Genomic DNA, 57,671 nt, shown 5'->3' with positions numbered 1-57,671 from the left:
TGAAGCTGTTGACGATGCCGGGGATGACCAGCGTGAGCGCCTGCGGCAGCACGATGAGGCGCATCATCTGGCCCCAGGTCAGGCCAACCGCCATCGCGCCCTCATACTGCCCCTTGGGGATCGCCTGCAGGCCGCCGCGCACCACCTCCGCCATGTAGGCGGCGGAAAACAGCGCGACGCCGACCAGCGCGCGCAGCAGCCCGTCCGGGTTGGCGCCCTGCGGCAGGAACAGGGGCAGCATGTAGGTGGCGAAGAACAGCACGGTGATGAGCGGCACGCCGCGCCAGAACTCGATGAAGACGATCGACAGCAGCCGGACGATCGGCATCTGCGAACGCCGCCCGAGCGCCAGAAGGATGCCGAGGGGCAGCGAGGCGACGATGCCGGTGACGGCGATGACCAGCGTCACCAGCAAACCGCCCCACTGGCGCGTCTCGACCGGCCGGAGGCCGAAATCGATGTCCCACGCCAGCACCAGTACGCCGAAGCCCGCGAAGGCCAGCAGTACCGCCCGCCCCGCGCTCAGCGCGTTGCCGCCGATCAGCCCGATGATGCCCCCGACGAGCGCCGCCGCGACCAGCGCCGTCAGCACGAAATCCGCCCAGAAGGCGATGTTGACGCCGGCAAGGCTGGCATCCCCGGTGATCGGCTGGATGAGGCCGAAGCGCTGGAACAGGAACGAGGAGGCGTCGATATTGCCGCCGGTCAGCAGGATGAAGGCGATGATCGGGTAGACGACGAAGAACAGCAGCGCGTTCAGCCGCTTCATCGGCCAGCTCGGTACCAGCAGCGGTACCAGCAGGATCGCGCCGGCGGCAAACACGATGTTCGGGCGCCAGCGCTCCTCGATCGGATAGAAGCCATAGATCAGCTGCGCGAACTTTGCCCGGATGAACGGCCAGCAGGCGCCCACGCCGGGATCGAGGCAGGCCTCGCGATTCTCGCCGGTCCATACCGCGTCGATCAAGGCGAAGCGCACCATGGGCGGCACGATCAGGACCAGCAGCGCGAGGCCGAACAGCGTCAGCAAGGTGTTGAGAACGCTGGAAAACAGGTTCTCCCGCATCCAGCCGATAATGCCGACATTGCGGATCGGCGGAGGCAGCGGCGTCACCAGTTCCGAGCGGATGAAGGTGCCGTCGTCGAATGTCATGCTCATCGCGCGCCCCTCACCGTTCCACGAGCGCGACGCGCTTGTTGTAGACGTTCATGATGACCGAGGTGATGATCGACAGCACGAGATAGACGCCCATCGTGATGGCGATGATCTCGATCGCCTGGCCGGTCTGGTTCAGCGTCGTGCCGGCGAACACGGCGACGAGATCGGGATAGCCGATGCCCACCGCCAGCGACGAGTTCTTGGTCAGGTTGAGATACTGGCTGGTGAGCGGGGGGATGATGACCCGCATGGCCTGTGGAATCACCACCAGACGCAGCGTGTGCCCGTTGCGCAGGCCCAGCGAGTGGGCCGCCTCGGTCTGGCCGTGGCTGACCGACTGGATGCCGGCCCGCACGTTCTCCGCGATGAACGCGCCGGTATAGGTCGCCAGCGCCACGGTCAGCGCGACGAATTCGGGAATGACGCGCACCCCGCCGACGAAGTTGAAGCCCTTCAGTTCGGGACGTTCCAGGCTGATGGGAAAGCCGGTGATCGCCATGGCGATGAACGGCACCAGGATCATCAGCCCGAGCCCGATCGGCAGCATGGGCAGGCCGCGCCCGGTTTCCGCCCGCCGCTCGCGCGACCAGTAGTGCAGCACGATGACGACCAGCAAGGCCGCGCCGAACGACCACAGCACATAGCCGGTGCCGGCCTCGAAGACCGGCCGGGGAACGATGATGCCGCGATTGGAGATGAACACCTCGCCCAGCAGATTGATGCTCTGGCGCGGGCTCGGCATGGCGCTGAGAACGGCGAGGTACCAGAACAGGATCTGGAACAGCGGCGGCAGGTTGCGGATCACCTCGACATAGATGGTCGAGAGAAGGCGCACGACAAAATTCTTGGACAGGCGCCCGATGCCCACGAAAAAGCCGATAATGGTGGCAAAGAAGATGCCGACCACCGCCACCAGCAGCGTGTTGAGCAGGCCGACCAGGAAGGCCCGGCCATAGGTCGAGGTTTCGCTATAGGGGACCAGCGTCTGGCTGATGCCGAAGCCGGCCGTGTTGTCGAGGAAGCCGAAACCGGTCGCGATCTTCTGGGCCGCGAGATTCTGGCGGGCATTGTCGACGAACATCCAGCCGAGAAAAACGACCAGTACCAGGGCGATCAGTTGCAACCCGATGCTGCGGACCTTCGGGTCATTGATGAAAGACGTCTTGGAACGCCCGATTGCGGGCTCGACCAGATCCGACATGTTCCCCCTCGCCTCTCACGAGGCTCGATACGATGCCCGGCACGCCGCCTTTGTGGCTGGTCTGGCCGGACGAGGTGGCTCCCGGCATGACGCCGGGAGCCTTTTCGCTACCCGCGTCTCAGCGGATCGGCGGCGCGTACTGGAGGCCGCCCTTGTTCCACAGCGCGTTGACGCCGCGGGCGAGCTTCAGCGGGGTGTCGGGGCCGACATTGCGGTCATACATTTCGCCGTAATTGCCGACCGTCTTGACGATCTGGTAGCCCCAGTCGTTGCCGATGCCCATGCCCTCGCCGAACTTGCCTTCGGTGCCGAGCAGGCGCTTCACTTCGGGGTTGGCGGAGGACTTCAGCTGCTCGTCGACGTTCTTCGAGGTCACGCCGAGTTCTTCCGCCGTGAGCTGCGCGAACAGCACCCACTTGACGATGTCGAACCACTGGTCATCGCCATGGGCGACCACCGGGCCGAGCGGCTCCTTGGAGATGATTTCCGGCAGGACGATGTGGTCGTCGGGGTTGGTCAGCTTCAGGCGCTCGCCGGCCAGACCGGAGCGGTCCGTGGTCAGCACGTCGCAACGGCCCGCGTCATAGGCCTTGACCACCTCGTCATTGGTGGCGAAGGCGATGACTTCATAGGTCATGTTGTTGGCGCGGAAGAAGTCGGCGAGGTTCTGCTCGGTCGTGGTGCCGGTCTGCGTGCAGACCGAGGCGCCCGACAGTTCCATCGCGGACGTGACCTTCTTGTCCTTGCGGATCATGAAGCCCTGGCCGTCATAATAGGTGACGCCCGTGAAATTCAGGCCCAGCGAGGTATCGCGCGAGATCGTCCAGGTGGTGTTGCGGGAAAGAACGTCGATGTCGCCGGACTGCAGCGCGGTGAAGCGGTCCTTGGCCGAGAGGGGGGTGAACTTCACCTTCGTGACATCGCCAAACACGGCTGCCGCGACGGCGCGGCAGAAGTCAACGTCGAGTCCGGTCCAGTTGCCCTTGTCGTCGGGTGTCGAGAAACCCGGCAGACCCTGGCTGACGCCGCACTGGATAAAGCCCTTCGCCTTGATCTGGTCGAGCTTTGCCGGCTTCGTCTGCGCCTGCGCGCCAAAGGCCGCGAGGCCGCAGGCACCCGCGAGGGCAAGCGTGGAGAGGAGGCGTTTCATCATTGCAGCCTTCTTCATCGGTTATGATTGACGTGCCGTCTGCCGTAACGGACGGCACGGGTGAACAGTCAAAGCAATTCGTGTGCCGCGGCATGCCGCGCCCGGGTGGCACACCATGCGTCCTTGGTCTGATCCGCAACGGCGCAAAGGGGTGCGCCGCCCCACGGCAGCCCTAAGGTCATCAGAACGCCCTATGGTCGATCGGTCAAGCGCTTGACGGGGCTTGTCCATCCATCATCAATGCCCCCTGCATCGATGCAGGAGCCTCTGAAACGCATGTCCCGCCAGACCGGGGGCGCCAACCGCCCCGCCTTTGCCGTCGAAACCGAGCTGGTCGTCGCCGGTCGCGATCCCCAGCGTTATGACGGGTTCGTGAATACCCCCATCGTGCGTGGCTCCACCGTGCTCTCGCCCACCGTCGCCGATCTCGAGGGTCACACCGGCCGCTACACCTATGGCCGGCGCGGCAACCCCACGCTGGACGGGCTGGAGCAGGCCATGTGCGCGCTGGAAGGGGGCGCCGGCGTGGTGCTTACCCCATCCGGCCTTTCGGCCGTGAGCGTCGGCCTGCTGTCGGTGCTGCGGGCGGGCGACCACCTGCTGATGGTCGATACCTGCTACCATCCCACGCGGCGGATCTGCGACGTGGTGCTGACGCGCTACGGGATCGAGACCACCTATTACGACCCGCTCGCGGGTGCCGGCATCGACGGGCTTGTCCGCCCGAACACGCGGGCGATCTTCCTCGAGGCGCCCGGGTCGCAATCCTTCGAGATGCAGGACATCCCCGCCATCGTGGAGGTGGCGCGGCGGCGCGGAATCGTGACGCTGATGGACAATACCTGGGCGACGCCGCTGTTCTTCCGGCCGCACGATGCCGGCGTGGATATCTCCATCCAGGCCGGCACCAAGTACATAAGTGGCCATTCCGACATCAATATCGGCATTATTTCCGCCAATTCCGCCCAGTTTGACCGCGTGAAGGGCACGTATGGCGATCTTGGCATCACCATTGCCCCCGAAGATGCCTTTCTCGCCGCGCGCGGGCTGCGCACGCTGGCGGTGCGGCTGGCGCGGCACCAGCAATCCGCGCTGACGATCGCCCATTGGCTGGCCGGGCGACCGGAAGTCGCGCGCGTGCTGCACCCGGGCCTGCCGGACGATCCCGGACACGCGGTGTGGAAGCGCGACTTCAAGGGCTCGTCCGGCCTGTTCAGCCTCATCCTCAGGCCGGTGTCCAAGGCCTCGGTCGCGGCGATGCTCGACCATCTCGCCCTGTTCGGCATGGGTTATAGCTGGGGCGGTTTCGAGAGCCTCATCATCCCGTTCGACTGCCGCTCCTCGCGCACCGCAACGCATTGGGAGCCCGGCGGGCCGACGCTGCGCCTGCATATCGGGCTGGAGGATCCGGCCGACCTGATCGCCGACCTCGAACAGGGCTTCGCCCGGCTGCGCGCGGCGGACGACGCCGGCTGACGCGCGAACCCGCAACCCGCAACCCGCAACCCGCAACCTGCCTGCGGTTGAGCGCGGCGCTCAGCCGCCGGAATTGCGATAGAGCGAAATCCGCACACGGCGGCCATTGGTATATTCATAGCCGCGTATATCGGCCCGGCGCTCGATCCGCAGGCCAATGGCCTCGGCCCGGCGCACGAAGCGCGCCTCCTGCCGGCTTTCCACGAAGACGAGGCGGCAGCCGCCCTCTTTCAGGAAATCGGCGGCACTGCCGCCGTCGAGCAGCCAGGTCCGCCCCGGCAGTTCGAACATCAGGCTCGCCTCGTTGTAGCCGGCCGTGCCGACCGCCAGTGACGCGGCGCCGGCCGCGCAGGCCTCGCCCTCCACCACCGTGGCCATGCGCCGCGACAGCCACAGGCTCTCCATCTTCGGAATCACCAGATCGACCACGCCGAAGCCGGATACCAGCGTGCCGGCCAGCGCGAGCAGCGTCGCTTTCTCCACCCCGTATTCGCGCACCGCGCTGGCAGCGGTGATCAGCGCGAACAGGCCCGCCAGCAGCAGCGGCCACGCCAGAAGGCTCGTCGTCCGGTCCAGCACCGCCAGGATCAGCAGCGACGAGACGGCGATGATGGCGCCGAGCAGCGGCCAGAGCCAGAGAATGCGGGCCAGCCGCGCATTGGCGAGGGCGAGCGCCCCCTTCTCCACCGCCAGCCCGACCAGAATGGCGATCGCCGGGAAGGTCGGCACGAGATGGGCGGGAAATTTCGTGGGCAGCAGTTCGAGCAGCAGCCAGACCGGAAGGATCCACACCAGCAGGCTGCGCACCCCCCGCAACCGGCGCGCCTTCCAGATGATGGGTACCGCGAGCGCCACCAGCGGCGCGGCCGGCCAGAACAGCGCCCAGAACATCAACAGGAAGGCGCCGGGCGGGGCGCCGATGCCGGTGAAGGCCGGCGCCACCCAGCCGATCACGAAGCGCGCCGTCGGCCCGCTGGTCGGGCCGGCGAAATGGCGCAGATAGTACCAGAAGGCCCCCATCGCCAGCAGGAGGACAATGCCCAGCGGAAAACGCGCCAACAGCCGCGGCAGGCGCAGCGAACGATCGAGCGTCACCAGCGCCGTCAGCGCCAGCGCCGGATAGACCAGCGCGAACAGTCCCTTGAAGAGGAAGGCAAAGGCCAGCGCCGCCCAGAACATCGCCACCAGCCGGCGCGTGGAGGACGGATCGACCTTGCCCGCGGCCGACGCCGGGGTCTCGCGCACATAGAGACGGCCGATTGCGCCGATCATCGCGGCGGCGGCCGCCAGCATCGCCGCATCCGGCACGGCGAGGCGGGCAATGACGCCGACCGATGCCGAGGTCGCCAGCAGCAGCCCGGCCAGCAGCGCGGCCCGACGCCCGACAAAGCCGAGCGCGGCCCAGTAGCTCAGCAGCACCGACGCAATGGCCAGGAGCAGCGAGGGCAGCCGATAGAGCCAGATGCTGCGCGTGGCATCGGGCATGCCGACCGCCTGCGCCCCGGCCACCAGCGCCGATTGCAGCCAGTACAGCCCGAAAGGCCGCGTGCGCTGGCCTTCCAGCCCGAGCCGGACATCGGCCAGGTCGCCGGTCTCCACCATCTGCCGCGAGGTCAGCGCGAAGCGTGCCTCATCCCGATCCAGCACGGGCAGCGCGAAGAAGCCGGGCAGGAAGGCCAACAGGCTGACCAGCGTCAGGAACAGGCAGGCACGCCGCGTCGAGGTGGCGCAGGCGTCGAACAGGGCGACGATGTGACTTGCGATCCGCAGCCCGTTGCGTCGCACGGGCGACGTCCCCGGCCCAGTCTCCCATGCAGTTCTGCCAGTCATCGCGCTCGTCCGATTCGCCAGGCGGCGACCATATCAGAAGCGCCGCCCCCACCGCGCGCCCCACCCCGCGCGCGCGCCGCGCTCAGACGGCGACGGCCAGCGGCCCGCTGGAGCCATGAACGGCATCGGTCGCGCACCAGCCCTCCATCAGCGCCGGCACGCGCGAGGCCGGCAGCGCCCTCGCATAGAGAAAGCCCTGCGCGAAATCGCAGCCATTGGCGCGCAGATAGGCAGCCTGCGCCGGGGTTTCGACCCCTTCCGCCACGGTCTCGATGCCCAGGCTTCGGCCCAGGTTGATGACCGCGCGCACGATGGCGGCGTCGTCCGCATCGTGTTCGAGATCCTGCACGAAAGAGCGATCGATCTTGATGCGATCGACCGGAAACTGCTTCAGATGGGTCAGCGAGGCGTAACCGGTGCCGAAATCGTCGAGGCTGATCTTCACGCCGGCATGGCTGAGCGCCTGCAGGCTCTGGCGGACCGTTTCCATGGAGCGGCCAAGGAACACCGACTCCGTCACCTCGACCACCATGAACTCGGGGGCAAGCCGGGCAGCGGCGAGTGCCGCCAGCACCCGTTCGGCAAGCTGGCCGCGCGAGAATTCCGCCGAGCTTACATTGATCGCGACATGGCCGAACGGGCAGCCCATCGCCGCCCAGCGCGCCATGTCGCGCGTCGCCTGACCCAGCAGTTGCTCGCCGATCTCGATCGAGAGCTGGGGATCGTCGAATACCTCGCCGAAATCCTGCGGCCCCAGCACACCCCGGCGCGGATGGTGCCAGCGCATCAGCGCCTCGAAGCCGACGATCTCTCCGTTGGTCAGCGAAACCTTGGGCTGGTAATAGGGTAGAAGCTCGCCATTGCGCATCGCCAGCCGGATGCGCGCGGCCAGCTGGATGCGGCTCTCGGTCGCCTGCTGCATGCGCGGGTCATATTCGACCGCCACGCCGCGGCCGGCCGACTTGGCGCGATAAAGGGCGATGTCCGCATTCTTCAGCAGGGTCAGCGGATCGCTGCCGTGGATCGGGGCCACCGTCACCCCGATGCTGCCCTGGCAGGACAGGGTGGAGCGCCGATAGCTGAACGGCCGCGCCAGCACGGCGAGAAGCTGCTGCGCCACGGCCATGCCCTCGGCCGGGCTCGTCAGCCGCGACAGCAGCACGATGAATTCATCGCCCCCCAGCCGCGCCACCGTATCGGCATCGTCGACGCAACCGCTCAGCCGGCGCGCCGCCTCGATGAGAAGCGCATCGCCCGCATCGTGCCCGAGCGTGTCGTTCACGTCCTTGAAATGGTCGAGGTCGACCAGCAGAACGCCGACATTGTGGCCGGCGCGACGGGCGCGGCGCACCGCCAGATCGAGCTTTTCGCGCATCAGCCCACGGTTGGGCAGATCCGTCAGCGCATCATGGTTGGCCATGTGCCACATGCGCTGCTCGGCTTCCTTCTGCTCGGTAATGTCCTGCAGGATGCCGAAGGCGCGCAGCACCTTGGCGCCGTCCGTCTCCAGCTCGCAGGTCTTGCGGATCAGCCGGTGATGGCCCTGTGCGTTTATGAAGGGCAGTTCCACCTCGAACGGCTCCGCCGTGCGCAGCGCGGCCTCGAAACGCTTCTGGAAATGCTGGCGCGCCTCGCTCGGGAAATAGGACTGCGCCAGCGCGGTGGTCGGCTCAAGTCCCGGTGTCAGTCCGTAAATGCGGAAAACGCCGTCCGACCAGCTCAGCCGGGCGCTGGCGACGTCATATTCCCAGCCGCCCACCCGGGCCATGCGCTCGGTCTGTGCCAGCAATGTCTGGCGGCGCCACAATTCCCGGCTCTGCATTTCCAGCAGGTGCTGGCTGGCGCGCCGATGCTCCAGCTGGCGCTTGGCGCGCTGGTTCGCCTGATGCAGCCGGAACTGGTCGACGATGATGCGCGTGAGATGGTCGACGAGTTCAAGATCGCCCGGCCGCAACTCGCGCGGCTCCGAGCCGAAAATGCAGAGCGATCCGATATTCAACCCCGGACGCAGCGCGAGCGGTGAACCCAGATAGAAACGGATGTGCGGGGAGCCGGTGACATAGATATTGTTCGCGAAGCGGGAATCCCGGCTGGCATCCGCCACGAAAAGCGGCTCGGATGACAGGATCGTCCAGGTGCTGAAGGAATAGGTGCGGGAGGTGCCCTCAGTCTCGGTCCAGCCGGACTTGGCCATGAACACCTGCTGGTCCCGGTCGACGAGGCCGATGCAGGCATAGGGCGCGTCGAACATCTGCCGCGCGAGCACGCAGACGCCATTCAGCACCTCGGCGCTTCCCGAGCGCAGAATATCGAGCGCATGCAACTCGGCAAGGCGCTCGGCTTCGTTGTCGGGAAGCGGAAATTCCATCTGGCACCCGATAGGAACGGCTAAATCAAACAGCGCGACCCGTCGGACCCACGAGACCGCAGCAGCAAGCATGCCAGCAAACAGCCGGATGATACCATCACCCGGCCATTTGACCATCATGCCGCCCTTGCGGCAATAGAGGACAATGACTACGCCGCGCCGGCCTCCGCAGGCACCAGACCACCCGCCTCCTCGATGAAGCGCGCGACCTCCGCAACCCCGCTTCCGCTGCGGATGTTGGAGAAAACGAAGGGCCGTCGGCCGCGCATGCGCCGGGAGTCGCGATCCATCACTTCGAGCGATGCGCCCACATGAGGGGCGAGGTCGGTCTTGTTGATCACCAGCAGGTCCGAACGGGTGATGCCCGGCCCGCCCTTGCGCGGAATCTTCTCGCCGGCCGAGACGTCGATCACATAGACGGTGAGGTCCGCAAGCTCGGGCGAAAAGGTGGCGGCGAGGTTGTCGCCACCGGATTCGATGAGGATCAGGTCCAGCTTCGGAAAGCGCGCGCGCATCTCCGCTATCGCCGCGAGATTGGCGGAGGCGTCTTCGCGGATCGCCGTGTGCGGGCAGCCCCCGGTCTCCACGCCCATGATGCGCTCGGCCGGCAGCGCGCCGGCGCGGGTCAGGATCTCTGCGTCTTCCTTGGTGTAGATGTCGTTGGTGATGGCGCAGAGGTCGTAACGGTCCCGGAACGTCCGGCACAAGGCCTCCATCAGCGCCGTCTTGCCGGAGCCCACCGGCCCGCCAATGCCCACCCGCAGCGGACTGCTCGCCTCAATTGCCATCGAATGAACTCCCCTCGCCTCAGCTGCGGAACAGCCGCGTATATTGCGTCTCGTGGCGCATGGCCGCGATGTCGGATCGAAGCGCCGCGCCGCCGAGACGATCGAGCGGCACCTGCGCGGCGAGTGGCGCCACGGCGCGGACGGTGCCTGTCGCCCCCGCCAGCGTCCGGTTGCCATCGGTCTGGCCGAGCGGCACCAGGCGCACCGCCGCCGAAATGAGATTGGCCGCCACCGCATTGAGATAGGCGCTGAGCGTCGCCGCCAGCGGCAGCCCATGCGCCGCGGCCGCAATGCCGACCGCGACCGGGTAGGCGACACGCCCGCCCCAGATGTCGGGCAGTCGATCCAGACGCGGCGAGGGCCAGGCGAGCCGGGTGGCGCTGATGAAGGCATCGCCCTGGTTCAGCGTCTCCATCTGACGCTCGCGGGCGGGCGCGAAGGCGCTGGCAAGCTCCAGCACCTCCACCAGCGTGGCATCGTCTTCCGACGCCGCCGCGCGCCAGGCATGGGCCAGCAGAACCGCATCGGCAAATGGCCCGCCATGGCGCAGCAGATCATCCACCCAGCCTGCCAGCGTCGCCGCATCGCGGATGTCGCCGGTCTCCACCGCCCATTCGAGGGCGTGCGAATAGGCGAAGGCGCCAACCGGATAGGCCGGCGACAGCCAGACGAAGAGCGCCAGAAGATCGGTCGGCGCCTCGGCGGGCGTGGCCTGCGACGATGCGGCACCCGCGGACAAGCGGCGCTCGGGTGCGGCGGCTCCGCTCATCGCGCGGGCCTAGTGGCCGTGGCGATGGCCATGGGAAGGGTCGCGCGCAGGCTCGTGCTCGTGCCCGTGATCATGGCTGTGATCATGGCTGTGATCATGCCCGCAGCCGCAGGCATCGCCATGCTTGTGTTCATGCGCATGCTCGTGGGCATGTTCATGAACATGCAGCACGTCGCGCTGCGGCGCCGGCGCGTGCGCCACGTCACCGTGATCATGGTGCGAATGAGGCTCGTGACCGTGGCGCTTATGGTCGCCGTGGTCGTGGTCGTGGTGTTCGTGGCCGTGATCATGATCGCCGTGGTCGTGACCGCAGCCGCAGGCTTCGCCATGGGCGTGATGGTGATCATGGCCATCATCATGCGCGTGGCCATGGTGGTGGCCGTGCGCCTCGGCTGCCTCATAGGCGCCGCCCTCCGGCTCGAAGGCCGCATCGACCACCGCCACGCGGGCGCCCAGACCGCGCGCCATCTCTTCCAGCACGGGATCGCGGGCGATACGGATGCGGTCTTCCAGCAGTTCGGCCGGCACATGCCGGTTGCCCAGATGCCAGGCGAGACGGGCAAGGTGGTGGGAATCGCGCGCGACGATCTCCGCCACCGGCTCGTCCGCCGCCACCACGGCAATCGTGCGCCCGTCATCGAGCGCGAGCCCATCACCCTGCTTCAGGCGGGTCGCCTCCGGCAGGTCGAGCAGGAACACCACGTCGCCCTCCCCGCGCATGGCGATGCGGCGGCGGTGGCGGCCATCATGAGGCAGCACCACGCGGTCGGCCGCGCTGGCGGCATCCCAGGTTCCGGCAGGAAGAAGCGAACGGGCACGGATCATGATCGGGTCTCCTCGGGACAGCTGCTACAAAGGTGGGAAACCTTTGCGGCGATGCCATCCCTGCGCGGCTGAAATCCGCCGCGCTCCCTTCAAGGAGGCGCGCGGCCTGTCTCGCCGATCCTTAGAACAGGAAATAGCGCTGCGCCATGGGCAACTCGGTGGCGGGCGCGCAGGTGAGCAATTCGCCATCCGCGCGCACCTCATAGGTCTCCGGGTCGATCTCCAGATGCGGCGTCGCGTCATTGTGGATCATCGACGCCTTGGAAATGCCGCCGCGCACGTTTTCCACCGCCACCAGCTTCTTGGCGAGGCCGAGCTTTTCCCCGACGCCGCGCTCGATCGCCGCCTTCGAGACGAAGGTCACGCTGGTGGCGGTGCGCGCCTTGCCGAAAGCGCCGAACATCGGCCGGTAATGCACCGGCTGGGGCGTGGGAATGGAGGCGTTCGGATCGCCCATACGCGCCGCCACGATGACGCCGCCCTTGATGATCATGTCCGGCTTGGTGCCGAAGAAGGCCGGCGACCACACGACGAGATCGGCCAGCTTGCCCGCCTCGACCGAGCCGATATGGCGCGACACGCCATGCGCGATGGCGGGGTTGATGGTGTATTTCGCGACATAGCGCTTGGCGCGGGCATTGTCGTTGCGCTCGCTGTCGCCCGGCAGCCGGCCACGCTGCAGCTTCATCTTGTGCGCCGTCTGCCAGGTGCGGGTGACCACCTCGCCGAGCCGGCCCATCGCCTGACTGTCGGAACTCATCATCGAGATGGCGCCGATATCGTGCAGGATGTCCTCGGCCGCGATGGTCTCCTTGCGGATGCGGCTCTCGGCGAAGGCGAGGTCCTCGGCGATCAGCGGGTCGAGATGGTGGCACACCATGAGCATGTCGAGATGCTCGTCGAGCGTGTTCACCGTAAACGGACGCGTGGGGTTGGTGGAAGACGGCAGCACGTTGGGCAGGCCCGCCACCTTCATGATATCGGGCGCGTGGCCACCGCCCGCCCCTTCGGTGTGGAAGGCGTGGATGGTGCGACCCTTGAACGCCTCGATCGTGTCCTCGACGAAGCCGCTCTCGTTCAGCGTGTCCGAGTGGATCATCACCTGGATGTCGTAGTCGTCGGCGACGGAGAGGCAATTGTCGATGGCCGCGGGCGTCGTGCCCCAGTCCTCGTGCAGCTTCAGCGCGCAGGCGCCGGCCTCGATCTGCTCGACCAGCGGGCCGCGCAGCGAAGCGTTGCCCTTGCCGGAGAAGGCGAGATTGACGGGGAAGCTGTCGGCCGCGCGCAGCATCATCTCGATATGCCACGGGCCGGGCGTGCAGGTGGTGGCGTTGGTGCCGGCGGCCGGCCCCGTGCCCCCGCCCAGCATCGTGGTCACGCCGCTCATCAGCGCGTGCTCGACCTGCTGCGGGCAGATGAAGTGGATGTGGCTGTCGAAGCCGCCGGCGGTGATGATCTTGCCCTCGCCGGCAATGATTTCCGTCGAGGCGCCGATGATGATGTCGACGCCCGGCTGGATCGCCGGATTGCCCGCCTTGCCGATGCCGGCGATGCGCCCATCGCGCAGGCCGATATCGGCCTTCACGATGCCCCAGTGATCGAGGATCAGCGCGTTGGTGATGACGGTGTCCACCGCGCCCGCGGCCCGCGTCACCTGCGACTGGCCCATGCCGTCGCGAATGGTCTTGCCGCCGCCGAACTTCACCTCCTCGCCATAGACGGTGAAATCCTTCTCCACCTCGATGATGAGCGCGGTATCGGCGAGCCGGACGCGATCACCGGTGGTCGGACCGAACATCTCGGCATAGGTGGCGCGGGAAATCTTGATCGACATGGGAAAATCCGTTCAGCGGCAAGGCAGCGGGCGGGGCAGCGGGCGGGGATGACGCAGGCGCTCAGGTACAGAGCCGGTCGCCTAGAGCGAGCCCATCACGTCCTGGCGGAAGCCATAGACCTCGCGGTCGCCGGCGAGCGCCACCAGCTTCACCTCGCGGCTCTGGCCCGGCTCGAAGCGCACCGCGGTGCCCGAGGGAATGGCGAGGCGCATGCCACGCGCCCGCGCCCGCTCGAAGGCCAGCGCCGGATTGGTCTCGAAGAAATGGTAGTGGCTGCCGACCTGGATCGGGCGGTCGCCAGTATTGGCGACGACGATTTCGACGATCTCGCGCCCGGCGAGCAACTCGATCTCACCCTCCTCCACCATCAGTTCGCCCGGCGCGCCGGGGCCGTAGTGCCACGGGATGGGTTCGTGCACGGTGACGAGCTTGGTGCCGTCCGGGAAGGTCGCCTCGACCTGGATGTCGTAGATCATCTCGGCGACGCCCGGCATCACCTGATCGCGGGTCAGCACCTGCGCGCCCAGCGTCATCAGCTCGGCCACCGTCTTGCCGTCGCGCGCGCCCTCGATCACCACGTCGGTAATCAGCGCGATCGCCTCGGGATGGTTGAGCTTCACGCCACGCTCCAGGCGGCGGCGCGCCACCATCGCGGCCATGGCGACGAGGAGCTTGTCCTTCTCGCGCGGACTGAGGTTCATCGGGCGGTCTCCGGATCGAATAAGGCGAGTGTTACGTGCATCGCGTTGCCTGCATCAGGAATGCCAGATGCGCGGGATGTCGGCCACCCCCAGCGCGGCGAGAACGCGGCGAATGGCGGCCTCCAGCGGCGCGCCGTCGCGGGCCAGCAGCCGGACCGACAGCATGCCGTCCCAGGCGCTGGCGCCGGCCTCGATATCGGCGGGACGCTCGTCGGGCAGGCCGAGCGCGGCGCGCACCTCCTCCAGCCGGCTTTCCGCATCGGGCGCGACCAGCAGCAGCGTCGCAAAGGCCGCCCAGCCGCCGGCCGTGGCGCGGCGATCGAGCAGGCGCGCAATGTCGCCCTCCAGCTGCAGGCCGTCGGCATAGACGAGCTTCCCGTCGCGGCGGATTCGCCAGCGATCCTGCAGCAGGCCCTGGCTGAAGCGCTCGCCGCGCGCGGTGCGGCCGAGGATCACCGGCTCCACCAGCAGCAGCCGCGCATCCCGGGCGATTTCCGCCGCGATGCAGCGCTCGACCCGCGCGCCGTCAAACACGATGGTCGACTGTGGCATCCAGTCGATCCGCGCGCCCGCTCCGGCCGCAAGGTCGACCGCGATGCGCGACAGCGCGCCGTCGGAGCGGTAGATCTTCTCCGCCGCCTGGGTGGTGACGACGAGCTGGGCAGCGTCGGCCGCGCGGATGATCGTCTGCGAAGTATCGCCCCCGGCCAGCCCGCCGCCGGTATTGATCAGCACCGCCTCCAGCGCGCGGGCGCGCCGGCCCGAGAGCGGAAAGCGCACCCGTGCGAAACCCGCTTCCTCGATCCGCCCGCGCTGCGTGCGCCCCTCCCGCGCGTGCGCCTCGATCGACAGCCGCCCCCGCCCGCGCCGCTCGACCGGGATCGAGGTGGCGATGGGTTCAAACGGCAATTCGGTTGCGTACATCCGGATCCTCAAGGGCGGCGCCATCGCCGGACATCACCACCGCGCCGCGCTCCATCACGATGAAATGGTCCGCGAGTTCCTTGGCGAAGTCGAAATACTGCTCGACCAGCACGATGGCGATGTCGCCCTTGCTGCGCAAGTAGCGGATGGCGTTGCCGATATCCTTGATGATCGAGGGCTGGATGCCCTCGGTCGGTTCGTCCAGCACCAGCACCTTGGGCCGCATGGTCAGCGCGCGGCCGATGGCCAGTTGCTGCTGCTGCCCGCCGGAGAGGTCGCCGCCGCGCCGGCGCATCATGCTGTCGAGCACCGGAAACAGCGAGAACACGTCATCGGGGATGAAGCGATCCGCCCTCTTCAGCGGTGCGAAGCCGGTCTCAAGGTTTTCCGCCACGGTGAGCAGCGGGAAGATCTCGCGCCCCTGCGGCACGAAGGCGATGCCGCGCCGCGCCCGCTCGGAGGGCGCCATGCTGGTGATGTCCTCGCCGTTGAAGCGGATCGCCCCCTTGGCGACCGGCGCCTGGCCGACAATGGCGCGCATCAGGCTGGTCTTGCCCACCCCGTTGCGCCCCAGCACGCAGGTGACCTTGCCCGGCGCGGCATTGAGCGACACGCCGCGCAGGGCCTGCGCCGCGCCGTAGAACAGATTGATGTCCTGAACCTCGAGCATGCCTTCAGCGTCCCAGATAGACTTCGATGACGCGCTCATTGGCGCTGACCTGATCGAGCGTGCCTTCCGCCAGCACCGAACCCTCATGCAGGCACAGGACCCTGACGCCGAGGTCGCGCACGAAGGTCATGTCATGTTCCACCACGACAACGGAATGGCCGTTGGCATTGATCTCGCGCAGCAACTCGGCGGTCTGCGCGGTTTCGGCGTCCGTCATGCCGGCCACCGGCTCGTCGACCAGCAGCAGGCGCGGGTCCTGCGCCAGCAGCATGCCGATTTCCAGCCACTGCTTCTGGCCGTGCGAGAGCGCCCCGCCGAGGCGGCCGCGATGTTCGGTGAGCTTGATGGTCTCGAAGATCTCGTCGATGCGCTCGCGCGCGGCGGCGGTCTCCCGGCGGAAGATGTTCGGCAGCGCGCGCCGCTGGCCCTTGAGCGCGAGGCGCAGATTGTCGAGCACCGTGTGGCTCTCGAACACGGTCGGCTTCTGGAACTTGCGGCCGATGCCGAGCGTGACGATCTGCGTCTCGTCGAGCTTGGTGAGGTCGGTGGTGCCGCCGTCGAAGAAGACATCGCCCTTGTCGGGCCGCGTCTTGCCGGTGATGACGTCCATCATCGTGGTCTTGCCGGCGCCGTTGGGGCCGATAATGGCGCGCATCTCACCGGGATCGATGGTGAAGGACAGCGCGTTCAGCGCGCGGAAACCGTCAAAGGTGACGGTCACGCCGTCGAGATACAGCAGCGCCTCGGTCAGGGTCTTGCGGGCCGCGCCCTCTGCGGCGGCCGGTTCCAGCGTCTCGATATCGCTCATCGCGTTCCCCTCACTCGGCCGGCTTCGGGTCGGGCAGCGGCTCGCCCGCCGCATCGGCCGGCGGACGCCGCTTCTCGCGCCATTCGTAGTAGGTGCCGACAATGCCCTTGGGCAGGAACAGCGTGACGGCGACGAACAGCCCGCCAAGCATGAACAGCCAGTACGGGGCGAGGAAGCCTGAGGTGAAATACGTCTTCGCGTAGTTCACCAGCACCGCGCCGAGCGCCGCCCCGACCAGCGTGCCGCGCCCGCCGACCGCCACCCACACGATGATCTCGATCGAATTGGCCGGCGAGAATTCGGACGGGTTGATGATGCCGACCTGCGGCACGTAGAGCGCGCCGGCAATGCCCGCCAGCATGGCCGAGACCACGAAGGCGACCAGCTTGTAGTTTTCCGCGCGATAGCCGGTGAAGCGCACCCGCGTCTCGGCATCGCGGATGGCGATCAGCACCTTGCCGAAATGCGAGCGCACGAGGAAGCGGCAGAGCACATAGCCGAGCCCCAGCGCCAGCGCGGAGAGGAAGAACAGCACCGCCCGCGTGCCATCCGACTGGATGTTGAAGCCGAGTATGTCCTTGAAATCGGTCAGTCCGTTATTGCCGCCAAAGCCCATGTCGTTGCGGAAGAAGGCGAGCAGCAGGGCAAAGGTCATTGCCTGCGTGATGATCGAGAGATAGACGCCGGTGACGCGCGAGCGGAAGGCGAACCAGCCGAACACCAGCGCCAGGATGCCCGGCGCCAGCACGACCATCAGCAGGGCAAAGGGGAACAGGTCGAAGCCGTACCAGAACCAGGGCAGTTCCTTCCAGTTCAGGAACACCATGAAATCGGGCAGCACCGGGTCGCCATACACGCCGCGCGTGCCGATCTGGCGCATCAGATACATGCCCATCGCGTAGCCGCCGAGAGCGAAGAACGCGCCCTGGCCGAGCGAGAGAATGCCGACATAGCCCCAGATGAGATCCACCGAGAGCGCGAGCAGCGCGTAGGTGAGATATTTGCCGAGCAGCGAGACGACATAGGTCGGCACGTGCACGGCCGCGTCGGGCGAGGTGGTCAGGTTCAGCAGCGGCACCAGCACGGCCACCGCGGCGAGCACGCCGAGGAAGACGAGGCCGTTGGTGGGGATGAGGGCGGGAGGACGGGTATCGGACGGGCTCATGCTTCGATCGACCTCCCCTTGAGAGCGAAGAGGCCGCGCGGGCGCTTCTGGATGAACAGGATGACGATGACGAGCAGCGCGATCTTGCCGAGCACCGCCCCGGCATAGGGCTCCAGCAGCTTGTTGGCGATGCCGAGCGACATGGCGCCGACCAGCGTGCCCCACAGGTTGCCCACCCCGCCGAACACCACGACGAGGAAGCTGTCGATGATGTAGCTCTGGCCAAGGTTCGGCGAGACATTGTCGATCTGGCTGAGCGCCACGCCGGCAATGCCGGCAATGCCCGAACCGAGGCCGAAGGTCATGGCGTCCACCCAGTTGGTGCGGATGCCCATGGAGGCGGCCATGCGGCGGTTCTGCGTCACGGCCCGCATTTCAAGGCCGATGCGGGTCATGCGCAGCGTCGCCAGCAGGGCGACGAAGACAAGGATGGCGAAGACGATGATCCACAGCCGGCCGGAGGTAATGGCCAGCTGGCCGATATCGAACGAGCCCGACATCCAGCTCGGCGCCCCGACCTCGCGGTTGGTGGGGCCGAAAATGGTGCGGATCGCCTGCTGCAGGATGAGCGAGATGCCCCAGGTGGCGAGCAGCGTCTCCAGCGCCCGGCCATACAGGAACCGGATCACCGTGCGCTCGATGATGACGCCGATCAGCCCGGTGAACAGGAAGGCGAGCGGGATGGCGATGATCAGCGACCAGTCGAACAGGCCGGGATTATAGGTGCGGATGGCATCCTGCACGACGAAAGTTGTGTAGGCGCCCAGCATCACCATCTCGCCATGCGCCATGTTGATGACGCCCATCACGCCGAAGGTGATGGCAAGGCCGATGGCGGCGAGCAGCAGCACGGAGCCGAGCGAGAGTCCGTACCACACGTTCTGCGCCATGCTCCACATGGCAAGGCTGCGCTCGATGCCGGCAATGGCGTCGGCCGCGGCCTGCTTCACCGCCGGCGAGGACTCGGCCGGCACGCCTTGCAGGATCGCCAGCGCGTCCTGGTTGCCCTCGGCGCCGACGAGGCCGATGGCGGCGATCCGCTCGGCATCCGAGACGCCGGGCTGGCCCATGACGATGGACGCGCGCGCCAGCGTCAGCGCGGTCTTCACCTTCGGATCGGCTTCCTTGGAAAGCGCCAGATCGAGCGCGGGCAGCGCCGCCGTGTCGCGCGAGCGGGCGACGGCCGTGGCCGCCTCCAGCCGCCTGGCGGGATCGGGACTGACGAGAGAGAGCGTGCCATTGGCGGCCTCGATGGCGCGGCGCACGCGGTTATTGACCCGCACCGGCTTCACGGCCGGCGGATCGGCCACCGGCTGGAGCGTCAGCGGATCGACCAGACCGGCCTCGGTGCGCAGGAATACCTGGCGCGGCACGGCGGAGAAGACGAGCTTGCCATCGGCGAGCGCCGAGACGATGCCCGCCGCGGCCGGGCTGCCGCTCAGGGCCAGCGCGCCGAGGGCGGCTTCCGTATCGGCGTAACTGTCGGTCGCCAGCTGGGCGAGCGGGGAGCTGATATCCTGCGCCACGGCGGGCTGGGAAAAGAGCGCGCCACACAGCCCGCACAGGGCAAGCAACAGCGCACAGGACAGGCGGCGAAGTCGAGCGCTGGAAATCATCATCATCCGTCAAGCTGCGATGCGGACGGCCGGAGCCTTGTTCCGGCGGCGAAGCGGAAGGCGGAAGACCGCCTTCCCTCGTAGCGGGCCACGACACGGCGCGGTGGCTGATGAGAACCGGCCGCCATGAGCGCCGGTCCCCATCGTTTCAGGATCGGGCGATCAGTTGCCCGCGCCGCCGCACTTGCCGGTCTTGACGTTGAAGTTGCCGCAGTTCAGCGGCGAACGCCAATCGGAGATCAGGTCCTTGGAGCCTTCGAGGTGGGGCGACCACTCTTCGGCGACGATCAGGCCCGGGGTCTGCTCGACGATGTCGAACTGGCCGTCATCCTTGATCTCGCCGATCAGCACCGGCTTGGTGATGTGGTGGTTCGGCATCATGGCGGAGAAGCCGCCCGACAGGTTCGGCACCGCGACGCCGATCAGCGCCGGGATGACCTTGTCCGGCTCGGTGGTGCCGGCCTTCTCGACCGCCTTGACCCACATGTTGAAGCCGATGACGGTGGCTTCCATCGGGTCATTGGTCACGCGCTTGGGGTTCTTGGTATAGGCCTGCCACTTCGCGATGAAGTCCTTGTTGGCGGGCGTGTCGACCGACTGGAAGTAGTTCCACGCGGCGAGGTGGCCGACCAGCGGCTTGGTGTCGATGCCGGCGAGTTCTTCCTCGCCCACAGAGAAGGCCACGACCGGGATGTCGGTCGCCTTGATGCCCTGGTTGCCGAGTTCCTTGTAGAACGGAACGTTGGCATCGCCGTTGATGGTCGACACGACGGCGGTCTTCTTGCCGGCCGAGCCGAACTTCTTGATGTCGGCGACGATGGTCTGCCAGTCCGAATGACCGAACGGCGTGTAGTTGATCATGATGTCCTCGGCGGGAACGCCCTTGGACTTCAGGTAGGCTTCGAGAATCTTGTTGGTGGTGCGCGGGTAGACATAGTCGGTGCCCGCGAGCACCCAGCGCTTCACGCCCTCATTTTCCATGAGGTAGTCGACCGCCGGGATCGCCTGCTGGTTCGGCGCGGCGCCGGTGTAGAACACGTTGCGCTCGCTCTCCTCGCCCTCGTACTGGACGGGATAGAACAGGATGCTGTTCAGCTCCTTGAACACCGGCAGGACCGACTTGCGCGAGACCGAGGTCCAGCAGCCGAACACCACGGCGACCTTGTCCTTGGCGATCAGCTCGCGCGCCTTTTCGGCGAAGAGCGGCCAGTTGGACGCCGGATCGACGACGACGGCTTCAAGCTTCTTGCCGAGCACGCCGCCCTTGGCGTTCTGCTCCTGCACCATGAACAGCACGGTGTCCTTCAGCGTCGTCTCGCTGATCGCCATCGTGCCCGAGAGCGAATGAAGCACGCCGACCTTGATCGTTTCCTGCGCGTGGGCCGGCACGGTGAGGCCGGCCAGCGCGAGGACTGTCGCGCCGACCGCAGCGCGACCGGCCGCACGCCGCGCCTGGGTGAACAGGTTGAGCATATTTCTTCCCTTCTGGAGTTCGCACGCAGGACCCCCGTCCGCGTGCCGGGGGATTAGTTAGCAATGCGCGTGCCAGAAGCCGGCGACGGGGTCGGTTGCCGATCGGCAACAAAAGTTTCGAATTCCGAATCAATCAATCGCTTAAATCGTGAGCGACCTGTCGCCAAACTAGGCAAATCTTCCCCTACGAAAGCCCTATCTGCATACAGCGCGCGGCAGGCGCTAGACGAATGCCGTCCGGCTGACCGCCTCCAGCCGCTCCACCGCGCGATCGAGCGTGGAATCCGCCTTGGCGAAACAGAAGCGGATGACCGTATCCACCGCCTCTTCCGCATAGAAGGCGGAGACCGGAATGGCGGCGACGCCGAAGCGCTCCACCAGCGTGCGGCAGAAGGCTTCGTCGCGCGGATCGCCGCCGCGCGGGGCAGGATGCAGCGGGGCGAGATCGACATTGAGGAAATAGGTGCCGGCCGAGGGCAGCACATTGAATCCGATGGAGGCCAGCCCCGCCGCCAGCCGGTCGCGCGAACGCTGCAGGCCGGCGCGGGTGGACAGGAACCAGCCGCGCTCCTTGGCCAGCCCATAGGCCACCGCGTGCTGCAGCGCGGGCGGCGTGGTGAAGGTGAGGAACTGGTGCGCCTTCGAGAGCGCGCGCATGAGCGCGGGCGCGGCGCAGACAAAGCCGACCTTCCACCCGGTCATGCCGAAGATCTTGCCGGCCGAGCCGATCTTCACCGCGCGCTCGCGCATGCCGGGCAGCGCCAGCACGCTGAGATGCTCGCGCCCGTCGAAGATCACGTGCTCCCACACCTCGTCGCTCACCAGCACCGCATCCGAGCGGGTGCAGAAGCGCGCCAGCCGCTCCAGTTCCTCGCGCCCGAACACGCGGCCCGTCGGGTTGTGCGGATTGTTGAACAGCACCAGGCGGGTGCGCGGTGAGAAGGCCTGCGCCAGCGCCTCCTCGGTGAGACTCCAGTGCGGAGGCACGAGCCGCACCAGCCTGGGCACGCCGCCGGCACGCAGCACCAGCGGCAGATAGGCGTCGTAGAGCGGCTGGAACAGCACCACCTCGTCGCCCGGCTCGATGAGCGCGAGCAAGGCGCCGGCAATCGCCTCGGTGGCGCCGGAGGTGATCATCACCTCGGCCTCGGGATCGAGGTCCAGCCCCTGCCAGTCCCGGTAATGCGCGGCGACGGCGCGGCGCAGTTCCGGCGCGCCCATCATCGGCGGGTACTGGTTCCAGCCGTTCAGCACCGCCTCGGCCGCCTTCTCGCGCACGTCCAGCGGGCCGGGATCGTCGGGAAAGCCCTGCCCGAGATTCACCGCGTCATGCGCGCGGGCCAATGCCGACATGGTCTCGAACACGGTTGTGGGCTGGGACGCGAACAGGGAGTTCATTTCACAATCTCGACGCGGATAAAAAAGTATCGAACGGCATGCGCCCGTCCTTATCCTCCCCGTCACCGCAAAAGAAAAGAGCCGGGCGCTATCCGCCCGGTGCCCCGCCGCGCTACATCAGAACCAGCGTCGCGTGGTTATCGAAGCGCATCGGCTGCCGGCGCCGGGCGATGACGCCGACGCCCTCCGCACCCACCCCGATCAGCGCCACTTCGCCGAGGCCGCTGGTCGCCAGGAACTGGCCCGCCGCGCGGGTGGGCGCGAGGCCGCAGCCATCGACCAGGGTGAGCGAGCCGATGAAGCGCCCGTCGCGCCGCCACACCGCCACCCGGTTGCCGCGCGGGCTGGCGGCGGCGACATAGGCGCCCGAGGCATCCACCGCCACCGAGCCGACATAGGTCCGCAGGCCGCGCCACTCCTCCTCCGGCGCGTCGAAGGCGCGCAGCCGGTCCTCCTCCACCGCATAGACCAGCGGCCGCGCCACGCCATCGGCCAAGAGGTCCTGCGCGGCGATCACGGTCAGCCCATCCGGCGTGCCGGCCAGATGGCGCAGCGACAGCGAGGCGAGATCCTCCTCCAATGCGATCACCGCGCGGGTCGCCCCGCTCACTGCATCGATGAGGGCGACGCTGGCGCCCGCCACCTCGGCGCCGAGCGCCTCGGGCGTGTGCGGCTCGATGCCGCCATTGGCGACGATCAGCGCGCCACCGACCGGGAGCATGTCGTGCGGGCCGATGCCGGCGGAGGCCCATTCCGCCTCAATGGCGAAATCGGCCTCGACGACGCGGCGGGTCACGATCCCCTGCCCGCTCGCCCGCTCGATCTCCACCGCCAGAAAGCGCCGGCCGCCCTCGATGAAGCGGCCATGGCCGGAGAAGACCCGCCCCTCGCCCGGCTCGAATTCGGCCAGCACCGTGCCGGCGCGGCGATCGAACAGCACGGCGCTGGTGCCGGGCCGGCGCGCCACCGCCACCGCCGTGCGCCCGTCCGGGCTCGGCTCCACCCAGTGCAGCCGCTGCACGCCGCTGCCAACGGCGGTGGCCGTGCGATCGGGCGCGAGCACGACCGGGGCGAAGCCGCCCGCGATGCCGGCCGTGGCCAGCCACTCCGCCTCCAGTGCGTGGTCTTGCGCGTGGTCTTGCGCGTCGTCCTGCGCGTCGTCCTGCGCGTGCGCCGCACCGCCGAACAGCACGCGCGGCGCCATCGCAAGCCCGCCGAGCCGGCTGAGCAGCGAACGGCGGGAGAGATCGAAAATGGCCATGCCCGCCTCCTCAGTCGCCATCCAGCGCGTTGAAGCCGAGCGGCACGCCGAGCCCCGCCGCCAGCGGCGTGGCGACGCTGGCCTGCGCCGCCTTGAACGCCACCGCCGCGGCCTCCAACTGCCGGCGCCCCTTCGTGGCTGTCGCCGCCGTGCCGATATCGGCCGGCAGCGCGTCCGCGGCGGCGCGCGCCGCCTCCATGGTTCGGGCAAGAACCGCCTGGTCGGTGGTGCCGAGCCCCTTGGCGAGACGCAGGGCGAGGTCGCCAGCGCTGGCAATCTCGGCGACGATGGTCTGTTTGGCGAGGCCGCTGCGGCGGCGGTCGGCCAGAAGCGGCTTGGCCTCCTCCGGGCTCTTGCCCAGCACGATCAGCAGGCGCTGGTCGACCGCCCGCTGATAGGCACCGGCGAGGTCGGTCACCAGCCGGCTGAGCAGCGAGTCGGGATCGGGGAAAAAGACCGGGTCCGCCTTGCCGGCGACAAGCTGGCCGAGCAGGCCGGATGTGCGGTCGCCCCAGCCGGTGCGGATGTCCTTCCCGATGCCGGCGAGATTGTCGGCGATGGCGAGGCCGAGCTGGCAGCGCCGCGCGGCTTCCGGCCCCGCCACCAGCGCGGCCGCTGCGCCGTCGTCATAGAGCAGGCGCTCCAGCGCCGGCAGGCCCTGCGCCGCCGCGCTGAGGCGGAAAAAGCGCTGCGGTTGCAGCCGTTCGTCCGTCGGGTCGGCGATGAGCTCCGCCACCGAGCGACCCACCGCGTTTCGCCGCTCCGGGAACAGGTTGAAGCGGTCCGCCCGCAGCGACAGCATGACCGGACCGAACGTGATGAACTCCACCGAGGCCCAGGCATCGGACACGGCAGCGAAGCGCGCCTTCAGCTCCGCCACCCCATCCGCGGCGGGAGCCTTGCAGAACCCCTCCCACGCCGCGCGCTGGGCGGCCGTGGTGGCGGCGAGCGTGTCGTAGCGCGGCAGCAGCCAGTCCGCCACCACATCGGGCGCCACGATCGCGGCGGCGTGGGCGCGGCCGACGAGAATGGTGGAGATCAGCGCGGTCGCCGCCGCAACGGCCGGCACGCCCTGCGCCGCCTGCGCGATCTGGCCTGCCAGCGCCAACGCCAGCGCGAATGGAGAGCGGTTCATTGCGCAACCTCGCTAGAGGGATGAAACATAATGGATGAGCGCCTGTTTCGCGCCGGGGTCGAGGGTATCGAAGCGCGCGCGGGCGCCCGCCGCCTCGCCTTCATGCCAGCGCACCGCCTCCGTGACGTCCGTGGCGCGGCCATCGTGCAGCAGGCCGCGGCCCTGCGCCAGCGCCTGCGACAGGCCGGCGAGCGGCGCCGTGCGCCAGTGCGCGGCCTCCGCGCCAGGTACGCCGGCGCTGTCCGCCAGCCCCTCGCCCATGTCGTGCAGCAGCACATCGGTGAACAGTGTCACGCGCCCGCCGTCGCGCGCCGGCAGGGACGGGCGATGACAGGCGGCGCAGCCGGTCGCCGCGAAGAGGCGTTCCCCGCGCGCATCGCGCGGCGGCTCCGCTGCGCCGAGATCGCGCAGATAGGCGACGATGCGCGAGACGATGGCATCGGGAATTTCCGGGGCGCCCTCGCCATCCTGACCATGCGGCGCGCTGCGGCAAGCGGCCTGTGCCGCCGTGCAATCGCCCCAGGGTTCCAGCCGCAGCGCGGTGGAGAGGCCAAGGTCGAGCGAGAAGGCCTCCGAGGTCTGGCTCGCCAGCGTGGCATGGCTCGCCTTCCAGCCGAAACGGCCGATCGAGGAACCACCTTCCGGATGATCCAGCCGGCGGGCATGGCCGCGCACGCCATCGCCGTCGCGATCCCCGGGGTCTTCCAGCGCGAGGATGGTCGCATCGTCCACCCGCTCCAGCCCGCCGCGCCCGTGCAGGTCCGGCGCGAGGCGCAGCGAGAGGTGGGTCGCGGGATCGAGCGGGCCATAGCCGGGCTCGGCGATGCGCGGGAGGCGCCGGCCGCGCTCCACGCCCTGCCCGACATCCACCACGATGGCGCCCTCCGCCGGCACGCCCGGCAGGGTCATGGTCTCCAGCCGGTGGCCATAGACCGGATCGCCGCTGCCGTCCTCGCGGAACAGCGACAGCACGAGGCCGAGCCCTTCCGGCCGCCCGCCAGCCTCCAGCGCGCTCGCCCCTCGTCCCGATCCGGGATGGCAGGCGGCGCAGGAGCGCGCATCGAACAGCGGGCCGAGGCCATCATTGGCCCGGGTGGAACTGGGCGCCGGCACCCAGGGACGCTTGAACAGCGCCTTGCCGATGGCGACGTCCAGGCCGGCCTCGTCGACCAGCGCCGGGCTTGCCACCGGGCTCGCCACAAGGACGGTCAGCAGCGCGAGCGCAGCGGCGGCGCGGCGAAAGGCGGGAAACAGCGCGCGGCTGCGGGACCTTGCCATCACAGGATCCGGAACCAGCCCATCATGCCGGTCTCCATGTGCTCCAATATGTGGCAGTGAAACACCCAGTCTCCCGGCGCGGCGACGAAGGCGATTTCCACCGCCTCATTGGGTTGCACCAGCACGGTATCGGCGAAATGACGCGGCAGCCGACCCTTGCTGGAGCGCAGCACGGCGAAGGCATGGCCGTGCAGGTGGATGGGATGGGGAAACCGCGTCTCGTTCTTGATCTCGATGCGATAGCTGCGGCCTTCCGCCATCGCCACGAGTGGTGGCGGAAGGCCGAGGCGGTCGCCGGCCGCCCAGGACACCTGTCCGATCGACCAATAGGTCGCCCGGCCAACGCAGAAACTCGCCACCAGCGCCTTGGCCAGCGGGTCGTCGGGCGGCAGGCCGAGTTCCTTCACCGCGGCATCGGTGGCCTGCTGCAGGGTGAAGGTGTGAAATTCCGCCGCCTCGACATCCGGCATCGGCAGGTCCGGCGCGGGCAGCGCGAGGGGCGCCTTGCGCGGCTTGCCGGCGCGCCGGCCCTTGGGCGTGATGGTCGCGAAGCGGTAGACGTCCGCCGCGCGATAATCGCCCAGCGTGACCGGTCCGCCCTTGGCCGGCATGCGCAGATGCAGGTCGATGCGCTGCGCCGGCCCCATCCGCCAGATGCCGTCCGGCAGGCTATCGAGCGCCACGGGGGGCAGCGCGTGGCCATCCACCGCGATGAGCCAGGCTTCGCCCCCTTCCACGCCGATATCCATGATGCGGGTGGAATCGACATTGAGAATGCGCAGCCGCACATCCCCGCCCGCCGGCGCGGTGAGATCGAGATGCGGCGCGCCATTCACCGTGCGTGTGGCGCCGAACGTGCCGGCCTTGGACGCCCCGTCCGGCTCGGTCAGCGGCAGGTAGCTGCCATCCTCGCCAAGCCGCCAGTCCTTGAGGCAGAGCACCTCTTCCGCATCGAAGGTGGGGTCGCGCGGGTCCTCGACGATGAGCACGCCGACCAGCCCGCGACCGGCCTGCCCGGTCTCGTCGCAATGGGGATGGAAGAAGAAGGTGCCGGGATCGTCCAGTGGCAGGCGGTGGGCGAAGCGCCCGTCCGGCTCCACCAGCGGCTGGGTCAGCGGGGGCACGCCGTCATATTCGTTCGGCATGCGGATGCCATGGAAATGCAGCGAACTGCCCTCGGTCAGCCCGTTCACATAGGTCGCCTCCAGCCGCGTGCCGCGCGGGTAGCGCAACTGCCGGAAGGGCTGGCCGTCATAGGCATAGATGCGCGACGCGGGCTTGTCCGCGCCGAGCAGTCGCAAATCGGTCTCGCCCGCCGCCAGCGTGAGGCGGGCGGTGGGCTCGAACGCGGCCGGCGCGCGGGCGAAGCCGGTGCGCGCGGGAGCGAGCACCGCGCCAACACCCCATGCCGCGCCCGCGGCCAGCAGGGCGCGGCGCGAGAGCCTCACGCCGCCGGACACGATCGACGCCCTATTCCGAAACCTTGGAAGGATCGTCCAGGCTGTCCGATCCCTCGACCTTGATCTTCAGCTTGAGGCCGGCGACCACGCCTTCGATGGCGCGGGTCTGGGCGACCAGCGAATCGACACCCTTCTGCACCAGCGCGTTGCCCGCGGTGTTGCCCTCGGCGATCATCTGGTCATAGGCCTCCTTGCCGCTGTCGGCCTCGTCCTTGATCGCCTTCAGCGCGGCGAGCGCGGCGTCGATCCTGGCATTGGCTTCCTCGGCAGCCTTCGGCGCCTTCGCGGTCGCGAGGGCATCGACCGAAGCCCCCTCGACCACGCTGCCATCCACGCGGGTGTACTTGCCGCGATAGATCGAGGCGATGCCGAGTTCGTCGTAATAATGCGAGTTGTGGGTGTTGTCGGAGAAGCAGTCATGCTCCTCCTCCGGGTCGTGCAGGATGAGGCCGAGCTTCATCCGCTCGCCCGCCAGTTCGCCATAGGAGAGCGAGCCGAGGCCGGTGAGGATGGTGCCGAGCGCGGCATTGTCCTTCTGCTTCAGCACGACGGCGCGCGCCTTGCCTTTGGCGGCCCACGCCTTGGACATTTCCTCGAGATCGGCGACCAGCAGTTCGGTGGCGGCCTTGAGATAGGCGGCGCGCCGGTCGCAATGGCCGTTGCTGCAGTTCTTCAGGTCATAGTCACTGGCCGGCCGGTTGCCCGCGCCCGGGCCGGTGCCGTTGAGATCCTGCCCCCAGAGCAGGAATTCGATCGCGTGGTAGCCGATGGCGACGTTGGATTCGACGCCGCCCGCCTCCTGCAGGCTGCGCAGCAGCTTGGGCGTGATCTTCGAGGCGTCGATGGTCTTCTTGCCGACGCGGATCTTGGTATTGGCGATCACGTTGGCGGTGTAGAGCGGGTTCTCGTCGGAGGTCTCGCCGTAGCTCTTCTTGTCGACATAATCGATCAGCCCCTCGTCGAGCGGCCAGGCATTCACATTGCCCTCCCACTCATCGACGATCTTGTTGCCGAAGCGAAAGCCCTCGCTCTGCTGGTAGGGCACGCGCGCCGCCTTCCAGGCGACCCGCGCCTTGTCGAGATTGGCCTGGGTCGGCTCGGCGAGGAAGGCCTCGACGGCCTTCTGCAGATCCTTGGCGGTGGCGAGGCTGTCGCCATAGATCGCCTCGGCGATGTTGGCATAGGTGACGACGATGTCGTGAACCTTCGGCGGGGCCGTGTCGGCCCGTGCCGGACCGGCGGCAACAAGGGCTCCCAGCGCAACGGCCGCCAGCAGCGGCGTGGCAAACAACGACCTGGCTCGCATGATATCTCCTCCCAGCGCCTCCGCGGCATCCGTGAAAGGGACTTCTACGCCCATGCCTCAAGCACTCGCAAGTGTTCAAGGCTACATTAGAATGATTGTACGGTAGCGATATCGCGAATTTCAGCATTTTCACTGAAATGACATTCACGAATACTTACCTTGCGCGACGCGATCATGTCCCTGCGTCAAGCAGCGGCTGAAGGGCTTCGCGCAGTTCCTCGTCGGAGACGGTGGCCAGCGGCCGGTAGAGCTTGGCCGCCTCTGTGCGCCGGCCCGGACGCATCACCAGCACCACGGTCTCCGCCCCGCCGCAGGCCGGGTCGCCGCAGGCGATCTCGGTAATGGAAACCGTGGTTTCCTCGCCCACGCCCAGCAGCGCCCTCGCCTTGTCGGCCAGTTCGCGCGCGGCATCGGGCGCCGCCTCCGTGGTCGCTCCCCGGCGGAAGAACAGTCGTGCCATCGCTCACCTCGCGGATCGCCCAGCCGTCCCGCGCCCAAGGAGGTACGCCCGCCGCCGGCACGGCGCAAGCCGGTCTTGGATTGAGGGAAATGACAAGTATAAATACGCCCCTTTAGTTTTGAACTATAATAATGATGGAAGATAATCATTGTCCTCATCGGCGAACGAGCGTATTCAATCGCTCAACGCCGACGATGAACGCGAAAAACAGCTTCCCAGCCATCGCAGTCGCCGGCACACGCTTCGCGAGGCCGACTTCCCGGCAGGTCTCGTGAGACGCGCGGGACGGCGGCACGCGCTCCCTCAGCCGTCGTCCCGCGCCATTCCCTCGCCGGCACCTTCGCCGGCGCCCTCTTTCCCGCTCGCCGACCATTGACCTTGCCAGGCCTCCGGTTCGGCAAGGCCGAGATGGGCCAGCGCGCCGCACGCCGCGGCATGGCCGGTGGCAAAGCAGGCCTGCAGCAGATAGCCCCCGGTCGGGGCTTCCCAATCCAGCATTTCGCCGGCCAGGAACGTGCCGGGCGGCACATCCGGCCCGGCACGCAGCATCAGCCGCGCATCGAGAGCGCCGCGCATCACGCCGCCGGCCGAGGAGATCGCGCGCTCCAGCGGCGCCATGGCGTTCACCTGCAGCGGCGCCGCCTTGATCAACGCGGCCAATGGCTGCGCCTCCACCGGCAGCGGGCCCCCCACTTCGCGCAACAGGCCGGCGGCGACCGGAGAGAGGCCGGCGGCCTTGCGCAGGCGGTTGGCCATCGATTCGCCCTGGCGGCTTTTGCCGAGCCGCGCCGCCAGCGCCTCCACGGTCAGATCGGGCCGAAGGTCGACCAGCAGCGACGCCCGCCCTTGCCCTTCCACCGCCTCGCGCAGCCGGGCGGACAGCGCATAGACCGCGCCGCCCTCCAGCCCACCCGGATCGACCATCGCCTCGCCGCGCACCCGCGCGCCCTGCACCGTGAGTGCGATGCGCTTGAGCGGCTGCCCGGCGAAGCGGGCGCGGAAGCCTTCCGACCAGGCGATCCGCGCGCCGCTATTGGCGGGGCGCAACGGGGCGACACGGATGCCCTTCGCGGCCAGCATCCCGACCCAACCGCCATCGCTGCCGAGACGCGGCCAGCTGGCGCCGCCCAGCGCGAGAAGGGTGATGTCCGGCGAGACCGCGACCTCGCCCTCCGGCGTCTCGAAACGCAGCGCGCCATCCTCGCCCCAGCCGAGCCAGCGATGCCGGGCGGCCAGCCGCACGCCGAGCGCATCCAGCCGGCCGAGCCAGGCACGCAGCAGCGGCGACGCCTTGAAGCGGGTGGGAAATACCCGTCCGCTGGAGCCGACAAAGGTCGGCTCGCCCAGCCCTTCCGTCCAGTGCCGCAGCCGGCCGGGCGGAAATGCATCGATGAGCGGCGCCAGCCATTCCGCGCTGGCACCGTAGCGAGGCAGGAACCGCTCGCGCGGCTCGGAATGCGTGAGATTGAGCCCGCCGCGCCCGGCAATGAGAAACTTGCGCGCCGGCGAGGCCATGCGCTCATGGACCGTGACGCGACAGCCGGCTCGCGCCAGCGTCTCGGCGGCGATGAGCCCGGCGGGCCCGGCACCGATGATGGCCGCGTGGGGTTTCTTTGAATCGTGGCGGGGCGTTGCACTCACGGGTTGAGGATCCGATTCAGCATGGCATGGCGGTCGGTGCGGATTGGGAAACCGATTCCGCACGAGCCTCCATACCTTTGATGTTTAACGATTTTCCATCAGCGCGACATCGCTGATGCGCAGGTTCACCTGGGTCCGCCCCTGCCAGGAATCGAGATCCAGCATGCCCGCCACATGCACCTGCCGGCCGCGCGCATCCAGCAGCGCCCGGCCGAGTTCGGTATTGGCGGCCCGGAAGGCGACGGCGGACAGCACGGTGCCATCGTTGCCACGCAGACGCACCCGCACCTGATCGGCGCTGCCGGCTTCGGCATAGACGATGCGATGGGCGGGAAAGGCGAAGACGGGCTGCGGATTTCCGGCGCCGAAAGGCCCGGCGCGCTCCACCAGCTCGACGAGTTCCGGCGTCGCCCCGGCAGCCGAGAGGGCGGCGTCGATCATCGTCTCGTCCACCGCGCGCACTTCCTCCACGGTCGACGCCAGCACCTCCTCAAGATAGGCGCGCAGCTCGCCAAGGCGGTCACGGGCGATGGTGAGGCCGGCCGCCATGGCGTGGCCACCGCCCTTGACCAGCAGCCCGCGATCCACCGCGCCGCGCACCGCCTTGCCGACATCGACGCCGGGAATGGAGCGGGCCGAGCCGGAGCCGGTTTCCCCGGTAAAGGCGATGGCGAAAGCCGGCCGGCCGAACTTCTCCTTCAGCCGCGCTGCGACGAGACCGACCACGCCGGGGTGCCAGCCCTGCCCGGAGGAGAGGATGACCGCCCCCGCCCCGGCATGGCCGAGCGCCGCCTCCGCCTCCGCCTCCGCCTGGGCGACGATGGCGCGTTCCACCTGCTGGCGCTCGGTATTCAGCCGGTCCAGCTCGGCGGCGATGACCGCGGCCTCGATCGGGTCGCGCGCGAGCAGCAGGCGCGTGCCGAGTGCCGCGTCGCCGATGCGCCCGCCCGCATTGATGCGCGGGCCGAGCAGGAAGCCGAGATGCCACGCCTTGGGCGGGCCGGACAGCCGCGCCGCGTCCATCAGCGCGGTGAGGCCCGGGCGCTGGCGCTGGCGCAGCACGATGAGCCCCTTGGTGACGAAGGCCCGGTTGAGGCCGAGCAGCGGCACCACATCCGCCACCGTGCCGAGCGCGACCAGATCCAGCGAGGCCAGCAGATCGGGCTTGGGCCGTGCCTCGTTCCACCAGCCGCGCCGGCCGAGCTCCCGCACCAGCCCCACCGCCACCACGAAGACCAGACCGACGGCGCACAGGTGCCCGAGGCCGGAGAGATCGTCCACGCGGTTCGGATTCACCAGCGCCGCCACCTCTGGAAGTTCCTCGCCGGCCTGGTGATGATCGATGACCACCACGTCGAGGCCCAGTTCACGGGCGCGGGCGAAGGGCGCGAAGCTCATCGTGCCGCAATCCACCGTCACCAGCAGCCGGGCGCCCTGCGCCGCCAGCCCCTCGATGGCCGGGATATTGGGGCCGTAGCCTTCGAAAATACGGTCCGGGATATAAAAGGCGGGGTCGAGCCCGCCGGCGCGCAGCACGTCCACCAGCAGCGCGGTCGAGGTCGCGCCATCCACATCATAATCGCCGAACACGGCGACCGGCTCGCCGGAGACCACCGCGTCGGCGAGGCGCGCCACCGCCGCACCCATGTCGGTCAGCGTGTCGGGATCGGGCAGCAGGTCGCGCACGGTCGGGTCGAGCCAGCCCGCCACCTCGTCGATGCCGACGCCCCGCGCCGCCAGCACGCGGGCGAGGATTTCCGGCACGCCATGGCGCTGGACGATGGCGAGCGTGGTCTGCGCGCCACGCACATCGAGGCGCTCGCGCCAGAAGCGGCCGGTGGCCGACTGCGAGACGCCGAGAAAGGCGCGTGGCGGCGGCGCGGCTTTGGGAAGAATGAGACTCATGATTCGCAGGATAAGCCCGAAGCGCGGGCCCGCGTCGAGTGACAGGTGCGACAGCCACCCGGCAACTGACGGTTCGCGGCGCATGACGTCGGGCGGAGACGCGGCAGGAGCGAAGTCGAGACGTCACCTCGGGGGATGACGAAACGTCACCTTGGGGGATGACGAGACGTCACCCCGGCGTCACCATCCCGTAGCGTGAGCGACACGGGGGACGGTCAGGAAGGCGGCTTCGGCCCCGCCCCTTTCCGAACGGAGAACCGCCATGGTCCGCCCCCGCATCCGTCATTGCCTGCTCGCAAGCGCCGCGCTCGCGCTCATCGGCCTCGCCGGCACCAGCGCCGGCGCCCGCGCCGACCAGGCCTATCCCGCCACGCTCAAAGGCCATGCCGTGCTGCCGGCGGCCAGTTTCATCCCGGTGCCCGCGGAGGCGCCGGAGGATCTCAAGCTCTCCGGCAAGTTCACCACGGGCACGCGCGTCGAGGCGGCCGGCACGGTGGAAGGCAAGTCCGCCGGCCGCCCGACGGGTATCTCGGTTCCCTTCAAGGGCCAGCCGCTGCAGGGCCATTCCGGCATCAAGGTGATGGCGGACGGCACGTTCTGGATCCTCACCGATAACGGCTTCGGCTCCAAGGCCAACAGCCCGGATTCGGCGCTCTATCTCAACCGCTACCGGATCGACTGGCAGAAGGGCGGCTTCGAGCGCGTGGAGACCATCTTCCTCACCGATCCCGACAAGAAGGTGCCGTTCCGCATCGTCCATGAGGGCACCGCCAAGCGCTACCTCACCGGCGCCGATTTCGACCTCGAGAGCTTCCAGATCATCGGCGACGACCTGTGGATCGGCGAGGAGTTCGGGCCCTTCCTCATCAAGGCCGACATGAAGGGCGCGGTGAAGCAGGTATTCGACACGCTCGCCGGCCAGACGCCGGTGCGCTCGCCCGACAATTATCTCGTCGCCTCGGCCGGGGCGCCCAACCAGACCGCCGAGTTCAACGCCCGCCGCTCCAAGGGCTATGAGGGCATGGCTGCCTCCAAGGACGGCAAGTTCCTCTACCCGCTGCTCGAAGGCCCGTTGTGGGACGGCGCGACGAAGGATTGGCAGAAGACCGCCGACGGGCGCGAATATCTGCAGATCCTCGAATTCGATGTCGCCGCGCAGAAATGGACCGGCCGTTCCTGGCAGTACGTGCTGGAGCAGAACGGCAACGCGATCGGCGACTTCAACATGATCGACGGCACCACCGGCCTCATCATCGAGCGCGACAATGGCGAGGGCACGCCCGACAAGGCCTGCGCGGCCGGCACCAAGGGGCCGGACTGCTTCCACGACCTCGCCAAGTTCAAGCGCATCTACAAGATCGAACTCACCGACGCCAATGTCGGTCAGCCGGTGCGCAAGATCGGTCATATCGACCTGATGAAGATCGCCGATCCGAATAAGCTCGCCCGCAAGCCGCTCAATGACGGCGTGCTGACATTCCCCTTCTTCACCATCGAGAATGTCGACGTGGTCGATGCCAGCCATATCGTGGTGGGCAATGACAACAACCTGCCCTTCTCCTCCTCGCGCGACCCGGCCAAGGCCGACGACAACGAACTGATCCTGCTCGAGGTCGGCGATTTCCTGAACGCCAAGTGAGCTGAAGGCCACGTGAGCTGAAGGCCACGTAACCCGAAGGCTAGGTAAAGGGCCCGCTGGACGGCCAGTCGGGCGGACGAGCGAATGCGGGCCGGGGAGGCGATGCCCCGGCCGTTTCCATCGCGCGCGGATCCGTCGCGGGCCGTTTCCGCCTCAGGCGGTATCGGGCAGGCTCACGGCGGGCTTGCGCAGGATGAGCGCAACGCCGGCAACCATGACCAGCGTGCCGGCAATCTTCGCCGGCGAAGGATCGTCGCCGATGAGCACGATGCCGAACAGCACGGTGAGCGGCGGATTCAGCATCGAATAGGGAACCACCGCGCTCACCGAATGACGCCGCAACAGCCAGTACCAGCCGCCATAGGCCAGGATCGAGGACCCGATGGCGCTGTAGAACACCGACACCCAGCCATGCCAGCCGGCCGTGGCCACCATGCCCCAGCGCTCGCCCTCCAGCAGCCACGAAGCCACAAGCAGCTGCGGCACGGAGAACAGCGACGACCAGCCCATCATCGCCATCGGCGAAATGCCCGGCACCTGCTTGACGACGAGATTGGTGATGGCCCAGCCGGTCGCGCTCATCACCAGCAGCGCGAGCCCGATCGGCGGCGGCATGGTTGGCCCCATCGCCAGCAGGGCGATGCCCGCCACCGATATGACGAGGCCGAGCATTCTCACCGCTCCCAGCGGTTCTCGCAGCCACAGGCAGGCCAGCAGCGTGGCGATGGGCGCGCCGATCTGAATGATGACGGAACTGGTGCCCGCCTCCGCATGTTCCAGCGCCGCGAACAACATGCCGAAATGGATCGAGCCAAACGTGACGGATACCAGCATCACGCTTGGGAGCTGGCGCCAGGTGATGCGCGTGAAGGGCACCACCAGCAGCGAGACGACCATGAAGCGGAGCGCCGTCGTCAGCACGGGTGGGATTTCCGCCACACCGAGCTTGATCGCAATCATGTTGAGCGCCCACACGCACACGATGGCGACGGCGAGCAGCTGGTCCCGGAAAGGCATTACGCACCACGAAGGAAGAGAGGCGGCGGTGCGGCCCGTGGCGGAACGCACGTCGCGGGCGAGTCGAGCCGTCCCGCCCGAGACAGCCGGACATAACCCCTCATCGCGAACGCGCAAAGGCCGCCCAGCCGATGCCTGCCTTGCGCGACAAACATGGCAGGCACGCGCAAGGCGCGGCTCTGCCGCCCCGCAGCCGCAGGCTCATCCGGGGCATTCCGCGATCGATGCGCGCTCCAGCTGGTTGATTCGATGCGCTTTTCACGCGCGAACCGGATTCCCCTTCACCGCGAAACCCACTAGATTGTGGCGCCCCTCCGTGAAAATGGAGGCCCGCCAACGTCTTGCCTGCGTCCCGGCTCCCACGGTCGCCGGCGCCCATTTTCTCGCCGTTCCCGGGCGCCGCAGCGTCGTCGTGGGGAACACCCTACGGTGCCTGCCATGCTCGACCTCTCCCTGCTCGGCCGCCTCGATTTCCGCCACGCCGCGCCGACCCGGCCGCCGCTGCCGCCCGGCCGGCATGATCTCGGCCTGTTCGCCGAGCGCGACTATGTTCTGGTCGTGCCGGAGGCAATCGACCCGGCGCGTCCCACGCCCTTGATGGTGCTGTTTCACGGCGGCGGCGGCAGCGCGGAGAAGATCCTGCCGATCCTGCATCGGCACGCGCTGGAGCGCGGTTTCCTGCTGCTGGTGCCGCAATCGCTGTTTCCCACCTGGGATATCGTGATCGCCGGCAACGGGCCCGATCGCGAGCGGCTCGATATCGGCCTGCGCGAGGTGGCCTCACGCTTCGCGCTGGATCCGGCGCATATGGCCTTTGCCGGTCATTCCGACGGGGGCAGCTACTCGCTCTCCACCGGGCTGAGCAACGGGCACATCGTCACGCATATCCTGGCCTTCTCGGCCGGCTTCATGACCGTGCTGGCGCAGGAGGGCGCGCCCAAGGTGTTCATCGCCCATGGTCAGGCCGATACGCAGACGCCGATCGACAGCGCCGGCCGCGCCCATGCCGCGAAGCTGCGGGGCGCGGGTTATGAACTGACCTATGTCGAGCATCCCGGCCCGCACGCCTCGCAGCCGGCCATGGTGCAGCTCGGTGTCGACCATTTCCTCAAGGACCTGGCGAGGGGTTGAACGCGCGCCGGTTGAGACGAAAAAGGCCGGCGCGAGGCCGGCCTTTCAGGTCAAGGATGCGAGCGGGGCGCCTCAGGCGACCTTCTTGACCGACTTGGCGATCTCGGCGACTTCGGCCTCATACTTGGCCACCAGCGCGGCGAAGTCGGCGGGGCCGGCTTTGAGCGCGCCCTTCACGTCCGACGCCCAGGTGGTGTTGCGCAGGGTGAAGGTGGTGGTGGCCGAGGAACCGTATTTGTTCGAGAACGCCACGCTCAGCTTGAACGGGATCGGCTCGGAGGCGAGGTAGCTGGTGGTCGCGTGCTCCTTCACGAAAGCCGCATAGGTCTCGGCGACCTCCTGATACTTCTCGGCCGCGATGAGCGCATCGATCTGGGCCAGCAGGGGCGGAAGGAGCGAATGAGGAGCGGGCATGGGTCGTTCCCTTTGCATTTGGCGTTGCATTCTTGCGGAATGCCTGTCGGCGATACCTCTGGTATACAGCACACCGACGCGGTTCCAAAGACCCTCGTCGCCAAAAGCCACGGCTCACGCTCGCCGCCTCACGCTCGCCACCTCACCCCTCGCCGGCCCGCGCCCGGCGTTCCGAGATGGGACTGCAGGAAAGCCGGAAAGCCGCCGATGACGGGTTCCGCGCAAGCAAAGGGGCACCGTGGTGCCCCTTTCGATCACGCAAGCTGGCAGAGGCAGGCTTACACAGGCAAGTCCATGGAGGAAGCCGTGCAGCCAAGGCCCGCCCGGACAGGCGGGAGGGCCCGCCCTGCGGAATCAGCCGAGATGGAACTTGGAGAGATCGCGATGCTCGGCCTCGATCCAGCGCACCGTACCGGAGGCCGACCGCATGACGACCGTGTGCGTCGTCACCACGTCCTTGCGGTATTTCACGCCCTTGAGCAGGTTGCCGGTGGTCACGCCGGTCGCCGCGATCAGGCAGTCGCCCCGCACCATGTCGGTGATGGTGTAGATCTTCTTCGGATCGGTGACGCCCATCAGCTTGGCACGCTCGCGCTTCTCCTCGCTGTCGAGGATGAGGCGGGTGTACATCTCGCCGCCGATGCAGCGCAGCGCCGCCGCGGCGAGCACGCCCTCGGGCGCGCCGCCCGTGCCCATGTAGATGTCGATGCCGGTCTCGTCGGGATCGGTGGTGTGGATCACCCCGGCCACGTCGCCATCGGTGATGAGCTGCACCGCCGCGCCGGTCTTGCGCACCGCCTCGATGATCGCCGCATGGCGCGGGCGATCGAGGATCAGCGCGGTGATCTCGGAGGGCTTCACGCCCTTGGCCTTGGCCAGCGAATGGATGTTGTCGGCCGGGGAGCCGTCAATGTCGATCGTGCCCTTCGGGTAGCCCGGGCCGATGGCGATCTTGTCCATGTAGACGTCGGGCGCGTAGAGCAGCGTGCCGCCCTCGGCCATGGCCATCACGGCGATCGAGCCCGGCATGTTCTTGGCGCAGAGCGTGGTGCCTTCCAGCGGGTCGACGGCGATATCGACCGCCGGGCCCTTGCCGGTGCCGACTTCCTCGCCGATGAACAGCATCGGCGCCTCGTCGCGCTCACCCTCGCCGATGACGATCCGGCCGGCGATCGGCAGGCGGTTCAGTTCGCGGCGCATCGCGTCCACGGCGGCCTTGTCGGCCGCCTTCTCGTCGCCGCGCCCGCGCAGGCTGGCGGAGGCCACCGCCGCGCGTTCGGTCACGCGCACCAGTTCCAGCGTCAGGATGCGCTCGAGCGCCTGGCCTGCCTTGACCGTAATCTCTTCCGCCATCGTCCCAGCCCCTCTCAGTCCTTCTCGATCCGAATCACCTGCGGCGGCGATGCGATCACGCCGTCGATCTCGATGGCGGCGATGGCGCGGCGGACCGCGTCCTCGGTAGTGGCGTAGGTGACCAGCACCACCGGTGCCGGAGCCTCCGCGCTTTCCGCCCGCTCGCCGCCATGCGGACGGCCGCGTCGATGCTGCATGATGGACTCGAGCGAGATGTTCTGCTCCGCCATATGCCGCGCGATGGCCGCCGCCGTTCCCGGCCGGTCGACCGCCGCGAGGCGGATATAGTACCCACCTTCATGACGCTGGATTGCCGCCTTGCCGGCGGGGCGCAGGTCGCGCGCCTTCCAGCCGAACGGCGTGCCCGATTTTCCGGCCGCGATGTCGCAGATGTCGCCCACCACGGCGGAAGCGGTGGCATCGCCGCCGGCGCCGGGGCCGACCAGCGTCAGCGCCACCGCGTCGCCATCGATCGCCACCGCATTGGTAACGCCCGAGACCTGCGCGATCGGCCAGTGCTTGGGCACCATGGTGGGATGAACGCGCAGTTCCACCGCCGCGCCGGCCCGCGCGGCGACGCCGAGCAGCTTGATGCGGTAGCCGAGTTCGTCCGCCGCTTCGAGATCGGCCAGCGTGATCGAGCGGATGCCCTCGACATGGATGGCCTCCGGGTCCGGCTGCACGCCGAAGGCGAGCGCGGCGAGCAGCGAGAGCTTGTGCGCGGTGTCGAAGCCGTCGACGTCGAAGGTCGGGTCCGCCTCGGCATAACCCAGAAGCTGCGCCTGTTCGAGGCAGGCGTCGAAGGACAGCCCCTCCTCGTGCATGCGCGTCAGGATGTAATTGCAGGTGCCGTTGAGAATGCCCGAAACACGGGCGATCTCGTTGCCCAGCAGGGCCTCGCGAAGCGCCTTGATGACCGGGATGCCGCCCGCGACCGCGGCCTCGAAATAGATGTTGCAGCCATTCGCCTCGGCGCCGCTGGCGAGCGACACGCCGTGATGGGCGAGCAGCGCCTTGTTGGCGGTGATCACCTCGTGGCCACTGGCGATGGCCGCTTCGACCGCGTCACGGGCGATGCCGTCATGACCGCCGATCAGCTCCACGAACACGTCGATGTCGGGATCGCGGGCCAGTTCGACCGCATCCTCGAACCAGCGCACAGCCGAGAGGTCGCAATCGCGGTTGCGGGTGCGGTCACGGGCGCTCACGGCCACGACCTCAACCGGGCGGCCGACCCGCAAGGCGATCTCATCCTTGCGGCGGGCCAGCATACGCACCACTCCGGCCCCGACCGTACCGAGGCCGGCGATGCCAATTTTCAGCGGCGGCGCCATATCTTTTCCGAACTCAACAAAAGACCTGGAAAGCGGCGCCGCCCGGAGACATCCAGGCGTCAGCGCGCCGCGGCGAGAGGGACGACGTTGTGCAATGTTTCGGCGCCCGTTTCAAGGAAGCGCCGGACATTCCGTCCCGCCTGCCGGATGCGCTGCTCGTTCTCCACAAGCGCGATACGCACATACTCGTCGCCATGCTCGCCGAAGCCGACGCCGGGCGCCACCGCGACATCGGCCTTCTCGATCAGCAGCTTGGCGAATTCGACGCTGCCCATGTGGCGGAATTTTTCCGGAATCGGTACCCAGGCGAACATCGAGGCGGTCGGCACGGGAATGTCCCAGCCGGCCTTGGCGAAGCTGTCCACCAGCACGTCGCGGCGCCTCTTGTAGACCGACCGCATCTCGGCGATGCAGTCCTGCGGCCCGTTGAGCGCCGCCGCCGCCGCCACCTGGATCGGCGTGTAGGCGCCATAGTCGAGATAGGACTTCACCCGCGCCAGCGCCGCGATCAGCCGCTCGTTGCCCACCGCGAAGCCCATGCGCCAGCCGGCCATGGAGAAGGTCTTGGACATGGAGGTGAACTCGACCGTCACATCCATCGCGCCGGGCACCTGCAGCACCGAGGGCGGCGGGTTGTCGTCGAAATAGACCTCGGAATAGGCAAGGTCGGACAGGATGATGAGGTCATGCTTCTTCGCGAAGGCGACCACGTCGCGATAGAAATCGAGGTCGGCAACCTGCGCCGTCGGGTTGGATGGGTAACACAGCACCAGCGCGAGCGGCGAGGGAATGGAATGAACCACCGCCCGCTCCAGCGCGTGGAAGAATTCCGGCCCCGGCTCGCACGGCACCGAGCGGATGGCCGCGCCCGCCATGAGGAAGCCGAAGGCGTGGATCGGGTAGGACGGGTTCGGCACCAGGATCACATCGCCGGGCGCGGTGATCGCCTGCGCCATGTTGGCGAAGCCTTCCTTGGAGCCGAGCGTCGCCACGACCTGCGTGTCGGGATTGAGCGAGACGCCGAAGCGGCGCGCGTAATAGGCGGCCTGCGCGCGGCGCAGTCCCGGAATGCCCTTGGAGGCCGAGTAACGGTCGGTATGGGGCTTGCCGATGGTGTCCTTGAGCTTTTCGACCACGTGCGCGGGGGCATCGAGGTCCGGATTGCCCATGCCGAGATCCACGATGTCGCTGCCGGCATTGCGGGCGGCGGCCTTCACACGGTTGACCTGCTCGAACACATAGGGCGGCAGCCGGCGGATACGGTGGAAGTCGGTCATCGGTCTCAAGCTCCATACCGTCCCGATTCGACCAGGGACGGCGTAACTGCGCTTCATAACATTGTTCACGCGCACGCACAGCGTGGGATGCCCGCCAAACCCGGCGGAAGCGTGATGATCCGGCGGGCGGAAGCCCACCGGCTACTGCCCGGCCTGCCCTTCCTGATCGGTGGCCTGCTTCAGCTGCTGCTCGCGCTTCTTCGCGGTGTTTTCAAGGTCCGACTGCATCTTGGCGGTCTGCTCGGGCGTCATGACCGGACGGTCGCCGATCTGCTTGGGCGTGCCATAATGCAGGAAATCCGGCCCCTTGGGTGCGAAGGGCGACGTGCTCTTCGTGCCCTGGGCCGGCGGCGCGGCGGCGCCGGGGGCGGTCGAGGGCGGTGTTTCGGGCCAGCCGGGCGGCGCGCAGCCGGCCAGCGCGAGCCCCAGCGCCACGGCGGCGAGCAGCGGAGCCGCCGGCGCCCGCGTCATTTCCTGGTCAGCTTTCACCCACAGCTTCAGCAAGACGTTCCTCCGGCCTCATACGCACTCGCTACCGTCGTGCGGCGCGTCTATGATCACCCACCTATGAACGCACGTACCCGCGGGGACAAGCGGTGAGTAAACGACCCACGACCCGGAAACCGGCCGCCACCGCCACGACCGAACCGATTCAGCAGGTCGCGGCTCCTGTCGTCTCCCCGGCACGGGCGAGAACCTCCACGCGGCCGGCGAATCCTGCTCCAGCGGCGGCCGCTCCCGCCGCGCCACCGGCTGCGAGCGAATCACCCCCGGCCGCCAAGGCCCGGATGAGCCGCCCCCGCGCGGCCGCCAAGCCAGCGCCCGCACCGGTGCGGGAAGAAACAGCCGCCGACCCGGCGCCGCAAGCCTCCTCGCCGCGCAACGGCGGGCAAGCTCCGCGTTCGCGCCGGTCTCCGGCCACGGCCCACATGAAGGCGCCGGCCATCGCAGCGCAACGCCCGGCGCAACCCGCCATCACCGCAGCGCCCGTCGCGGAAGCGGCCACCGCCGGCCGGTCTCGGCGAAAGGCCGCGTCACCGAAAGCCTCCTCACCGAAAGCCGGGTCGAAATCCTCCCCGACACCGTCCACCGCCGGCAAGGCCGCTGCGGCAAAGTCCCGCAGCGTCAGGTCGCAGGCCAAGGACGCCGGGAGTGCCCGCGCCACCGCAGCCGCCCCGACCACCGGACGCGCGACCCGACAGGCCAAAGCCGTAGCGCCGGCCGTCCTCGCCTCCCCCGCGCCGGCAAAGCCGGAGCCTGGCAAGCCTGCACCGCGCAAGACCGCCGCGAAAAACCTCGCGCAAGGCACGGGCACTGCGGGCCAGCCGCGCTACGCGTTGCGCCCCTCGCAGCGCCGGGCCGAGGCGTCCCGGACACAGGAAAAGGAGCCGGCCAAGGCCGCGACGGTGCCGCCCACCACGCCCGCGCGCCCCTCCTCCCCCACGCCCCGAAGCGCGCCGGAGGCGGCAAGCCCGCCGCCGGCCGGCCCGATCGACCTTCCCACCTTCGCCGGCAATCTCGCACGACTGGTGGAGGAGAGCGGCAAGGCGATGGCGGCCTATATGCGCCCGCGCGAGGAAGGGCTTGTTCAGGACGACGTCGCCGAGGACATCGCGGACGTGATGAAGACCATCGGCAATGTCGCGGAATACTGGCTCGCTGACCCCCAGCGCACGCTGGACGCGCAGTCGCGGCTGATCGGCGGCTATCTCGAATTGTGGTCGTCCACGCTGAAGCGCCTGAGCGGGCAGGAAACCAAGCCGGTGGCCGCCCCGCCCCCGCGCGACGGCCGGTTCATGGATCCGGAATGGAACAACAACCCGTTCTTCGACGCGCTCAAGCAGACCTATCTGCTCACGTCCAACTGGGCGGAGAACATGGTCGAGGAAGCCGAGATTGACGCCCACACCAAGCACAAGGCGGAATTCTATGTCCGCCAGATCGCCAGCGCGGTGTCGCCGTCCAACTTCGTGCTGACCAATCCCGAGTTGCTGCGCACCACGCTGGCCTCCAATGGCGAAAACCTGGTGCGCGGCATGAAGATGCTGGCCGAGGATATCGAGGCGGGCGGCGGCGACCTGAAGATCCGCCAGACCGATTCCTCGAAATTCCAGGTCGGCGAGAATCTCGCGACCACGCCGGGCAAGGTGATCTTCGAGAACGAGCTGATGCAGCTCATCCAGTACGCGCCGCAGACCGAGAACGTGCTGGCGCTGCCGCTGGTGATCATCCCGCCATGGATCAACAAGTTCTACGTGCTGGATCTCACGGCCGAGAAGTCCTTCGTGCGCTGGGCGGTGGAGCACGGCATCACCGTCTTCATGGTGTCCTGGGTCAATCCCGGGCCGGAACTCGCCGGCAAGGGGTTCGAGGACTATATGCGCGACGGCGTGCTCAAGGCCTTCGAGGTCGCCAAGCGGGCCGCACATGTCGAGCATTTCCACGCGCTGGGCTATTGCGTGGGCGGCACCATGCTGGCCATCACGCTCGCCTGGCTGGCGGCGGCGCGCAAGGATGTCGGCGTGCGCACGGTGAGCTTCCTCACCACGCAGGTCGATTTCGCCCAGGCCGGCGACCTCAAAGTGTTCATCGATGAGGAGCAGATCGCCAATCTCGAGCGCAAGATGCTGGAGACCGGCGTGATGGAAGGCCGCAAGATGGCCAACGCCTTCAACATGCTGCGCGCCAACGACCTGATCTGGCCCTATGTCGTCAACAACTACCTCAAGGGGCAGGCGCCCTTCCCGTTCGATATTCTCTACTGGAACTCGGATTCGACCCGGCTGCCGGCGGCCAATCACTCGTTCTACCTGCGCAATTGCTATCTCGACAACAAGCTGGCGCAGGGCAAGCTGCTGCTCGCCGGCCTGCCGCTGGATCTCCGGACGATCGACCTGCCGATGTACAGCGTGGCGACGCGCGAGGACCATATCGCGCCCGCCGCTTCGGTGTTCAACGGCCTGCAGCTGTTCGGCGCGCGCGCACGCTTTGTGCTGGCCGGCTCCGGCCACATCGCTGGCGTCATCAACCCGCCGGCGCGCGGCAAGTACCAGTACTGGACCGGCGGTCCGCCCGAGGGGAAGCTGGAAGGCTGGATCGACACGGCGGAACTGCACCCCGGCTCGTGGTGGCCGGACTGGCTGCAATGGCTCGAACAGCAGGACGAACACCGCCTGCCGGCCCGCGAGCCGGGCGGGGGCGTGTTCGCGCCGATCGAGGATGCCCCCGGCCGCTATGTGAAGGTGAAATCGTGATCCGCGCCCCTCGCGGAGCCGTGATGATGGCCGCGCTCGCTTTCGGCTCACTCGGCCCTCTCGCCATGCGGCCTGCGGATGCCGCGAGCTTCGACTGCGCGCGGGCATCGGCGCCGGACGAACGGGCCGTGTGCGCGGATCCCACGCTGTCGGCGATGGACAGCGAGATGGGCGGATTGTGGTTTGCCTATAGCCGCTTCCCCATGTTGATGGGCGGCAATGGCGCGCGCCATGAGGCCGCTCGCGATTTTCTCGCCGCGCGCGGCCGGTGCGGTGCCGACGCCGGATGCCTGACAGGCCTCTATCAGGCACGCATCGCGGCGCTGAAGCAGCAGATCGTGGCCTTCATCGCCGCGATGCCGCCGCCGTGAATGCGGGCCGGCCTGTCAGCTCAGGAAGCCGACCTCGCCGGTCTTGAGATCATAGACGCCGCCCGCCAGACGCGCCTTGCCCGCCCGCACGGCATCCGAGATGAGGACGCTGCTCTGCCCGACATGATCGAGCACCAGTTCCACGTTCTCGCGCACCGCGTTGGCGACGAGGTCGCCGGTCATGCCCTGCGCCCGCAGCACCGCGGGCAGGATAGGCTCGACCATCGTGTTGATCGAGCCGGGGAAACGCGCCTTCTCCGTCACCATGCTCACGGCGGCGGCCACCGCGCCGCACTCGCTATGCCCCAGCACGAGCACCAACGGCGCACCGAGCACGCCGACACCGTATTCGATGGAGCCGAGCGCCGTATCGTCCACAGTGTTGCCGGCGACGCGGATCACGAAGAGTTCGCCGAGCCGGGCGTCGAACAGATGCTCGGGTGGCGTGCGCGAATCCGAACACGCCACCACCACGGCGAAGGGTGCCTGACCGGAGGCAAGCCGGGCTATCGCCTCCGGGCCGCCGACCGGCACGCAGGCCCCGCCCTTGACGAAGGCGGCATTGCCCCCCTTCAGGCGATCGAGCGCCTGGGCGGCGGTCAGCGTGGTCTTCTCGGCATAGGTCGCCGCGAAGGCGCCGCGCCCGCCCGCCAGCGTGGCGCCCACGCCCAGAGCGGCGGCCGCGCAGCCACAGGCGGCGGCGTGAAGGAGATAACGACGGGACAAGAGGCTGGACATCGTCATGAGACTGTTCCCCCGCCTGATCAAAGCGATCGGCGGGGAACCATCCGACAGGCTCCTCGCCGATGCAACGCGCACAGAGGTACTCAGTAACTCTGGACGGTAATATAACAGGGCCTACGGGAACAGCGCGATCTGCTCCAGCCCCGTCGCCTCGGGGAAGCCGAGCACGAGGTTCATGTTCTGCACCGCCTGGCCGGAGGCGCCCTTCACCAGATTGTCCGTGGTCGCGATGACGATGACGCGGTCGGGCGCGCGGTCCTTGATCACGCCGATAAAGGCCATGTTGGAGCCCTTTACGAAGCGCGAATGCGGCACCTGGCCGAGCGGCAGCACATGCACGAAGGCCTCGCCGCGATAGAAATCCGCCAGCACGCGGTGCACGCCTTCGGCCCCCACGCCCGCGCCGGTCTTGAGATAGATGGTGTTGTAGATACCCCGGCTCATGGGAATGAGATGCGGGGTGAAGCTCGGCACGATGGTGCGTCCCGCCGCCTTGGAGAACTCCTGGTCAAGCTCGGCCATGTGGCGATGGCCGCCGACGCCATAGGCGTTCATGCCGTCCGCCACTTCGGAGAACAGCAGCGATTCCTTGGCGGAACGACCGGCGCCGGTAACGCCGCTCTTGGCGTCAATCACGATATGGTCGGGCTCGATCGCGCCGGCCTCGATCAGCGGCACCACCGGCAAAATCGCCGTCGTGGTGTAGCAGCCGGGATTGGCGACGAGCCGTGCCTTGCGGATATCGTCGCGATACAGCTCGGCGAGGCCGTAGACCGCTTCCTGCTGCAGTTCCAGCGCCTGATGCGGATGGCCGTACCACTGCTCATAGGCGCCGGCATCGGTGAGGCGGAAATCGGCGGAAAGGTCGACGATCTTGATGTGCGGCGCGGTTTCGAACACGCGCTTGATCACCTGCTGGGTGGTGCCGTGCGGCAGCGCGCAGAAGGCGAGGTCGACGCTCGACCAGTCCACTTCGTCGATCGTGATCAGGGTCGGCAGGCTCAGCGGGGCGAATTGCGGAAACACCTCCGCCATGCTCTGGCCGGCCTTGCGGTCGGCGGTCAGCGCGACGATGTCCACGCGCGGATGACGGACGAGCAGTCGCACCAGCTCAGCGCCGGTGTAGCCCGAGGCCCCGAGGATGGCGATCCGTGCCTTGCTGTCCGTCATGGTGGCGATCCCTTGTCGCTGCCCGCGCGGCGCCGGGCAGGCACCGCGTGCGTGGAGCCGCGCCATTACACCGGATGCATGTCGGGTGAAAGACGCGATGCACGCCGGACACGCATGGCCGATAAGCGGGTGGCGAGGGGAACCGGCCATGATCGCCACGACTTGGTTGCCCATGATGAGCGTCGAACGCCTCGCTCACCCCCCCCAAGCCAGGCCGAGCGCGCGCCTCGCTTCCCCCTCCCGCCGGGATTCCCGTTCCATGATGCATCCGCTCCACGCCTTTTCCCTGGGCATGCGCCTCGCGCGCCTGGGCTTCGATTCGCAGATCGTCATCGCCGAACGGCTGAGCCTGATGTCGCGCGGCGATGCGGGCGCCGGCGCCGAGGCAGTGCGCATGGTCAGCGAGAAGATGCTGGCCGCCGGCGAAGTGCACGCCCGGCTCGCGCAGGCGGCGGCCTCCGGGCGGCTGGAGCAGGTGGGCCCGGAGATCATCGCGATGTATGGCCGCAAGGTCGGCGCCAACCGCCGCCGGCTGGCGCGCAAGCGGCCGAAATAGCAGGGGCTGCGTTCACGCCCTGTTCCTGCTACAGCTGATGGTCGACGACCGTGCCCGGTCGAATCGTCCCATTGCCAGCCAAAGGCCGCAACGCTCGATGTCGAACGCCGACGACCTGTTTGCCTCCACGCCTCCCCAGCCGCGCCCGGCCGCGAAGGCGCCGAGCGCGGCGCCTGTCGCCACGCGCGGCGCGCCGGCCCAGGGAACTGCGGCCCAGGGAACTTCCGCCAACGGGACGCCGGGCGAGAGCGGCTATACCGCCGCCGATATCGAGGTGCTGGAGGGGCTGGAGCCGGTGCGGCGCCGGCCCGGCATGTATATTGGCGGCACTGACGAGAAGGCGCTGCACCATCTGTTCGCCGAGGTCATCGACAATTCGATGGACGAGGCGGTGGCCGGCCATGCCAGCTTCATCGAGGTGGAACTGACAGCGGATGGCTGCCTGACCGTGACCGATAACGGGCGTGGCATCCCGATCGAGAACCACCCGAAATATCCCGGCAAGTCGGCGCTGGAGGTCATCCTCACCACGCTGCATGCCGGCGGCAAGTTCGACAGCAAGGTCTACGAGACCTCCGGCGGCCTGCATGGCGTCGGCGTTTCCGTGGTCAACGCGCTGTCGGACATGCTGGAGGTCGAGGTGGCGCGCGGGCAGGTGCTCTACCGGCAGACCTATTCGCGCGGCGTGCCACAGGGGCCGATCGTCGAGGTGGGCCGGGTGCAGAACCGGCGCGGCACGCGGGTGCGCTTCCATCCCGATGCGCAGATCTTCGGCGAGGGCGCGCGCTTCAAGCCGGCGCGTGTCTTCAAGATGGCGCGCTCCAAGGCCTATCTGTTCGGCGGCGTCGAAATCCGCTGGACCTGCGATCCCGCGCTGGTTGTCGGCTCCGAGATCCCGGAAAAGGCGGTGTTCCGCTTCCCCGGCGGCCTCAAGGATTATCTGGCCGCCGATATCGAGGGGCATTCACTGGTCCATTCCGACCTTTTTGCCGGCAAAACGTCGCGCGCCGGCGGCCATGGCTCGGCCGAATGGGCGGTGGCGTGGCTGGGCGATGCGGACGGCTCCATCTCCTCCTATTGCAACACCATTCCCACCGCGGAGGGCGGCACGCATGAAGCCGGCCTGCGCGCGGTGCTGCTGAAAGGCCTGCGCGACCATGCCGAGCGGATCGGCAATGCCAAGCGCGCCTCCATCATCACCAGCGACGACGTCATGTCGGGCTGTGCGGCCATGCTGTCGGTCTTCGTGCGCGAGCCGGAATTCCAGGGCCAGACCAAGGAGAAGCTCGCCACCGCCGAGGCGACGCGCATTGTCGAGGGCGCGCTGCGCGACCCGTTCGACCACTGGCTGACCGGCAACCCGGTGCAGGCGAGCCGGCTGCTCGACTGGGTGATCGAGCGCGCGGACGAGCGCCTGCGCCGTCGGCAGGAAAAGGAAATCTCCCGCAAGAGCGCGGTACGCAAGCTGCGCCTGCCGGGCAAGCTGGCCGACTGCTCCAACAACTCCGCCGCCGGCTCGGAACTGTTCATCGTCGAGGGCGATTCGGCCGGCGGCTCGGCCAAGCAGGCGCGCGAGCGCCAGACCCAGGCCGTGCTGCCGCTGCGTGGCAAGATCCTCAACGTCGCCAGCGCCGGGCGCGACAAGCTCGCGCAGAACCAGCAACTCGCCGACCTGATCCAGGCGCTGGGCGTCGGCACCGGCGCGCAGTATCGCGACGAAGACCTGCGCTATGAGCGCGTGATCATCATGACGGATGCCGATGTCGACGGCGCGCATATCGCCTCGCTGCTCGTCACCTTCTTCTTCCGGCAGATGCCCAAGCTGATCGAGCACGGCCATCTCTTCCTCGCCGTTCCCCCGCTCTACCGCATCAGCCAGGGCGCCAAGACTCTCTATGCGCGCGACGAGGCGCATCGCGACGAATTGCTGAAAAAGGAGTTCGCCGGTCGCGGCAAGGTGGATATCGGCCGCTTCAAGGGCCTCGGCGAAATGATGCCGGCGCAGTTGAAGCAGACCACGATGAGCCCGAAATCGCGCATGCTGCTGCGCGTCACCATCGCGGAGGCCGAGGGCGCCGCCACCGCCGATGTGGTGGAACGACTGATGGGCAACAAGCCGGAAAGCCGCTTCGCCTTCATCTCCGAGCGCGCGGCATTTGCGAATGAGGAACTGCTGGACATCTGAAGGGGGCCGCGCGACCGGACACCGGAGAGGTTGGGTCTGGCAAATCCAATCGCTTGGCTGGAGGCTGGGCTAGAGGCTGGGCTAGAGGATTGGTCCTTCCTCGCGGCGGGTAATCTGCTTAATGGACAGCGGAAGCAGGCGCGCCAGTTTCAAAAGGGCGGGAAAAGCAGATGTCGCAAGCGGATGCATGGTCTGCCCTTTCGGGCCTCATCAAAGGCCTTCAGGGCGCGGGGGAACTCCATGCGCGCTTTCACGGCTACCATAGGCCAGATAGCTACGGAGCCGAAGCGTATCTCGGCGAGCAATGTACGCAAGCCGTCATTGCACTCGAACGTTTTCGCCAGGAATTTACCCAATCGCTACCCGACATCGCCGCTCAGCGAATAGACTTTTTTCTCAAGGAAAGACTGGGCCACGCAGAAGGGGACGGCCAAACCATTGCCCCCCAAACCGTTGACCCAGGGAGCGCCTTGGTCGGCCTGGTGGCGCTCGAAGCCGAGATCACCTTCATTCTTCGTGGACGGCAGGAACAGATTCGTGCTCGCTCGGAGCGCGCATTCCTGTTCCTGCAGCGCGCATTGGCCGTCGACAACAGCATAAGGGCCAAGTGGCAGGCCGCCTTCGACAAGGGCGAAGTCGCTTGCGAGCGGCTGGGATCGCTCGCCCTGCTGTCACAGGGCATCTACGCCTTCAAGGTGGACGCCTTGGGCGCTCGGACGGACCTCGTCTTTACCGCCGCCCCGGAGGACTCGCTTCTCTCCCGGGGAGTCGACGGGTTGGTGTTGACCGAGTGGAAAGTGGCAGACGCCCGCAACGCCAAAGCCCGCTTCATAAAGGCACGCGAACAAGCTGAACTGTACCGGCAGGTACCGCTCGCAGGCAGCGAATTGACCGTCTATCGATACCTGATCGCGGTTTCTGAAAAGGAGCTTCCGCGACACACCATTCCGTCAGACTGGATCTCGCCGGCGGGTGTCACCTATCGCCACATCAACATCGCGGTGGCACCCGATGTCCCGTCGAAAGCCTCGAAAAGGAAATAGGCTCAAGGCTCCGCAAGACCATGAGGACGGCGGCCACATGCCCCTCCCCGTCGCGCCCGCTCCCGGCTAGGGTGTTGTCACCAAATTCAGTGAGGCACGAATGTCCGATCAGGAAAAGCTCGAGAAGCTCCGGGCGAAATACGGCTCCATCGCCGGCGGGGTGATCTTCGACCCTACCTTCAAGCGCGTGGCCGAACTGCAGTTCAAGGGGGGCGACCGGCGCGTGTGGCCGTGGGCCAATGCCGCCACGCTGCTCGACGCGCCCTATCGCCCCGACGCGCAGGACCTCGCCGATTTCGGCGGCCTCGACGTGGCGCTGATCGGCGTGCCGATGGATCTGGGCGTGACCAACCGCGCCGGCGCCCGGCTCGGGCCGCGCGCGGTGCGCGCCATCGAGCGCGTCGGCCCCTATGAGCATGTGCTCGGCATGGTGCCCGCCGCCGATGCCAAGGTGGCCGATATCGGCGACGTGCCGTTCACCAGTCGCTTCAGCCTGGAAAGCTGCCACGCCGATATCGAGGCCTTCTACAAGAAGGTCGTGGCGGCCGGCGTCATCCCGCTCTCGGTCGGCGGCGACCATTCGATCACCGGCTCCATCCTCAAGGCAGTCGGCGAGACGCGTCCGGTCGGCATGCTGCACATCGACGCCCATTGCGACACGTCGGGCGTCTATGAGGGCTCGAAGTTCCATCATGGCGGGCCGTTCCGCAAGGCTGTGCTGGATGGCACGCTCGACCCCGGCCGCGTGATCCAGATCGGCATTCGCGGCGGCGCGGAGTTCCTGTGGGAATTCTCCTATGAGAGCGGCATGAGCGTCATCCACGCCGAGGAAGTCACCGGCCTCGGCGTGCCGGCCATCATCGAGAAGGCGAAGGCCGTGCTCGGCACCGGGCCGGTCTATGTCTCGTTCGATGTCGACAGCCTCGACCCCGCCTTCGCGCCCGGCACCGGCACGCCGGAAATCGGCGGCCTCACCTCCCGCGAGGTGCTGGAGATCCTGCGCGGCCTCAACGGGCTCGACGTGATCGGTGGCGATGTCGTCGAGGTCGCCCCGCAATATGACCCCACCTCCAACACCGCGCAGGCGGCGGCGCAGGTGCTGTTCGAGATCTTCTGCATGGCGGTCACCTCGCTCAAGGCACGGCGCGGCGGCTGATGCGGATCGCGCTGCTGCAGACGGCGGGCGATCCCGCGAATCGCCCCGCCGCCAATCTCGACCGGCTAGCCGCGGCCGCCGCCCGCGCGGCCGCGGCGGGCGCCCGCCTGCTGGTGGCCCCGGAAATGTTCCTCTCCGGCTACAATATCGGCCGCGAGGCGGCGCTGGCCGCTGCCGAACCCAGCGACGGGCCGAGCGCCCGTCGCGCGGCGGACATCGCGCGCGATCACGGGATCGCCCTCGCCTATGGCTACCCCGAACGCGGCGAGCGCGGGCGGATCTACAATTCCGCCCTGCTGCTCGACCGGGATGGCGAAACGCTGCTGAACTTCCGCAAGACGCATCTGTTCGGCGATATCGACCGGGCCATGTTCGCCCCCGGCGAGGGCACCGCCGAGTTGGCGCAGATCGACGGACTGAGGCTTGGCCTGCTGATCTGCTACGATGTGGAGTTCCCCGAAGTGGTCCGCGCGCTGGCGCTGGGCGGGGCCGACCTCGTCATCGTGCCAACCGCCAACATGAAGCCCTATGACGCCGTCTCGCTCTTCGTCGTGCCGGCGCGCGCCTTCGAGAACGAGCTGTTCGTCGCCTATGCCAATCGCTGCGGCCGCGAGGGCGACCTGGACTATATGGGCCTGTCCTGCGTCGGCGATCCCCAGGGCGGCAATCTGGTGCTGGCCGGGGATGGCGAGGAACTGGTTCTCGCCGATCTCGACCCCGAACGGCTGAAGGCGGCGCGGGTGCTCGGCACCCATCTGCCCGACCGGCGGCCGGACGTGTATCGACGACTGATGCCGGGCGGCTGACCTTCGCCGCTCCGCTCGACACGTGATTGGCCTGCACATGGAAACGCGCCGGGAGGGCATCCCGGCGCGTTTGTTCTGTCGGCCGATGGCGCTCAGTGCGCGGGCGACTGGCGACCGGTGATCGCCGCCGTGCCGCTCTGCGCCTCAACCGCCGAACGGGCGATGAAGCGCGAACGCAGCGGCTTCAGCACGAACAGGGCCAGGAAGGCGGCGGCGGCGTTCAGACCCACCGCGATGGCGAACACCGCATACCAGCCATAGGCGGCCGCGACGATGCTGGCGATCGGCACCAGCAGCGCCGCCGTACCCTTGGCGGTGTAGAGCATGCCGGCATTGGTGGCGGCGAACTTCGACCCGAACGTATCGCCCGCGGTGGCGGGGAACAGCGAGTAGATCTCGCCGAACACGCCGAAGAAGCAGGCCGTGGCGAGGACGAACACGACCGGGTTGGAGCCGTGATAGACGAGCAGGAGCAGCATCACCGCCGCCGTGCCGAAGGCGATGAACATGGTGTTCTCGCGGCCGATGCGGTCGGAGACATAGCCGAAGATCGGGCGGCCGAAGCCGTCGAAGATGCGGTCCAGCGAGATGGCGAGGGTGAGCGCCACAGCCTGCAGGCCCAGAATGTTCACCGGCACGTCGGCCACGCCGAGATCATGGGCGATCGGGCCGATCTGCGCCGCCGCCATCAGGCCGCCCGACGCGACCATGACGAACATCGCGTAGAGCAGCCAGAACACCGGCTTGCTCAGCGTCTGCGAGGGCTGGTAGTCGACCTTGCTCTGCGGCAGGCTCAGCGCCTTCTTCGGCGGCACGATCTTGAACTTCGGCGGATAGAGGAACTGCGCCGCGATCAGCACGACGATGCCCTGACCGATGCCGAACCACAGGAAGGCCGACTGATAGCCCGAGGTGGCGATCATGTTGGCGATCGGCACGACGGTGAGCGCCGCGCCCGCGCCGAAGCCGGCCGCCGTGGCACCCGCCGCGAGACCGCGCCGATAGGGGAACCACTTCAACGCGTTACCCACGCAGGTGCCGTAGACCGAACCCGCGCCGATGCCACCCAGCACCGCGCCGGCATAGAGCATGGTCAGCGAGGAGGCATAGGAATTCACCACCCAGGCCAGCGCGATCATCACCGCGCCGAAGGACAGCACGATCCGCGGGCCGTAGCGATCGACGAACCACGCCTCGATCGGCACCAGCCACGTCTCGGTGAGAACGAAAATGGTGAAGGCGGTCTGGATCGCCGCGCGGCCCCAGCCATGCGCCTGGTCGATGGGATCGACGAAGAGGGTCCAGCCGTACTGAAGATTGGCAATCATTGCCATGCAGACAATGCCGCATGCCAGCTGGAACCAGGGTTCCCAGGCGCGCGTCGACGTCTGCGGTGTCGCAGTGCTCGCTTCCATTGAAATTTCCTCGACCTGTTGCACAACCGCGCGGCTCTTCACGGCCGCTTCGGACTTCGATGCCATGCACCTATCTCTGCGAAGAGCGACGCCAACTCCGAGACCGGACAGGAAACGTGCCGTGCCCTCGCGATTGATTTTTCGCCTTAACCCAACATTCGTAACTGACGTTCGGTAAGGCCAAATTTCACGAGAACTATGTCATCAATCCGCAATTGATAGATATCACCTCTCGATCAAGATTCAATATCTAATATACCACTGTATATACCCCAAGATCATGCTTCTTGTTTGTTCACACGCTCATTGATATTTCTGATAAAATACAAGATTTAGTGAATGTTATTTTTTTCAATTCACACGAATGACGCTGATGTCGACAGGATGTTTTTTGATCTTAAAGCGACGACTTACGCAGCGTCTGATATCGAAATGACATAGCGCCGTGCCGAACTTCCCCTGCGTGCGTCATCCCTGCCATTGCTTCCGGCCGTGCGACGTCTATCGGACTCTGCGGCATGCCCCTGGTCGCGAGCCCGGTTTGGCGAACGATAACGTGGCGCGCAGCCATCGCGGCGGTGCGCCGGCCGGTCACAAGAACGGGAAGGCCCGCGACTCGCATCGCCGCATGACGCGTCGCGGCGTCGGCCGGGCGCCCCCCCGAACCGGGGAGCAAGGGCGGGGTTGTCTACCGGTGAATCCCGATCCTGCTGCTGCGAAAGTATGAGACAGCTCGGCTGCGCAGGTCCGGATCCTGCTCTAAAAGGGCCGCCTGAGACATATTCGGTCGTCGGGCCGGCTGCGGCCGCCCGATCGCCTTCGGAGCAGCCAATCGATGTCGTCCAGTTTTGCCGCGCCCGCCGGCGCCGCCGTCGCCAATCCGCGCTCGCGCGTCATCCTCGCCAGCCTGATCGGCACCACCATCGAATTCTACGATTTCTACGTCTACGCCACGGCGGCCGTGCTGGTATTCCCGCATCTGTTCTTCCCGTCCGGCAATGACACGACGGCCCTGCTCGCCTCCTTCGCGGTGTTCGGCGCCGCCATGGTGGCGCGGCCGCTCGGCGCCATCTTCTTCGGCCATCTGGGCGACCGGCGCGGGCGCAAGGTGACGCTGGTCGGCGCCCTGCTCACCATGGGCATCGCCACTTTCCTCATCGGCGCGCTGCCGACCTATGAGCAGGTGGGCTGGCTGGCGCCGGCGCTGCTGGTGATCCTGCGCCTCGCCCAGGGCTTCGCGCTCGGTGGGGAATGGAGCGGCGCGGCGCTGGTCGCCACCGAGAACGCCCCGGCCGGCAAGCGTGCGCTGTTCGGCACCTTTCCCCAGCTCGGCGCGCCGCTCGGCTTCATCCTCGCCAACGGGCTGTTCCTTCTCATCGCCGCGGGCCTGCCCTCCAGCGACCCTTCGCGCCCCTCCGATGCCTTCCTGCAATGGGGCTGGCGCATCCCCTTCCTGTTCTCCGTCGTCATGGTGGTGGTTGGCCTGTGGGTGCGGCTCAACCTGGTGGAAAGCGAGGCGTTCAAGAAGACGGTGAGGACCGGCAAGGTGCACAGCGTGCCGCTGTTTTCGGTATTCCGCACCCATGCGCGCCAGCTGGTGCTCGGCACCTTCTACATGCTGGCGACCTACGTGCTGTTCTACCTGATGACAACCTTCTCGCTCAGCTATGGCCGCGCGGCCGCCACGGCGAAGCTGCCCGGCCTCGGCTACGACTACACGACCTTCGTGCTGATGATGATCATCGGCGTGGTGTTCTTCGGCATCTTCACCATGCTGTCGGGGCCGTGGGCGGACCGCTGGGGCCGTCGCCGCACGCTGATCTGCGTGACCAGCGCCATCATCGTCTTCGGCCTCGCCTGGGTGCCGATCCTCGCCTCCGGCCCGGTCGGCGTCATGGCCTGGCTCATCGTCGGCTTCAGCCTGATGGGCATGACCTTCGGCCCGATGGGCGCGCTGCTGCCGGAACTGTTCCCCGCCAGCGTGCGCTACACCGGCTCGGGCATTGCCTACAACGTGTCCTCGATCCTCGGCGCGGCGGTCGCCCCGTTCATCGCCGTGGCGCTGTGGGCGTGGGGCGGGGGAAGTCCATTCTGGGTCGGCGTCTACCTCTCCGCCATGGCGGTGCTGACACTCATCGCGCTGCTCCTCGGCACCGAGACGCGCGACGTCGACATCGACGCGTGAGGCTGGAAACGTGAAGCCTGAAGCGACCCGGTCGGGCAGAACCCGGCCGGGATACGCGATCACCCGCTTCGCGCCTGCGGCCAGCCATGGGTGACGCCGAGCGCGGAGGGGCGCGCCCACATGCCCGATGCGGCGCCCGTCCGGTGCGCGCCGGGAGCCCCCGCCATTCCGGCGGAGCGATAAAACGGGCCGGCAGCGGACCCGTGAGGGCAGCGCCGGCCCGGCCTGGCCGTGTCCGGGCAGGGATCGGTCCAGACGGGCGCAGATAAACAGAACTCGATCAGGATATCGAGTTTCCTCATATTTTCCAATGTTTCCGAATGTAACAAGAGGTATCCAGGCGGGCTTCCAGGCTATATTCCTCGCGGAAATCCCCATCTACTTCGCCTGACCAACACGCGACGCGGTGAGCGGAAAGCGCCATCCGGCCTCAGGCGGGGCGCGCCGGGCGGCTCGCGCAGACCGGGCCGGCAGAGCCACGCATGCGCTAAAAAATCGCGGAACGCTCTTGAGCCACCCGCAAAGCTTGTCCATGGTCCCCACTGCTTGGGGGGCAAAATGGAACTAATTCGCTACCATATGTCGCTGATCCTGATTCAGCTGGCGGCTCTCGTCGCGCCGCCCGCGTTTCGTCCGCGATTCATCACGATCAAGCAGAGCCTCTGCTCGATGATCGAGATGCTGCGCGAACGCTGAGGCTCCCCCTTTCCCGCTCCCGCGAATTGAACCCGCTGTACATCGCGGCCGAAGGCTATACCCTGCTCCCCCTCCAAGATCGGAACAATGGAGCAGGAGACTTGATGCCGAACATACTGGACGACATCATCTCCCGCACCGGCAGCATACCCTTGGGCTGGGCCGGTTCGACATTGCAGATGAATTATCTCAATTTTGGCGATGCTTTGAGCCCGGTCATGGTTTCGTTGATCAGCGGCCTTGCCGTGCATCGCGTGCCGAGCCAGTCGATGACCCCGCGCATGGCCGCGGTCGGCACGATCGGCCATGGATTTTCCGGCGGCGATGTCTGGTTCTGGGGCACCGGCTGCTCGAACTGGCGCAACCCCACCCGGCCCGAGGCGGAGCGCGAGCCGTTCGCGCCGCCGGCCGGCTCCCGTTTCCATGTGCGCGCCACGCGCGGCCCGGTTTCCGAGCGGCTGCTGACCGGCGGCAGCGGCGGCACCGGTGTCTATGGCGATCCGGTATGGCTGCTGCCGCGCTTCGACCGCCGGCCGGTAGCGAAGAAATGGAAGCTTGGCTGCATCCTGCATCTGTCGGAACTGGCCGACCGCGAGATGGAGGCCCATCCGCTGGAGGCCTATGCGCGCTATTTCATTCCCGACGAACTGCGCGACGATATTCGCCTGATCACCACCGTGACCCCGATCGCGCTCGATGGCCTGCGCGACAAGCTCGATGAAATCCGCGCCTGCGAGCGTATCGTTTCGATGAGCCTGCATGGCATGGTCGTCGCCGAGAGCTACGGCATTCCCTGCCTCTATTTCTCGCCGGCCGGCGCGGAGGCGGGCGTGGTCAATCTCGATCTCGGCGCGGATCCGACCCTCGACCTCAGGATCATCGATCTCTATCGCGGTCTTGGTCGCGCACGGCTGCATGCCTATGCCCAGCCGCGCGAGGCACGGACCGACTGGCCGGCGGTGATGCGGGCCATCGACACGCACTGGAGCCCGGTCGACCTGCCCGATGCCGATGCGCTGATCGAGGCCCTGCCGGTGCCAGCCGCCCCGTTGACGCCCCCGCCGGGCGGCACGATCTGGGATCACCCAACCCTGCGGGCGCTCACGCTGCAGCACGACGTGTCCCGGCTCCGGCGCGACGACAAGGCGCGGAGCGCGGCCCTCGGGGCGTGAGCACCGCGTCTAGAGCGTTTCATGTTTTGATTGAAGCGTATCCGGCATTCTTGATGTAGTTGGCGCACTCGGTTGGGTCGATGGCGTGGACGAGTTCGCCGACATGGCGCCAGGTGTCTTCGATGGTTCGCTTCTGGGCCTTGCGCATCCA

47 protein-coding genes and 1 pseudogene (1 of these 48 running past the window's edge) are annotated in these 57,671 nt (G+C 67.7%); 13 read left to right on the top strand and 35 right to left on the bottom strand.

Going from position 1 to position 57,671, the window contains the following annotated elements:
- From QOZ99_RS19690 to QOZ99_RS19680, 3 genes are all read right to left on the bottom strand, one after another.
- Positions 1-1,159, bottom strand: the 5' portion of a protein-coding gene (locus QOZ99_RS19690) for an amino acid ABC transporter permease (RefSeq protein WP_306891701.1). Its footprint begins 218 nt before the window's first position; the window shows 1,159 of its 1,377 coding nt (coding positions 1-1,159); its start codon is at positions 1,157-1,159; the stop codon falls past the left edge of the window.
- Positions 1,160-1,169: 10 nt separating this feature from the next.
- Positions 1,170-2,360, bottom strand: a complete 1,191-nt coding sequence (locus QOZ99_RS19685) for an amino acid ABC transporter permease (protein WP_306891700.1) — start codon at positions 2,358-2,360, stop codon at positions 1,170-1,172.
- 118 nt (positions 2,361-2,478) lie between these two features.
- On the bottom strand, positions 2,479-3,510 hold the full coding sequence (locus QOZ99_RS19680; protein ID WP_306891703.1) for an amino acid ABC transporter substrate-binding protein: 1,032 nt from the start codon (positions 3,508-3,510) through the stop codon (positions 2,479-2,481).
- 276 nt (positions 3,511-3,786) lie between these two features.
- On the opposite strand from QOZ99_RS19680, the gene metC reads away from it, so the two are divergent.
- A complete protein-coding gene (gene metC / locus QOZ99_RS19675) occupies positions 3,787-4,986 on the top strand; it encodes a cystathionine beta-lyase (protein ID WP_306891699.1) in 1,200 nt (399 codons plus the stop codon).
- A 60-nt stretch (positions 4,987-5,046) separates the two neighbouring features.
- Here metC and QOZ99_RS19670 read toward each other — a convergent pair whose 3' ends face one another.
- The 22 genes from QOZ99_RS19670 to recJ form a co-directional block, all read right to left on the bottom strand.
- A complete protein-coding gene (locus QOZ99_RS19670) occupies positions 5,047-6,771 on the bottom strand; it encodes an ArnT family glycosyltransferase (RefSeq protein WP_306891698.1) in 1,725 nt (574 codons plus the stop codon).
- Positions 6,772-6,898: 127 nt separating this feature from the next.
- Positions 6,899-9,184, bottom strand: a complete 2,286-nt coding sequence (locus QOZ99_RS19665) for a putative bifunctional diguanylate cyclase/phosphodiesterase (protein ID WP_306891697.1) — start codon at positions 9,182-9,184, stop codon at positions 6,899-6,901.
- A 149-nt stretch (positions 9,185-9,333) separates the two neighbouring features.
- Positions 9,334-9,972: an urease accessory protein UreG gene (ureG, locus tag QOZ99_RS19660; RefSeq protein WP_306891696.1), complete on the bottom strand. Its 639-nt coding sequence runs from the start codon at positions 9,970-9,972 to the stop codon at positions 9,334-9,336.
- A gap of 19 nt (positions 9,973-9,991) precedes the next feature.
- Positions 9,992-10,711: an urease accessory protein UreF gene (locus QOZ99_RS19655; RefSeq protein WP_306891694.1), complete on the bottom strand. Its 720-nt coding sequence runs from the start codon at positions 10,709-10,711 to the stop codon at positions 9,992-9,994.
- A 39-nt stretch (positions 10,712-10,750) separates the two neighbouring features.
- Positions 10,751-11,566 carry an urease accessory protein UreE gene (locus QOZ99_RS19650; RefSeq protein WP_306891693.1) on the bottom strand — a complete coding sequence of 272 codons (816 nt, stop codon included), beginning with the start codon at positions 11,564-11,566 and terminating at the stop codon, positions 10,751-10,753.
- Between the two features lie 121 nt (positions 11,567-11,687).
- Complete coding sequence (ureC, locus tag QOZ99_RS19645) at positions 11,688-13,400, bottom strand: urease subunit alpha (protein ID WP_306891692.1); 1,713 nt, start codon at positions 13,398-13,400, stop codon at positions 11,688-11,690.
- 81 nt (positions 13,401-13,481) lie between these two features.
- The gene (locus QOZ99_RS19640) at positions 13,482-14,102 is read right to left on the bottom strand and encodes an urease subunit gamma (RefSeq protein WP_306891691.1); all 621 of its coding nucleotides are present in this window, start codon (positions 14,100-14,102) and stop codon (positions 13,482-13,484) included.
- 54 nt (positions 14,103-14,156) lie between these two features.
- Positions 14,157-15,026 carry an urease accessory protein UreD gene (locus QOZ99_RS19635; protein ID WP_306891690.1) on the bottom strand — a complete coding sequence of 290 codons (870 nt, stop codon included), beginning with the start codon at positions 15,024-15,026 and terminating at the stop codon, positions 14,157-14,159.
- Entirely contained in the window at positions 15,001-15,696 is a 696-nt protein-coding gene (gene urtE / locus QOZ99_RS19630) for an urea ABC transporter ATP-binding subunit UrtE (protein WP_306891689.1), read from the bottom strand. The genes QOZ99_RS19635 and urtE overlap by 26 nt, the downstream gene beginning before the upstream one ends.
- 4 nt (positions 15,697-15,700) lie before the next feature.
- A complete protein-coding gene (gene urtD / locus QOZ99_RS19625; protein WP_306891688.1) occupies positions 15,701-16,504 on the bottom strand; it encodes an urea ABC transporter ATP-binding protein UrtD in 804 nt (267 codons plus the stop codon).
- Between the two features lie 10 nt (positions 16,505-16,514).
- Positions 16,515-17,669: an urea ABC transporter permease subunit UrtC gene (urtC, locus tag QOZ99_RS19620; protein WP_306891687.1), complete on the bottom strand. Its 1,155-nt coding sequence runs from the start codon at positions 17,667-17,669 to the stop codon at positions 16,515-16,517.
- Positions 17,666-19,285 (bottom strand): urea ABC transporter permease subunit UrtB, encoded by a 1,620-nt coding sequence (gene urtB / locus QOZ99_RS19615; RefSeq protein ID WP_306891702.1) that lies wholly within the window; start codon positions 19,283-19,285, stop codon positions 17,666-17,668. Before urtB ends, urtC begins: the two co-directional genes overlap by 4 nt.
- A 162-nt stretch (positions 19,286-19,447) precedes the next feature.
- Positions 19,448-20,758 carry an urea ABC transporter substrate-binding protein gene (urtA, locus tag QOZ99_RS19610; protein ID WP_306891686.1) on the bottom strand — a complete coding sequence of 437 codons (1,311 nt, stop codon included), beginning with the start codon at positions 20,756-20,758 and terminating at the stop codon, positions 19,448-19,450.
- Between the two features lie 222 nt (positions 20,759-20,980).
- Positions 20,981-22,156, bottom strand: a complete 1,176-nt coding sequence (locus QOZ99_RS19605; RefSeq protein WP_306891685.1) for an aminotransferase — start codon at positions 22,154-22,156, stop codon at positions 20,981-20,983.
- A 112-nt stretch (positions 22,157-22,268) separates the two neighbouring features.
- On the bottom strand, positions 22,269-23,417 hold the full coding sequence (locus QOZ99_RS19600) for a DUF1513 domain-containing protein (protein ID WP_306891684.1): 1,149 nt from the start codon (positions 23,415-23,417) through the stop codon (positions 22,269-22,271).
- Between the two features lie 10 nt (positions 23,418-23,427).
- A complete protein-coding gene (locus QOZ99_RS19595; protein WP_306891683.1) occupies positions 23,428-24,552 on the bottom strand; it encodes an imelysin family protein in 1,125 nt (374 codons plus the stop codon).
- A 12-nt stretch (positions 24,553-24,564) separates the two neighbouring features.
- The gene (locus tag QOZ99_RS19590) at positions 24,565-25,830 is read right to left on the bottom strand and encodes a di-heme oxidoredictase family protein (protein ID WP_306891682.1); all 1,266 of its coding nucleotides are present in this window, start codon (positions 25,828-25,830) and stop codon (positions 24,565-24,567) included.
- A complete protein-coding gene (locus tag QOZ99_RS19585) occupies positions 25,830-27,290 on the bottom strand; it encodes a multicopper oxidase family protein (RefSeq protein WP_306891681.1) in 1,461 nt (486 codons plus the stop codon). Before QOZ99_RS19585 ends, QOZ99_RS19590 begins: the two co-directional genes overlap by 1 nt.
- Positions 27,291-27,300: 10 nt before the next feature.
- Positions 27,301-28,596: an imelysin family protein gene (locus QOZ99_RS19580; protein ID WP_306891680.1), complete on the bottom strand. Its 1,296-nt coding sequence runs from the start codon at positions 28,594-28,596 to the stop codon at positions 27,301-27,303.
- A 172-nt stretch (positions 28,597-28,768) separates the two neighbouring features.
- Entirely contained in the window at positions 28,769-29,056 is a 288-nt protein-coding gene (locus QOZ99_RS19575; protein ID WP_306891679.1) for a hypothetical protein, read from the bottom strand.
- Between the two features lie 303 nt (positions 29,057-29,359).
- Positions 29,360-30,697 (bottom strand): TIGR03862 family flavoprotein, encoded by a 1,338-nt coding sequence (locus QOZ99_RS19570; RefSeq protein WP_306891677.1) that lies wholly within the window; start codon positions 30,695-30,697, stop codon positions 29,360-29,362.
- An 84-nt stretch (positions 30,698-30,781) separates the two neighbouring features.
- Positions 30,782-32,602 carry a single-stranded-DNA-specific exonuclease RecJ gene (gene recJ / locus QOZ99_RS19565; RefSeq protein ID WP_306891676.1) on the bottom strand — a complete coding sequence of 607 codons (1,821 nt, stop codon included), beginning with the start codon at positions 32,600-32,602 and terminating at the stop codon, positions 30,782-30,784.
- 262 nt (positions 32,603-32,864) lie between these two features.
- On the opposite strand from recJ, the gene QOZ99_RS19560 reads away from it, so the two are divergent.
- Positions 32,865-34,241 carry an esterase-like activity of phytase family protein gene (locus QOZ99_RS19560; protein ID WP_306891675.1) on the top strand — a complete coding sequence of 459 codons (1,377 nt, stop codon included), beginning with the start codon at positions 32,865-32,867 and terminating at the stop codon, positions 34,239-34,241.
- Between the two features lie 153 nt (positions 34,242-34,394).
- Here QOZ99_RS19560 and QOZ99_RS19555 read toward each other — a convergent pair whose 3' ends face one another.
- On the bottom strand, positions 34,395-35,258 hold the full coding sequence (locus QOZ99_RS19555; RefSeq protein WP_306891674.1) for a DMT family transporter: 864 nt from the start codon (positions 35,256-35,258) through the stop codon (positions 34,395-34,397).
- Positions 35,259-35,696: 438 nt separating this feature from the next.
- On the opposite strand from QOZ99_RS19555, the gene QOZ99_RS19550 reads away from it, so the two are divergent.
- Positions 35,697-36,389, top strand: coding sequence for an alpha/beta hydrolase (locus tag QOZ99_RS19550; protein ID WP_306891673.1), 693 nt, complete (start codon positions 35,697-35,699; stop codon positions 36,387-36,389).
- Between the two features lie 72 nt (positions 36,390-36,461).
- Here QOZ99_RS19550 and QOZ99_RS19545 read toward each other — a convergent pair whose 3' ends face one another.
- The 5 genes from QOZ99_RS19545 to QOZ99_RS19525 all read right to left on the bottom strand — a co-directional run bounded on the left by QOZ99_RS19545 (position 36,462) and on the right by QOZ99_RS19525 (position 41,271).
- Positions 36,462-36,803: a hypothetical protein gene (locus QOZ99_RS19545; protein WP_306891672.1), complete on the bottom strand. Its 342-nt coding sequence runs from the start codon at positions 36,801-36,803 to the stop codon at positions 36,462-36,464.
- Between the two features lie 354 nt (positions 36,804-37,157).
- Positions 37,158-38,156, bottom strand: a complete 999-nt coding sequence (gene glpX / locus QOZ99_RS19540) for a class II fructose-bisphosphatase (RefSeq protein ID WP_183189409.1) — start codon at positions 38,154-38,156, stop codon at positions 37,158-37,160.
- A gap of 14 nt (positions 38,157-38,170) precedes the next feature.
- The gene (locus QOZ99_RS19535) at positions 38,171-39,490 is read right to left on the bottom strand and encodes a homoserine dehydrogenase (RefSeq protein ID WP_306891671.1); all 1,320 of its coding nucleotides are present in this window, start codon (positions 39,488-39,490) and stop codon (positions 38,171-38,173) included.
- A gap of 59 nt (positions 39,491-39,549) precedes the next feature.
- A complete protein-coding gene (locus tag QOZ99_RS19530; RefSeq protein ID WP_306891670.1) occupies positions 39,550-40,767 on the bottom strand; it encodes an LL-diaminopimelate aminotransferase in 1,218 nt (405 codons plus the stop codon).
- A 141-nt stretch (positions 40,768-40,908) separates the two neighbouring features.
- On the bottom strand, positions 40,909-41,271 hold the full coding sequence (locus tag QOZ99_RS19525; RefSeq protein ID WP_306891669.1) for a hypothetical protein: 363 nt from the start codon (positions 41,269-41,271) through the stop codon (positions 40,909-40,911).
- A gap of 902 nt (positions 41,272-42,173) precedes the next feature.
- On the opposite strand from QOZ99_RS19525, the gene phaC reads away from it, so the two are divergent.
- Positions 42,174-44,021: a class I poly(R)-hydroxyalkanoic acid synthase gene (gene phaC / locus QOZ99_RS19520; protein ID WP_306891668.1), complete on the top strand. Its 1,848-nt coding sequence runs from the start codon at positions 42,174-42,176 to the stop codon at positions 44,019-44,021.
- Between the two features lie 23 nt (positions 44,022-44,044).
- Positions 44,045-44,392, top strand: coding sequence for a lysozyme inhibitor LprI family protein (locus QOZ99_RS19515; protein WP_306891667.1), 348 nt, complete (start codon positions 44,045-44,047; stop codon positions 44,390-44,392).
- Between the two features lie 15 nt (positions 44,393-44,407).
- Here QOZ99_RS19515 and QOZ99_RS19510 read toward each other — a convergent pair whose 3' ends face one another.
- Both QOZ99_RS19510 and argC read right to left on the bottom strand, forming a co-directional pair.
- Entirely contained in the window at positions 44,408-45,136 is a 729-nt protein-coding gene (locus QOZ99_RS19510; RefSeq protein WP_306891666.1) for a carbonic anhydrase, read from the bottom strand.
- Positions 45,137-45,250: 114 nt separating this feature from the next.
- A complete protein-coding gene (gene argC / locus QOZ99_RS19505) occupies positions 45,251-46,306 on the bottom strand; it encodes an N-acetyl-gamma-glutamyl-phosphate reductase (protein WP_306891665.1) in 1,056 nt (351 codons plus the stop codon).
- 259 nt (positions 46,307-46,565) lie between these two features.
- Here argC and QOZ99_RS19500 point away from each other — a divergent pair, with 259 nt between their 5' ends.
- From QOZ99_RS19500 to QOZ99_RS19480, 5 genes are all read left to right on the top strand, one after another.
- Complete coding sequence (locus QOZ99_RS19500) at positions 46,566-46,862, top strand: hypothetical protein (RefSeq protein WP_306891664.1); 297 nt, start codon at positions 46,566-46,568, stop codon at positions 46,860-46,862.
- A 97-nt stretch (positions 46,863-46,959) separates the two neighbouring features.
- Positions 46,960-49,047 carry a DNA topoisomerase IV subunit B gene (gene parE / locus QOZ99_RS19495; RefSeq protein WP_306891663.1) on the top strand — a complete coding sequence of 696 codons (2,088 nt, stop codon included), beginning with the start codon at positions 46,960-46,962 and terminating at the stop codon, positions 49,045-49,047.
- A gap of 170 nt (positions 49,048-49,217) precedes the next feature.
- Entirely contained in the window at positions 49,218-50,090 is an 873-nt protein-coding gene (locus tag QOZ99_RS19490; RefSeq protein ID WP_306891662.1) for a hypothetical protein, read from the top strand.
- 100 nt (positions 50,091-50,190) lie between these two features.
- Positions 50,191-51,246, top strand: a complete 1,056-nt coding sequence (speB, locus tag QOZ99_RS19485) for an agmatinase (RefSeq protein ID WP_306891661.1) — start codon at positions 50,191-50,193, stop codon at positions 51,244-51,246.
- Entirely contained in the window at positions 51,246-52,052 is an 807-nt protein-coding gene (locus tag QOZ99_RS19480) for a carbon-nitrogen hydrolase family protein (RefSeq protein ID WP_306891660.1), read from the top strand. Before speB ends, QOZ99_RS19480 begins: the two co-directional genes overlap by 1 nt.
- A 92-nt stretch (positions 52,053-52,144) precedes the next feature.
- On the opposite strand, the gene oxlT is transcribed toward QOZ99_RS19480, so the two are convergent.
- A complete protein-coding gene (gene oxlT, locus QOZ99_RS19475; RefSeq protein WP_306891659.1) occupies positions 52,145-53,467 on the bottom strand; it encodes an oxalate/formate MFS antiporter in 1,323 nt (440 codons plus the stop codon).
- A gap of 835 nt (positions 53,468-54,302) precedes the next feature.
- Between oxlT and QOZ99_RS19470 the strand changes: the two genes are divergently transcribed.
- The 3 genes from QOZ99_RS19470 (at position 54,303) to QOZ99_RS19460 (ending at position 57,520) form a co-directional block, all read left to right on the top strand.
- A complete protein-coding gene (locus tag QOZ99_RS19470; RefSeq protein WP_306891658.1) occupies positions 54,303-55,652 on the top strand; it encodes an MFS transporter in 1,350 nt (449 codons plus the stop codon).
- A gap of 558 nt (positions 55,653-56,210) precedes the next feature.
- The gene (locus tag QOZ99_RS19465) at positions 56,211-56,348 is read left to right on the top strand and encodes a hypothetical protein (protein WP_306891657.1); all 138 of its coding nucleotides are present in this window, start codon (positions 56,211-56,213) and stop codon (positions 56,346-56,348) included.
- Between the two features lie 104 nt (positions 56,349-56,452).
- Positions 56,453-57,520, top strand: a complete 1,068-nt coding sequence (locus QOZ99_RS19460; RefSeq protein WP_306891656.1) for a polysaccharide pyruvyl transferase family protein — start codon at positions 56,453-56,455, stop codon at positions 57,518-57,520.
- Positions 57,521-57,539: 19 nt separating this feature from the next.
- On the opposite strand, the pseudogene QOZ99_RS19455 reads toward QOZ99_RS19460, so the two are convergent.
- Positions 57,540-57,671: pseudogene (locus QOZ99_RS19455) on the bottom strand (IS630 family transposase); the annotation flags it as partial.

Source organism: Ancylobacter amanitiformis, assembly GCF_030814815.1.
In the GTDB taxonomy this organism is placed as follows: domain Bacteria; phylum Pseudomonadota; class Alphaproteobacteria; order Rhizobiales; family Xanthobacteraceae; genus Ancylobacter; species Ancylobacter amanitiformis.
Note: the sequence above shows the minus strand (reverse complement) of the source record. Positions and strands in the feature narration are given on the sequence as shown.

Bases quoted from the DNA above. Each gene is read 5' to 3' on its own strand.
- speB (WP_306891661.1), top strand. From the start codon at position 50,191: ATGTCCGATCAGGAAAAGCTCGAGAAGCTCCGGGCGAAATACGGCTCC.
- urtD (WP_306891688.1), bottom strand. From the start codon at position 16,504: ATGAGCGATATCGAGACGCTGGAACCGGCCGCCGCAGAGGGCGCGGCC.
- QOZ99_RS19510 (WP_306891666.1), bottom strand. From the start codon at position 45,136: ATGACGATGTCCAGCCTCTTGTCCCGTCGTTATCTCCTTCACGCCGCC.
- QOZ99_RS19550 (WP_306891673.1), top strand. From the start codon at position 35,697: ATGCTCGACCTCTCCCTGCTCGGCCGCCTCGATTTCCGCCACGCCGCG.
- QOZ99_RS19555 (WP_306891674.1), bottom strand. From the start codon at position 35,258: ATGCCTTTCCGGGACCAGCTGCTCGCCGTCGCCATCGTGTGCGTGTGG.
- QOZ99_RS19590 (WP_306891682.1), bottom strand. From the start codon at position 25,830: ATGGCAAGGTCCCGCAGCCGCGCGCTGTTTCCCGCCTTTCGCCGCGCC.
- QOZ99_RS19685 (WP_306891700.1), bottom strand. From the start codon at position 2,360: ATGTCGGATCTGGTCGAGCCCGCAATCGGGCGTTCCAAGACGTCTTTC.
- QOZ99_RS19470 (WP_306891658.1), top strand. From the start codon at position 54,303: ATGTCGTCCAGTTTTGCCGCGCCCGCCGGCGCCGCCGTCGCCAATCCG.
- QOZ99_RS19560 (WP_306891675.1), top strand. From the start codon at position 32,865: ATGGTCCGCCCCCGCATCCGTCATTGCCTGCTCGCAAGCGCCGCGCTC.
- QOZ99_RS19490 (WP_306891662.1), top strand. From the start codon at position 49,218: ATGTCGCAAGCGGATGCATGGTCTGCCCTTTCGGGCCTCATCAAAGGC.
- QOZ99_RS19460 (WP_306891656.1), top strand. From the start codon at position 56,453: ATGCCGAACATACTGGACGACATCATCTCCCGCACCGGCAGCATACCC.
- QOZ99_RS19515 (WP_306891667.1), top strand. From the start codon at position 44,045: ATGATGGCCGCGCTCGCTTTCGGCTCACTCGGCCCTCTCGCCATGCGG.
- QOZ99_RS19500 (WP_306891664.1), top strand. From the start codon at position 46,566: ATGATGCATCCGCTCCACGCCTTTTCCCTGGGCATGCGCCTCGCGCGC.
- urtE (WP_306891689.1), bottom strand. From the start codon at position 15,696: ATGCTCGAGGTTCAGGACATCAATCTGTTCTACGGCGCGGCGCAGGCC.
- QOZ99_RS19640 (WP_306891691.1), bottom strand. From the start codon at position 14,102: ATGAACCTCAGTCCGCGCGAGAAGGACAAGCTCCTCGTCGCCATGGCC.
- QOZ99_RS19580 (WP_306891680.1), bottom strand. From the start codon at position 28,596: ATGCGAGCCAGGTCGTTGTTTGCCACGCCGCTGCTGGCGGCCGTTGCG.
- QOZ99_RS19530 (WP_306891670.1), bottom strand. From the start codon at position 40,767: ATGACCGACTTCCACCGTATCCGCCGGCTGCCGCCCTATGTGTTCGAG.
- ureG (WP_306891696.1), bottom strand. From the start codon at position 9,972: ATGGCAATTGAGGCGAGCAGTCCGCTGCGGGTGGGCATTGGCGGGCCG.
- QOZ99_RS19680 (WP_306891703.1), bottom strand. From the start codon at position 3,510: ATGAAACGCCTCCTCTCCACGCTTGCCCTCGCGGGTGCCTGCGGCCTC.
- parE (WP_306891663.1), top strand. From the start codon at position 46,960: ATGTCGAACGCCGACGACCTGTTTGCCTCCACGCCTCCCCAGCCGCGC.
- QOZ99_RS19575 (WP_306891679.1), bottom strand. From the start codon at position 29,056: ATGGCACGACTGTTCTTCCGCCGGGGAGCGACCACGGAGGCGGCGCCC.
- argC (WP_306891665.1), bottom strand. From the start codon at position 46,306: ATGACGGACAGCAAGGCACGGATCGCCATCCTCGGGGCCTCGGGCTAC.
- QOZ99_RS19600 (WP_306891684.1), bottom strand. From the start codon at position 23,417: ATGGCCATTTTCGATCTCTCCCGCCGTTCGCTGCTCAGCCGGCTCGGC.
- QOZ99_RS19465 (WP_306891657.1), top strand. From the start codon at position 56,211: ATGGAACTAATTCGCTACCATATGTCGCTGATCCTGATTCAGCTGGCG.
- QOZ99_RS19635 (WP_306891690.1), bottom strand. From the start codon at position 15,026: ATGTACGCAACCGAATTGCCGTTTGAACCCATCGCCACCTCGATCCCG.
- QOZ99_RS19650 (WP_306891693.1), bottom strand. From the start codon at position 11,566: ATGATCCGTGCCCGTTCGCTTCTTCCTGCCGGAACCTGGGATGCCGCC.
- QOZ99_RS19605 (WP_306891685.1), bottom strand. From the start codon at position 22,156: ATGAACTCCCTGTTCGCGTCCCAGCCCACAACCGTGTTCGAGACCATG.
- recJ (WP_306891676.1), bottom strand. From the start codon at position 32,602: ATGAGTCTCATTCTTCCCAAAGCCGCGCCGCCGCCACGCGCCTTTCTC.
- QOZ99_RS19480 (WP_306891660.1), top strand. From the start codon at position 51,246: ATGCGGATCGCGCTGCTGCAGACGGCGGGCGATCCCGCGAATCGCCCC.
- QOZ99_RS19535 (WP_306891671.1), bottom strand. From the start codon at position 39,490: ATGGCGCCGCCGCTGAAAATTGGCATCGCCGGCCTCGGTACGGTCGGG.
- QOZ99_RS19545 (WP_306891672.1), bottom strand. From the start codon at position 36,803: ATGCCCGCTCCTCATTCGCTCCTTCCGCCCCTGCTGGCCCAGATCGAT.
- glpX (WP_183189409.1), bottom strand. From the start codon at position 38,156: ATGGCGGAAGAGATTACGGTCAAGGCAGGCCAGGCGCTCGAGCGCATC.
- metC (WP_306891699.1), top strand. From the start codon at position 3,787: ATGTCCCGCCAGACCGGGGGCGCCAACCGCCCCGCCTTTGCCGTCGAA.
- QOZ99_RS19595 (WP_306891683.1), bottom strand. From the start codon at position 24,552: ATGAACCGCTCTCCATTCGCGCTGGCGTTGGCGCTGGCAGGCCAGATC.
- oxlT (WP_306891659.1), bottom strand. From the start codon at position 53,467: ATGGAAGCGAGCACTGCGACACCGCAGACGTCGACGCGCGCCTGGGAA.
- ureC (WP_306891692.1), bottom strand. From the start codon at position 13,400: ATGTCGATCAAGATTTCCCGCGCCACCTATGCCGAGATGTTCGGTCCG.
- urtC (WP_306891687.1), bottom strand. From the start codon at position 17,669: ATGAGCCCGTCCGATACCCGTCCTCCCGCCCTCATCCCCACCAACGGC.
- urtA (WP_306891686.1), bottom strand. From the start codon at position 20,758: ATGCTCAACCTGTTCACCCAGGCGCGGCGTGCGGCCGGTCGCGCTGCG.
- QOZ99_RS19665 (WP_306891697.1), bottom strand. From the start codon at position 9,184: ATGGAATTTCCGCTTCCCGACAACGAAGCCGAGCGCCTTGCCGAGTTG.
- urtB (WP_306891702.1), bottom strand. From the start codon at position 19,285: ATGATTTCCAGCGCTCGACTTCGCCGCCTGTCCTGTGCGCTGTTGCTT.